At 69.8% G+C, this 57671-nt stretch carries 43 protein-coding genes, 1 tRNA gene, 3 rRNA genes and 1 pseudogene (2 of these 48 only partly in view); 25 read left to right on the top strand and 23 right to left on the bottom strand.

The window, feature by feature from the left end; translation table 11 throughout:
- The 6 genes from AC1MBW_RS05110 to AC1MBW_RS05085 all read left to right on the top strand — a co-directional run.
- Window positions 1–116 (top strand): 16S ribosomal RNA (locus AC1MBW_RS05110); it begins 1404 nt to the left of the window's first position.
- 470 nt (window positions 117–586) lie between these two features.
- Window positions 587–3709, top strand: a 23S ribosomal RNA gene (locus tag AC1MBW_RS05105).
- A 162-nt stretch (window positions 3710–3871) separates the two neighbouring features.
- Window positions 3872–3988, top strand: a 5S ribosomal RNA gene (gene rrf / locus AC1MBW_RS05100).
- Together the 16S, 23S and 5S rRNA genes form the textbook arrangement of a ribosomal RNA operon.
- 109 nt (window positions 3989–4097) lie before the next feature.
- Window positions 4098–5588, top strand: a complete 1491-nt coding sequence (gltX, locus tag AC1MBW_RS05095; protein WP_054144903.1) for a glutamate--tRNA ligase — start codon at window positions 4098–4100, stop codon at window positions 5586–5588.
- Complete coding sequence (locus AC1MBW_RS05090; protein ID WP_480025678.1) at window positions 5585–6520, top strand: NAD(P)/FAD-dependent oxidoreductase; 936 nt, start codon at window positions 5585–5587, stop codon at window positions 6518–6520. Before gltX ends, AC1MBW_RS05090 begins: the two co-directional genes overlap by 4 nt.
- Before the next feature lie 54 nt (window positions 6521–6574).
- Window positions 6575–6646, top strand: a tRNA-Gln gene (locus tag AC1MBW_RS05085).
- A 522-nt stretch (window positions 6647–7168) separates the two neighbouring features.
- On the opposite strand, the gene purL is transcribed toward AC1MBW_RS05085, so the two are convergent.
- The 4 genes from purL to AC1MBW_RS05065 all read right to left on the bottom strand — a co-directional run bounded on the left by purL (window position 7169) and on the right by AC1MBW_RS05065 (window position 12112).
- Entirely contained in the window at window positions 7169–9484 is a 2316-nt protein-coding gene (purL, locus tag AC1MBW_RS05080) for a phosphoribosylformylglycinamidine synthase subunit PurL (RefSeq protein WP_480026076.1), read from the bottom strand.
- Between the two features lie 35 nt (window positions 9485–9519).
- The gene (gene purQ / locus AC1MBW_RS05075; protein WP_054144901.1) at window positions 9520–10215 is read right to left on the bottom strand and encodes a phosphoribosylformylglycinamidine synthase subunit PurQ; all 696 of its coding nucleotides are present in this window, start codon (window positions 10213–10215) and stop codon (window positions 9520–9522) included.
- On the bottom strand, window positions 10215–10478 hold the full coding sequence (purS, locus tag AC1MBW_RS05070) for a phosphoribosylformylglycinamidine synthase subunit PurS (protein WP_043597439.1): 264 nt from the start codon (window positions 10476–10478) through the stop codon (window positions 10215–10217). Before purS ends, purQ begins: the two co-directional genes overlap by 1 nt.
- 290 nt (window positions 10479–10768) lie before the next feature.
- On the bottom strand, window positions 10769–12112 hold the full coding sequence (locus AC1MBW_RS05065) for an acyltransferase family protein (protein WP_480025677.1): 1344 nt from the start codon (window positions 12110–12112) through the stop codon (window positions 10769–10771).
- A gap of 127 nt (window positions 12113–12239) precedes the next feature.
- Between AC1MBW_RS05065 and AC1MBW_RS05060 the strand changes: the two genes are divergently transcribed.
- Together AC1MBW_RS05060 and AC1MBW_RS05055 are read left to right on the top strand one after the other, a co-directional pair.
- A complete protein-coding gene (locus AC1MBW_RS05060) occupies window positions 12240–12752 on the top strand; it encodes a Fur family transcriptional regulator (protein ID WP_480025676.1) in 513 nt (170 codons plus the stop codon).
- Window positions 12753–12805: 53 nt separating this feature from the next.
- On the top strand, window positions 12806–14308 hold the full coding sequence (locus AC1MBW_RS05055; protein ID WP_054144898.1) for a catalase: 1503 nt from the start codon (window positions 12806–12808) through the stop codon (window positions 14306–14308).
- A 99-nt stretch (window positions 14309–14407) separates the two neighbouring features.
- Here AC1MBW_RS05055 and AC1MBW_RS05050 read toward each other — a convergent pair whose 3' ends face one another.
- The 4 genes from AC1MBW_RS05050 to purD form a co-directional block, all read right to left on the bottom strand.
- Entirely contained in the window at window positions 14408–14977 is a 570-nt protein-coding gene (locus AC1MBW_RS05050) for a GNAT family N-acetyltransferase (RefSeq protein WP_054144897.1), read from the bottom strand.
- Window positions 14978–15002: 25 nt separating this feature from the next.
- Window positions 15003–15842, bottom strand: coding sequence for a VOC family protein (locus AC1MBW_RS05045; protein ID WP_054144905.1), 840 nt, complete (start codon window positions 15840–15842; stop codon window positions 15003–15005).
- A 310-nt stretch (window positions 15843–16152) separates the two neighbouring features.
- The gene (locus AC1MBW_RS05040; protein ID WP_480025675.1) at window positions 16153–17136 is read right to left on the bottom strand and encodes a phosphoribosylaminoimidazolesuccinocarboxamide synthase; all 984 of its coding nucleotides are present in this window, start codon (window positions 17134–17136) and stop codon (window positions 16153–16155) included.
- A complete protein-coding gene (purD, locus tag AC1MBW_RS05035) occupies window positions 17133–18401 on the bottom strand; it encodes a phosphoribosylamine--glycine ligase (RefSeq protein ID WP_480025674.1) in 1269 nt (422 codons plus the stop codon). The genes AC1MBW_RS05040 and purD overlap by 4 nt, the downstream gene beginning before the upstream one ends.
- Window positions 18402–18675: 274 nt before the next feature.
- Between purD and AC1MBW_RS05030 the strand changes: the two genes are divergently transcribed.
- Both AC1MBW_RS05030 and AC1MBW_RS05025 read left to right on the top strand, forming a co-directional pair.
- Window positions 18676–19056, top strand: a complete 381-nt coding sequence (locus tag AC1MBW_RS05030; RefSeq protein ID WP_480025673.1) for a sterol carrier family protein — start codon at window positions 18676–18678, stop codon at window positions 19054–19056.
- Window positions 19057–19135: 79 nt separating this feature from the next.
- Window positions 19136–19546: a hypothetical protein gene (locus AC1MBW_RS05025; protein ID WP_480025672.1), complete on the top strand. Its 411-nt coding sequence runs from the start codon at window positions 19136–19138 to the stop codon at window positions 19544–19546.
- A gap of 39 nt (window positions 19547–19585) precedes the next feature.
- On the opposite strand, the gene AC1MBW_RS05020 is transcribed toward AC1MBW_RS05025, so the two are convergent.
- The 3 genes from AC1MBW_RS05020 to purF form a co-directional block, all read right to left on the bottom strand.
- Window positions 19586–21160: a transporter gene (locus AC1MBW_RS05020; protein WP_480025671.1), complete on the bottom strand. Its 1575-nt coding sequence runs from the start codon at window positions 21158–21160 to the stop codon at window positions 19586–19588.
- Entirely contained in the window at window positions 21142–21942 is an 801-nt protein-coding gene (locus AC1MBW_RS05015; RefSeq protein WP_235477952.1) for an ABC transporter ATP-binding protein, read from the bottom strand. Before AC1MBW_RS05015 ends, AC1MBW_RS05020 begins: the two co-directional genes overlap by 19 nt.
- Before the next feature lie 145 nt (window positions 21943–22087).
- Window positions 22088–23548, bottom strand: a complete 1461-nt coding sequence (gene purF, locus AC1MBW_RS05010) for an amidophosphoribosyltransferase (RefSeq protein ID WP_480025670.1) — start codon at window positions 23546–23548, stop codon at window positions 22088–22090.
- Window positions 23549–23619: 71 nt separating this feature from the next.
- On the opposite strand from purF, the gene purM reads away from it, so the two are divergent.
- Window positions 23620–24744 carry a phosphoribosylformylglycinamidine cyclo-ligase gene (gene purM / locus AC1MBW_RS05005; RefSeq protein ID WP_480025669.1) on the top strand — a complete coding sequence of 375 codons (1125 nt, stop codon included), beginning with the start codon at window positions 23620–23622 and terminating at the stop codon, window positions 24742–24744.
- Window positions 24745–24854: 110 nt separating this feature from the next.
- Complete coding sequence (locus AC1MBW_RS05000) at window positions 24855–25076, top strand: hypothetical protein (protein ID WP_054144891.1); 222 nt, start codon at window positions 24855–24857, stop codon at window positions 25074–25076.
- Between the two features lie 109 nt (window positions 25077–25185).
- On the opposite strand, the gene AC1MBW_RS04995 is transcribed toward AC1MBW_RS05000, so the two are convergent.
- Both AC1MBW_RS04995 and AC1MBW_RS04990 read right to left on the bottom strand, forming a co-directional pair.
- Complete coding sequence (locus AC1MBW_RS04995; protein WP_054147369.1) at window positions 25186–25572, bottom strand: VOC family protein; 387 nt, start codon at window positions 25570–25572, stop codon at window positions 25186–25188.
- A 13-nt stretch (window positions 25573–25585) separates the two neighbouring features.
- Entirely contained in the window at window positions 25586–25783 is a 198-nt protein-coding gene (locus tag AC1MBW_RS04990; protein WP_054147370.1) for a DUF3073 domain-containing protein, read from the bottom strand.
- 140 nt (window positions 25784–25923) lie between these two features.
- Here AC1MBW_RS04990 and AC1MBW_RS04985 point away from each other — a divergent pair, with 140 nt between their 5' ends.
- Window positions 25924–27108, top strand: a complete 1185-nt coding sequence (locus tag AC1MBW_RS04985) for an NAD(P)-binding domain-containing protein (protein WP_480025668.1) — start codon at window positions 25924–25926, stop codon at window positions 27106–27108.
- 268 nt (window positions 27109–27376) lie between these two features.
- On the opposite strand, the gene AC1MBW_RS04980 is transcribed toward AC1MBW_RS04985, so the two are convergent.
- A complete protein-coding gene (locus AC1MBW_RS04980) occupies window positions 27377–29662 on the bottom strand; it encodes an APC family permease (RefSeq protein ID WP_480025667.1) in 2286 nt (761 codons plus the stop codon).
- Between the two features lie 104 nt (window positions 29663–29766).
- The gene (yczE, locus tag AC1MBW_RS04975; protein ID WP_480025666.1) at window positions 29767–30393 is read right to left on the bottom strand and encodes a membrane protein YczE; all 627 of its coding nucleotides are present in this window, start codon (window positions 30391–30393) and stop codon (window positions 29767–29769) included.
- A 62-nt stretch (window positions 30394–30455) separates the two neighbouring features.
- Between yczE and yczR the strand changes: the two are divergent.
- From yczR to AC1MBW_RS04945, 6 genes and pseudogenes are all read left to right on the top strand, one after another.
- Window positions 30456–31646, top strand: a pseudogene (gene yczR, locus AC1MBW_RS04970) (MocR-like transcription factor YczR); the annotation flags it as partial.
- Between the two features lie 103 nt (window positions 31647–31749).
- The gene (locus tag AC1MBW_RS04965; RefSeq protein ID WP_480025665.1) at window positions 31750–31908 is read left to right on the top strand and encodes a hypothetical protein; all 159 of its coding nucleotides are present in this window, start codon (window positions 31750–31752) and stop codon (window positions 31906–31908) included.
- A gap of 159 nt (window positions 31909–32067) precedes the next feature.
- A complete protein-coding gene (locus AC1MBW_RS04960) occupies window positions 32068–35214 on the top strand; it encodes an efflux RND transporter permease subunit (RefSeq protein ID WP_480025664.1) in 3147 nt (1048 codons plus the stop codon).
- A 510-nt stretch (window positions 35215–35724) separates the two neighbouring features.
- Window positions 35725–37821, top strand: a complete 2097-nt coding sequence (locus tag AC1MBW_RS04955) for a DEAD/DEAH box helicase (RefSeq protein ID WP_480025663.1) — start codon at window positions 35725–35727, stop codon at window positions 37819–37821.
- 225 nt (window positions 37822–38046) lie between these two features.
- Window positions 38047–38778 (top strand): hypothetical protein, encoded by a 732-nt coding sequence (locus AC1MBW_RS04950; RefSeq protein ID WP_480025662.1) that lies wholly within the window; start codon window positions 38047–38049, stop codon window positions 38776–38778.
- A complete protein-coding gene (locus tag AC1MBW_RS04945) occupies window positions 38775–39428 on the top strand; it encodes a hypothetical protein (RefSeq protein WP_480025661.1) in 654 nt (217 codons plus the stop codon). The genes AC1MBW_RS04950 and AC1MBW_RS04945 overlap by 4 nt, the downstream gene beginning before the upstream one ends.
- A gap of 120 nt (window positions 39429–39548) precedes the next feature.
- Here AC1MBW_RS04945 and AC1MBW_RS04940 read toward each other — a convergent pair whose 3' ends face one another.
- The 5 genes from AC1MBW_RS04940 to AC1MBW_RS04920 all read right to left on the bottom strand — a co-directional run bounded on the left by AC1MBW_RS04940 (window position 39549) and on the right by AC1MBW_RS04920 (window position 46680).
- Window positions 39549–40055, bottom strand: coding sequence for a mycothiol transferase (locus AC1MBW_RS04940; RefSeq protein ID WP_071255642.1), 507 nt, complete (start codon window positions 40053–40055; stop codon window positions 39549–39551).
- 169 nt (window positions 40056–40224) lie between these two features.
- On the bottom strand, window positions 40225–40737 hold the full coding sequence (locus AC1MBW_RS04935) for a MarR family winged helix-turn-helix transcriptional regulator (RefSeq protein WP_480025660.1): 513 nt from the start codon (window positions 40735–40737) through the stop codon (window positions 40225–40227).
- 383 nt (window positions 40738–41120) lie between these two features.
- Window positions 41121–43529, bottom strand: a complete 2409-nt coding sequence (locus AC1MBW_RS04930) for a GNAT family N-acetyltransferase (RefSeq protein ID WP_480025659.1) — start codon at window positions 43527–43529, stop codon at window positions 41121–41123.
- A complete protein-coding gene (locus AC1MBW_RS04925) occupies window positions 43526–45121 on the bottom strand; it encodes a lysine N(6)-hydroxylase/L-ornithine N(5)-oxygenase family protein (RefSeq protein ID WP_480025658.1) in 1596 nt (531 codons plus the stop codon). Before AC1MBW_RS04925 ends, AC1MBW_RS04930 begins: the two co-directional genes overlap by 4 nt.
- Window positions 45118–46680, bottom strand: a complete 1563-nt coding sequence (locus AC1MBW_RS04920; protein ID WP_480025657.1) for a pyridoxal phosphate-dependent decarboxylase family protein — start codon at window positions 46678–46680, stop codon at window positions 45118–45120. The genes AC1MBW_RS04925 and AC1MBW_RS04920 overlap by 4 nt, the downstream gene beginning before the upstream one ends.
- Before the next feature lie 57 nt (window positions 46681–46737).
- Here AC1MBW_RS04920 and AC1MBW_RS04915 point away from each other — a divergent pair, with 57 nt between their 5' ends.
- The 3 genes from AC1MBW_RS04915 to AC1MBW_RS04905 all read left to right on the top strand — a co-directional run bounded on the left by AC1MBW_RS04915 (window position 46738) and on the right by AC1MBW_RS04905 (window position 49850).
- Complete coding sequence (locus AC1MBW_RS04915; RefSeq protein WP_480025656.1) at window positions 46738–47634, top strand: siderophore-interacting protein; 897 nt, start codon at window positions 46738–46740, stop codon at window positions 47632–47634.
- Between the two features lie 51 nt (window positions 47635–47685).
- A complete protein-coding gene (locus AC1MBW_RS04910; RefSeq protein ID WP_480025655.1) occupies window positions 47686–48294 on the top strand; it encodes a hypothetical protein in 609 nt (202 codons plus the stop codon).
- Between the two features lie 659 nt (window positions 48295–48953).
- Window positions 48954–49850 carry a hypothetical protein gene (locus AC1MBW_RS04905; protein WP_480025654.1) on the top strand — a complete coding sequence of 299 codons (897 nt, stop codon included), beginning with the start codon at window positions 48954–48956 and terminating at the stop codon, window positions 49848–49850.
- Between the two features lie 581 nt (window positions 49851–50431).
- Here AC1MBW_RS04905 and AC1MBW_RS04900 read toward each other — a convergent pair.
- From AC1MBW_RS04900 to AC1MBW_RS04890, 3 genes are all read right to left on the bottom strand, one after another.
- On the bottom strand, window positions 50432–51151 hold the full coding sequence (locus AC1MBW_RS04900; protein WP_480025653.1) for a hypothetical protein: 720 nt from the start codon (window positions 51149–51151) through the stop codon (window positions 50432–50434).
- 280 nt (window positions 51152–51431) lie between these two features.
- Window positions 51432–53162 (bottom strand): glycoside hydrolase family 13 protein, encoded by a 1731-nt coding sequence (locus AC1MBW_RS04895; RefSeq protein ID WP_480025652.1) that lies wholly within the window; start codon window positions 53160–53162, stop codon window positions 51432–51434.
- 136 nt (window positions 53163–53298) lie between these two features.
- Window positions 53299–54099, bottom strand: a complete 801-nt coding sequence (locus AC1MBW_RS04890) for a FadR/GntR family transcriptional regulator (RefSeq protein ID WP_480025651.1) — start codon at window positions 54097–54099, stop codon at window positions 53299–53301.
- Window positions 54100–54226: 127 nt separating this feature from the next.
- Between AC1MBW_RS04890 and AC1MBW_RS04885 the strand changes: the two genes are divergently transcribed.
- The 3 genes from AC1MBW_RS04885 to AC1MBW_RS04875 form a co-directional block, all read left to right on the top strand.
- A complete protein-coding gene (locus AC1MBW_RS04885) occupies window positions 54227–55153 on the top strand; it encodes a proline iminopeptidase-family hydrolase (RefSeq protein ID WP_480025650.1) in 927 nt (308 codons plus the stop codon).
- A gap of 84 nt (window positions 55154–55237) precedes the next feature.
- Window positions 55238–56692: an APC family permease gene (locus AC1MBW_RS04880; protein ID WP_480025649.1), complete on the top strand. Its 1455-nt coding sequence runs from the start codon at window positions 55238–55240 to the stop codon at window positions 56690–56692.
- Window positions 56689–57671: the 5' portion of an acetamidase/formamidase family protein gene (locus tag AC1MBW_RS04875; RefSeq protein ID WP_480025648.1), read on the top strand. The gene runs 40 nt beyond the window's last position; the window shows 983 of its 1023 coding nt (coding positions 1–983); the start codon lies at window positions 56689–56691; its stop codon lies off the right edge, out of view. The genes AC1MBW_RS04880 and AC1MBW_RS04875 overlap by 4 nt, the downstream gene beginning before the upstream one ends.

Raw genomic sequence — 57671 nt, 5'->3', positions numbered from 1 at the left:
ACCCGAAGCCAGTGGCCTAACCCTTGTGGATGGAGCTGTCGAAGGTGGGATCGGTGATTAGGACTAAGTCGTAACAAGGTAGCCGTACCGGAAGGTGCGGCTGGATCACCTCCTTTCTAAGGAGCATGTACTCGCCCCGCGGTATACACGGGGGTCAACGGGTCAAGTCGGTTTCGAAGCGAATGTCTTCGGCCGGCGCTCATGGGTGGAACATTGACAATGGCTCTTCACGAAGAGCATCAGCGCTAGTACGGCACCTTTTGGGTGTCTGGAAGGTGAGGGTGTTCTGGGGTGGGGGGCTTGCACGCTGTTGGGTCCTGAGGGACCAAACATCCACGCTTTGGTGTGGTTGTTTTTCCTCTGGGCCATGAAGGTTCTGCATCACTTGCAGGGTGTTCATGGTGCCGCCCGTATTTTGAGAACTACACAGTGGACGCGAGCATCTTAGTCGCAAGCAGGGCTGGCCTTCGGGTTGGTTGTTGTTTGTGATACTAAGTGCAATTTCTTAGACCAATCCGCCCTTTGGGGTGTGGTTGGCGAATGAGATAACACTGAGCTGTCAGTCTTTGGCTGGCAGCAACTTTGTGGTCAAGTTTCTAAGAGCAAACGGTGGATGCCTTGGCATCTGGAGCCGAAGAAGGACGTAGAAATCTGCGATAAGCCTCGGGGAGCTGATAATCGAGCCCTGATCCGAGGATTTCCGAATGGGGAAACCCCGCCAGGCGTTATGTCTGGTGACTCCCGCCTGAATATATAGGGCGGGTAGAGGGAACGTGGGGAAGTGAAACATCTCAGTACCCACAGGAAGAGAAAACAACAGTGATTCCGTCAGTAGTGGCGAGCGAAATCGGAAGAGGCTAAACCGGTCATGTGTGATAGACGGCGGTCGTTGCATGGTCGGGGTTGTGGGACCCGTTGTCCTGTTCTGCCGGACAGGGACAGTTACAGCGCAGTATAGGCGAACAGCTTTGAATGGCTGGTCATAGAGGGTGCGAACCCCGTAGCCGAAATGCTGGCGCTGGCTGAATGGGGATCCCAAGTAGCTCGGGGCCCGAGAAATCCCGTGTGAATCTGTCAGGACCACCTGATAAGCCTAAATACTCCCAGATGACCGATAGCGGACAAGTACCGTGAGGGAAAGGTGAAAAGTACCCCGGGAGGGGAGTGAAATAGTACCTGAAACCGTTTGCTTACAAACCGTTGGAGCCTCCTTGTAGGGGTGACAGCGTGCCTTTTGAAGAATGAGCCTGCGAGTTAGCGATATGTGGCGAGGTTAACCCGTGTGGGGTAGCCGTAGCGAAAGCGAGTCTTAATAGGGCGATCCAGTCGCATGTCCTAGACCCGAAGCGAAGTGATCTATCCATGGCCAGGTTGAAGCGACGGTAAGACGTCGTGGAGGACCGAACCCACTTAGGTTGAAAACTGAGGGGATGAGCTGTGGATAGGGGTGAAAGGCCAATCAAACTTCGTGATAGCTGGTTCTCTCCGAAATGCATTTAGGTGCAGCGTTGCGTGTTTCTTGCCGGAGGTAGAGCTACTGGATGGCCGATGGGGCCCAAAAGCTTACTGACGTCAGCCAAACTCCGAATGCCGGTAAGTGAGAGCGCAGCAGTGAGACGGTGGGGGATAAGCTTCATCGTCGAGAGGGAAACAACCCAGACTACCAACTAAGGTCCCTAAGCGTGTGCTAAGTGGGAAAGGATGTGGAGTTGCATAGACAACCAGGAGGTTGGCTTAGAAGCAGCCACCCTTGAAAGAGTGCGTAATAGCTCACTGGTCAAGTGATTCCGCGCCGACAATGTAACGGGGCTCAAGCACACCACCGAAGTTGTAGATTTCGTATTATAGACAAGCCTTCGTGGTTCAGTCGTACGGAGTGGTAGGAGAGCGTCGTGTGGCCAGTGAAGCGGCGGTGTAAACCAGCCGTGGAGGCCACACGAGTGAGAATGCAGGCATGAGTAGCGAAAGACGGGTGAGAAACCCGTCCTCCGAAAGACCAAGGGTTCCAGGGCCAGGTTAATCCGCCCTGGGTAAGTCGGGACCTAAGGCGAGGCCGACAGGCGTAGTCGATGGACAACGGGTTGATATTCCCGTACCGGCGAAGAACCGCCCAAGCTAATCCAGTGGTGCTAAGAGTCCTAACCCGGCTGAGTGGATCCCTTCGGGGTGATGCCGGCCGGTCTAACGCTCGACCCCATGCTGGTGCGGTTAACGTATTAACAGGTGTGACGCAGGAAGGTAGCTGAGCCAGGCGATGGTATCCGTAAGGTGAACCTGGTGTAAGGATGTAGGGCTGACGATAGGCAAATCCGTCGTCAATGCGCCTGAGATCCGATGCGTACCCCGATTGGGGGAAATCAGTGATCCTATGCTGCCGAGAAAAGCATCGACGTGAGGTTCAAGCCGCCCGTACCCCAAACCGACTCAGGTGGTCAGGTAGAGAATACCAAGGAGATCGAGAGAATCGTGGTTAAGGAACTCGGCAAAATGCCCCCGTAACTTCGGGAGAAGGGGGGCCGGAACCGTGATGGGATTTACTCCCGGAGCGGGAAAGGCCGCAGAGACCAGTGGGAAGCGACTGTTTACTAAAAACACAGGTCCGTGCCAAGTCGCAAGACGATGTATACGGACTGACGCCTGCCCGGTGCTGGAAGGTTAAGAGGAACGGTTAGCGCAAGCGAAGCTGAGAATTTAAGCCCCAGTAAACGGCGGTGGTAACTATAACCATCCTAAGGTAGCGAAATTCCTTGTCGGGTAAGTTCCGACCTGCACGAATGGCGTAACGACTTCCCAGCTGTCTCAACCGCGAACTCGGCGAAATTGCACTACGAGTAAAGATGCTCGTTACGCGCAGCAGGACGGAAAGACCCCGTGACCTTTACTACAGCTTGGTATTGGTGTTCGGAGTGGCTTGTGTAGGATAGGTGGGAGACTGTGAAGCTTGGACGCTAGTTCAGGTGGAGTCATTGTTGAAATACCACTCTGGTCACTTTGGATATCTAACTACGAACCGTGATCCGGTTCTGGGACAGTGCCTGGTGGGTAGTTTAACTGGGGCGGTTGCCTCCCAAAAAGTAACGGAGGCGCCCAAAGGTTCCCTCAACCTGGTTGGCAATCAGGTGTCGAGTGTAAGTGCACAAGGGAGCTTGACTGTGAGACTGACAAGTCGAGCAGGGACGAAAGTCGGGACTAGTGATCCGGCAGTGGCTTGTGGAAGCGCTGTCGCTCAACGGATAAAAGGTACCTCGGGGATAACAGGCTGATCTTGCCCAAGAGTCCATATCGACGGCATGGTTTGGCACCTCGATGTCGGCTCGTCGCATCCTGGGGCTGGAGTAGGTCCCAAGGGTTGGGCTGTTCGCCCATTAAAGCGGTACGCGAGCTGGGTTTAGAACGTCGTGAGACAGTTCGGTCCCTATCCGCTGCGCGCGTAGGAAATTTGAGAAGATCTATCCCTAGTACGAGAGGACCGGGATGGACGAACCTCTGGTGTGTCAGTTGTCCTGCCAAGGGCACCGCTGATTAGCTACGTTCGGAACGGATAACCGCTGAAAGCATCTAAGCGGGAAGCCGGCTTCGAGATGAGATTTCCATACCCTTAGGGGTGAGAGGCTCCCAGCTAGACTACTGGGTTGATAGGCCGGATGTGGAAGTGGGGACTAACGACCCATGGAGCTGACCGGTACTAATAAGCCGATAACTTGACAACACTCCCTCCCTGTAGAGGTGGGGGAAAGCTGCTTGCGTCCACTATGTGGTTCCCGAAATACGGTCGGGAACATAACTCAACAGACAAGTCGCCGCATCTATCACGGATGGGGTGCATGGTCTGAGACAGACTTCACCACCAGTAATGGTGTGTGGTAAATGTTTCGGCGGCCATAGCGAGAGGGAAACGCCCGGTCACATTCCGAACCCGGAAGCTAAGACTCTCAGCGCCGATGGTACTGCAAGGGGGACCTTGTGGGAGAGTAGGACACCGCCGGACTCCTTTTAGTGCGAAGAGCACATGCAACACCAGAAAGGCCCCTTCTTCGGAAGGGGCCTTTCTGCGTTTAACGCTGACCAGCTGGACGACCCCGGTAAGATCGACACCGATGTCTGCTCCCTTCTCCACCGCCACCGGCGCCGACGTGCGCGTGCGGTTCTGCCCCTCTCCCACCGGAACGCCGCATGTCGGCCTCATCCGCACCGCCCTCTTCAACTGGGCGTACGCCCGGCACACAGGCGGCAAGCTCGTGTTCCGCATCGAAGACACCGACGCTGCCCGAGACAGCGAGGAGAGCTACGAGCAGATCCTCGACGGTCTGCGCTGGCTGAAGATCGATTGGGACGAGGGAGTCGACGCCGGCGGGCCTCATGGTCCGTACCGGCAGTCACAGCGCCACGACATCTATCGCGGCGTCATCGATCAACTTCTCGAGCGTGGCCTGCTCTACGAGAGCTTCGCCACGGGCGAAGAGATCGAGGCGCGCAACATCGCGAACGGCCGTGACCCCAAACAGGGCTACGACAACTTCGAGCGAGAGCTCAGCGACGAGCAGCGGGCCGCGTTCCGGGCTGAAGGGCGTCAGCCGGCTCTCCGCCTGCGCGTGCCTGATCGCGACCTCAGCTTCGACGACCTCGTGCGCGGTGAGATCACCTTCCCAGCGGGCTCCTTCAGCGACTTCGTCGTCGTCCGACCCAACGGCGTGCCTCTCTACACGTTCGTTAACCCGCTGGACGACGCCCTCATGGGCATCACGCACGTCCTGCGAGGTGAAGACCTCCTCTCGTCGACGCCGCGGCAGATCGCGCTCTACGAGGCGCTGGTCGAGCTGGGCATCACGACCTGCGTCCCTCGGTTCGGCCACTTGCCCTACGTCATGGGTGACGGCAACAAGAAGCTCTCGAAGCGCGACCCCGAATCGAACCTGTTCCACCACCGCGACCGGGGGTTCATCCCCGAAGGCCTCGTCAACTACCTCGCCCTCTTGGGGTGGTCGTTGACGCACGATCGGGACGTGTTCTCGATCGACGAGATGGTCACGGCGTTCGACGTCGTCGACGTGAATCCGAACCCGGCACGGTTCGACGTCAAGAAGGCCGAGTCGATCAACGGCGACCACATTCGTCTCCTCCCGGTCGAGGACTTCACGGAACGACTGCTGCCCTACCTTGACGGGATCGTCAGCGTGCCCCCGACGGACGCCGAGCGTGCCGTGCTGGCGCAGGCTGCGCCTCTCGTCCAGGAGCGCATGACCCTCCTGTCCGAGGCTCGGGGCATGCTCGGGTTCCTGTTCGTCGCCGACGACGACCTCGTCCACGAAGACGACGCACTGGCCTCGCTGGGTGAGCGGTCCGGCGAGGTGCTGCGCGCCTCCTCGGCCGCCCTCGAGGGCGTGTCGGACTGGACGCACGAGCCGATCCAAGCAGCCCTCAAGGCGGCTCTCGTCGACGACCTGGGCCTCAAGCCCCGCGTGGCCTACGGGCCGCTGCGCGTGGCGCTGTCCGGGCGGCGGGTGAGCCCGCCGCTGTTCGAGTCGATGGAGATTCTCGGCCGCGAGTCGACCCTCGCCCGACTCGCCGCCCTCGCCGAGCGCTCATGACCGAGCACTACGACGTCGCGGTCATCGGGGGAGGGCCCGCGGGGCTGAGTGCTGCGCTCAATCTCGTCCGCGCCCGTCGACGCGTCCTGCTCATCGACAGCAACCGGCCGCGCAACTCCGCCACGTTGCTCTCGCACGGGTACCTCACGCGGGACGGCATCTCGCCGCTCGAGCTGCGCAAGCTCGGGCGCGACGAGTTCCTGGGCTACGAGGGGGCCGAGCACCGACAGACGCTGGCGACGAACGTGGCTCCGATCGACGGCGGGTTCGAGATCTCGTGCGAGTTCCGCGGGCAGCAGTCGTCCGCGGTCGCGGGGGCCGTGCTGGTGACGACGGGGTTGAGCGAGACCCTACCCGAGATCGCCCAGCTCCGGGCTTTCTACGGCACGTACATCCACAGCTGCATCGAGTGTGACGGATACGACAAGCGTGACCAGCCGCTCGCCCTGATCGGCGAGCACTCCGACCTCGTCGACCGTGCGTTGTTGCTCTCGCAGTGGACCGACGACCTCATCGTGTTCACGCACGGCTCGGATGTCGTGACCTCGGCGGACGAGGCTGCGCTGGCAGCCCGTGGCATCACGGTGGATCGTCGCCGGGTCACGAGCATCGACGGCGATCGCGACGGCATGCGCGGGGTCGTGCTCGAGGACGGCACGGTCGTCCCTCGGGCCGGCGGCTTCGTGCGCCCGGAGTGGTCGGCGGCGCTGGACTACGTCTTCGCGACGGGAGCCGACCTGGACGACGACGGGTTGCTCGTCGTCGACGGGCACGGACGGACCTCGGTGCCCGGGCTGTACGCGGCCGGTGAGAGCACGGCGCCCGGGCCTCAGCAACTGATCGTCGCCGCCGGTGACGGCGCCCGCGTGGCCGCCGTCATCAACCGCGACCTGATCGGTGGCCTCGAACACCTGGCGGATGCTGTACAGTAGACGTCGGTCCAGGTGATGGGCCGACAGTGATGTAGACCTTACGGCCGTCATCATTGGGGTATGGTGTAATTGGCAACACGACTGATTCTGGTTCAGTTGTTCTTGGTTCGAGTCCAGGTACCCCAGCAATGCATGCCCCCTGACTTTCGGTCCGGGGGCATTGCTGTTCGTGCTCGTCCGGCCGCCTCCGGCGGCCTCCGGCGGCGTGTTGGCCTTAGCCGAACGAGGGCCGCGTTTCGCCCGCGGACGGACCCGCGTTTCGCCCGCCGACGGACCCGCGCTTCGCCGGCCTTGGTCGCTGTCGGTGCGGCGATGGTGCACCTTGTGTGCAGTTCGCGACCACGAGCGAACGACACACCGTCCTCGAGGCGCTCGGGGCGCCTCCTGCGTCGTGCTCTGTCGGGTTCGGCACGGACACGACGCAGTCGCAGGTCGGGATCGGCGCAGACAGGGTGCCGTTGCCGGCTCGGGTTGGTCTCGACAATCCGTCGGCGCGTACCGCCCGCGCGATCCGACGGCCCGTCCGCTGCCGTCGGACCGACGCCACGAGACGTGCGCTGCACAGGGAAACGGGCGAGTCCGGTGGCAACGGGCGTCCGATGACGACCGGCTCCGACGGACTCGCCCGGTTCGGGGGAGGCAGAGAAGCTACTCGCCGATCGTGGCTCCGAAGCGGGCCGGCAGCGTGCCGCGGTGCGTGCTGCGCAGCTCGTCGATCGACACCGTGAAGACGTCCTGCACCTCGAGCGACCCGGACTCGCCGTCGGTCACGCCGATGCGGGCCACGGGGTAGCCGCGGCCCTCGCAGAGGCCACGGAAGCGGACGTCGTCCTCGCGGGGCACCGAGACGATCACGCGACCGGTCGACTCGCTGAAGAGCGCCGTGGCGACGTCGATGCCGTCGCGCTCGAGCACCTCGCCCAGCCATACGCGGGCACCGACGCCGAAGCGCAGCACGGCCTCGGCCAGCGCCTGCGCCAGGCCGCCGTCGCTCAGGTCGTGGGCCGCCGCGATCAGCGACTGGTCGCCACCGGCGTGCAGCAGCTGCGCGAGCTGGGCCTCGGCCGCGAGGTCGACCGTCGGCGGGCGGCCGCCGAGGTGGTCGTGCACGACGCCGGCCCAGGCCGACCCGTCGAGCTCGAGCGCCGTGGTGCCGAGCAGGTAGATGTTGTCGCCCTCGTCCTGCCAGCCGGACGGGATGCGCTTGGCGACGTCGTCGATCACGCCGAGGACACCCACCACGGGAGTGGGGTGGATGGGACTCGTGCCGGTCTGGTTGTAGAAGGACACGTTGCCACCGGTCACCGGGATCTCGAGCTCGAGGCACCCGTCGGCCAGGCCCTCGACGGCCTGTGAGAACTGCCACATGACCTCGGGATCTTCGGGGCTGCCGAAGTTCAGGCAGTCGGTGACCGCGGCGGGCACGGCACCAGTCACGGCGACGTTGCGGTACGCCTCGGCCAGTGCGAGGCGCGCACCCTGCTTGGGATCGAGCTGGCAGTAGCGCCCGTTGGCGTCGGTCGCGATCGCGAAGCCGAGACCGGTCTCTTCGTCGACGCGGATCATGCCCCCGTCGTCGGGGAAGCTGAGGGCGGTGTTGCCCAGCACGTAGGTGTCGTACTGGTTGGTGACCCAGCTCTTGTCGGCCAGGTTGGGCGAGCCGAGCAGCTCGAGGAACTGCTCGCGCAGCACCGCGTTGCCCGTGGGGCGGGGCAGCGACGACGCGCTGTCGGCCTGAAGTGCGTCGATCCAGCTCGGGTAGGCGACGGGGCGCTCGTACACCGGGCCGTCCACGGCGACCGTGCGGGGCTCGACGTTGACGATCTCTTCGCCGTGCCAGTTGATGACGAGACGGCCGGTGTCGGTGACCTCGCCGAGCACGCTGGTCTCGACGTCCCACTTCGCCACGACGGCGAGGAACGCGTCGAGCTTCTCGGGACGCACGACGGCCATCATGCGCTCCTGGCTCTCGCTCATCAGGATTTCTTCGGCCGTGAGCGACGGGTCGCGCAGGAGGACGTTGTCGAGTTCGATGAACATGCCGCCGTCGCCGTTCGAGGCGAGCTCGGACGTGGCACAGCTGATGCCGGCCGCGCCGAGGTCTTGGATGCCCTCGACCAGCTCGTCGCGGAACAGCTCGAGGCAGCACTCGATGAGCACCTTCTCGGCGAACGGGTCGCCGACCTGGACGGCGGGACGTTTGGTGGGCCCGCCGGACGAGAACGTGTCGGAGGCGAGGATGGAGGCGCCGCCGATGCCGTCGCCACCGGTGCGGGCACCGAAGAGGACCACCTTGTTGCCGACGCCCCGGGCGTTGGCCAGGTGGAGGTCTTCGTGGCGCAGGACGCCCACGGCCAACGCGTTGACCAGGGGGTTGCCCTGGTACACCGCGTCGAAGTAGGTCTCGCCACCGATGTTGGGCAGACCGAGGCAGTTGGCGTAGAAGCTGATGCCGCCGACGACGCCGTCGACCACGCGCGCCGTGTCGGGCGCGTCGATGTCGCCGAAGCGCAGCTGGTCCATGACCGCGACGGGACGGGCGCCCATCGAGATGATGTCGCGGACGATGCCGCCGACGCCGGTGGCGGCACCCTGGAACGGCTCGATGTAGCTGGGGTGGTTGTGCGACTCGACCTTGAACGTGACGGCCCAGCCGCCCCCGACGTCGACCACGCCGGCGTTCTCGCCCATGCCGACCATGAGGTTCTTCTTCATGGCGGGCGAGACCTTCTGGCCGAACTGGCGCAGGTAGATCTTGCTCGACTTGTACGAGCAGTGCTCGCTCCACATGACCGAGTACATGGCGAGCTCGCCGCTGGTCGGACGACGACCGAGGATCTCGCGGATCTTCGCGTACTCGTCGGCCTTGAGCCCCAGGGCTCCGTAGGGCTGCTCGCGGTCGGGCGTCGCCGCGGCGTTCGCCACGGTGTCGGGCACGTGGCCCTCGGGACGCACGTCGATCATCTCGGCGTCGTGCGGGGCGCGGTCGGTCTGGTCGGTCACTTGGCGAGGGCCCTCTCGAGAACGGACGTGAAGAAGGTCAGGCCGTCGACGCCGCTCGACATCGCGGCGGGGGTGTCGGGGCCGAAGCCCTCTTCGACGGCGTGCTCGGGGTGCGGCATGAGGCCGACGACGTTGCCCCGGGCATTGGTGACGCCGGCGATGTCGTCCATCGACCCGTTCGGGTTGACGCCGACGTAGCGGAAGGCGACCTGCCCCTCGCCCTCGATGCGCTTGATGGTCTCGGCGTCGGCGATGAAGCGGCCGTCGGCGTTCTTGAGGGGGATGGTGATCTCTTGCCCCTCGGTGAAGCCGTTCGTCCAGTCGGTGCGGGCGTTCTCGACGACGAGGCGCTGATCGCGGCGGATGAACTGCTGGTGCGCGTTGCGGGTGTGCGCACCCGGGATCAGGCGGGCCTCGGCGAGCATCTGGAAGCCGTTGCAGATGCCGAGCACGGGCATGCCCGCGTTCGCGGCATCGACGACGTCGGCCATGATGGGCGAGAAGGACGCGATCGCCCCGGCACGCAGGTAGTCCCCGTAGCTGAAGCCGCCGGGCAGGATGATCGCCTCGACGCCCTTCAGGTCGTGGTCGCCGTGCCAGAGCGCGACGGGCTCGCCGCCCGCGAGTCGGACCGCGCGCTGCGCGTCACGGTCGTCGAGGGAGCCGGGGAAGGTGACGACGCCGACGCGCATCAGAGCGCGGCGGGAGCGTCGGCGACGGTGATCGAGACGACGTCTTCGATGACCGAGTTCGAGAACATGTCGTCGGCGAGCTCGCGGACGTCGGCGAGGACGGCGTCGGTCACCTCGCCCTCGACCGTGACCTCGAACCGCTTGCCGATGCGGACGTCGGTGAACGCCCCCTTGCCGAGACGGGAGAGGGCACCGGCGACGGCCTTGCCCTGGGGGTCGAGCAGTTCAGCCTTGGGCATGACCTCGACGACGATTGTGGGCACTGGTTTACTCCTGCAGAGGCGTCAACGGGTGGACGCGACGAGTCTACGGCAGCCGCGCGCGCCTCCTGGTGGTGCCGTCGTCCGGGACGGACGGGGCCGTCGCGGTGATCGTCAGCGGAATGCGAGGCTCTTGTCAGCGGGATCATGGATTCGGGCCGCACAGTGATCTCAGCGGACAGGACACGGGCCTCGTGATCGGGCCTTCTGTTCCGCTTCCGGTCGACGGGTTCCTGATCCGCCCCGAGACCGCCGGACGCCCGGCCGAACCCCCCGTCGGCCGGGCGTCTCCCTCAGCGGGCCGCGTCCGACGGCCTGACGGCACCGGCCTGAGCGGACTGCGGTGCGGACCCCGGGCCGACGGCGGGCCGTGAACGACCGAGCAGCCAGATCGCCAGGGGCAGGCAGATCGCCCCCGCGATCGCGTTGCGCAGGTCGAGGCCCTCTTGCATCACGTCGAACGGTGGGCCGACGGCGAGGACGGCCGCCACGCCGATCAGCCACCAGGAGGCGCGGCGTCGGCCCTCGGGGAGCGCTCGCGGCGGCAGCTCGAACCGCGCGGTCGCCAGCGACACGAGGCACGTCAGCCCGATGACGAGGGCCCAGATCGGCAGGCGGGTCCACCACCAGGCGGCGGTCGAGGGCTCGGGCAGAGGACCGCCCACGGCCAGGAGGACGCCCAGCAAGGCGATCAGCAGCGGGAGGTGCCAGAGGTAGATCGTCATGCCGCGGCTGCCGATCGCGAAGACGACGGCGCGGGCCGGCGACGTGGACATGAGACGGGACAGGGCGGGGTGCACGAGCGAGAGGACGCAGATCTGGGCCACCCCGAGCACCATGAGCGGTACCGTCGGCGGGTTGAGGTTGCTCAACATGTCGTCGGACCACGGCCCGGCCGCGGTCAGCGGGACCAGTGCGGCGTAGGCCACGACGGCGACGACGAGCAGGACGACCCGAGGAGTCCTCCGGAACAGCCCGTCGGCGTAGGCGAAGCCGAGCTGCTGCACGAACAGCCACACGAAGGCGAGGTTGAGGAGGCCGACGGCCGTGACGCCGGTGCCGTACCGCACCGAGTCGACCAGGACGGCGGCGACGACCAGGACGAACAGGGTCGCCCAGGGCCGGGTGGCGTGCAACCGCGCCATGACCGGCACGAGCACCTGCGTGATGCCGTAGGCGGCGAGGAACCAGAACGGCGAGCCCACGCCGGTCGCCACGACGTCGAGCAGGTCGGGATCGACGCCGAGCAGGGTCGCGACGGCGAGGGCGATCGCGAGGACGGCGAAGACCGCGCTCGCCGGGCGGGCGAGTCGCAGCAGGCGGCCCCGGACGAAGTCACCGGCATCGGCACCGCGGCGACGCGCGCCGGCCCAGGCCGTGGCGCTGGCGAAGCCGCCGACCACGAAGAAGAGCGGCATGATCTGCCCGGCCCACGTCGAGAGGGGGAACCACGACTGTTCTAGCAGGGGTCGGTTCGCGACGACGGCACCCGTCGCGTCGACGGCGACCCCGACCATCATCACGTGGATGGCGACGACCAGCAGGACGCAGAAGACGCGGGCGAGGTCGACCACCAGGTCGCGCCCCGGGGGGACGACGGGGGCGGTCGACGACGAGGTCGTGGCGGCGGTGCTCATGTCGACGACGCTAGCGACCCGACGGTGCCTCGGGGCGGTTGTCCACAAGGCGCGTCCGAACCCGGCAACATCCTCCAGGCTGGCCCGAATTGTTTTGATCCGATCAAAAGAGTGGTTCACTGGACGCATGACCCTCCTGACCGACGACCCCCGCGAGGCCCTGCGCTCCGCCGGGTTGCGCGTGACCGAGCCCCGGCTCGCCGTGTTGCGCGCCCTCGAGCCGTCGCCGCACGCGGCTGCCGAGCAGGTCTTCGCCCGGGTGGCCCTCGAACTGCCCGGCACGTCGGTCCAGGCGGTGTACGGCGTGCTCAACGCGCTGACCGGCGCCGGGCTGGTGCGCCGCATCGAACCCGCGGGCTCGGCAGCGCTCTACGAGTTGCGGACGGGCGACAACCACCACCACGTGGTCTGCGGCGTGTGCGGCTCGGTCGCCGACGTCGACTGCGTCGTCGGCCACGCCCCCTGCCTCACCCCCTCGCACGACTCCGGATACCTCGTGCAGACCGCCGAGGTGACCTTCTGGGGTCTGTGCCCGGCCTGTCGAGCGGCCGAGGCCGACGGCGCGGAGGGCGACGAGCCGAGCCGCGCCTCCTCGTCCGACCGCGCGGACGCGACCGACGCGGCCGTCCCCGTGGTCTGACCCGCCCGCCCCCTGATCTCACACGACGACGAACCACGAACGAAAGAGGACACATGACCGACGCCAAGAAGATCACCACCACCGACAACGGCGCCCCCGCCGCCAGCGACGAGTTCTCGCAGTCGGTCGGCGCCGACGGCCCGATCGTCCTGCACGACCACAAGCTGGTCGAGAAGCTGGCCAACTTCAACCGTGAGAAGGTGCCCGAGCGCATCGTCCACGCCAAGGGCGGCGGAGCATTCGGCACGTTCGTCACGACGGCCGACGTCTCGCGCTACACACGCGCCGCGCTGTTCCAGCCCGGTGTCGAGACCGAGATGCTCGCCCGTTTCTCGACCGTCGCCGGCGAGCAGGGCAGCCCCGACACGTGGCGCGACCCCCGCGGCTTCGCGCTGAAGTTCTACACGAGCGAGGGCAACTACGACCTCGTCGGCAACAACACGCCCGTCTTCTTCATCCGTGACGGCATCAAGTTCCCCGACTTCATCCACTCGCAGAAGCGCCTGCCCGGCTCGCACCTGCGCGACCACGACATGCAGTGGGACTTCTGGACGCTGTCGCCCGAGTCGGCGCACCAGGTCACCTGGCTGATGGGCGATCGGGGCCTCCCCGCCTCGTGGCGCAACATGGACGGCTTCGGCTCGCACACCTACCAGTGGATCAACGCCGAGGGCGAGCGCTTCTGGGTCAAGTACCACTTCAAGACGAACCAGGGCAACAAGATCCTCACGCAGGACGACGCCGACCGCATCGCGGGCGAGGACGCCGACTTCCACATCCGCGACCTCTCCGAGGCGATCGACCGCGGCGACTTCCCGACCTGGACGTTGTCCGTGCAGGTCATGCCCTACGACGAGGCGGCCACGTACCGCTTCAACCCGTTCGACCTGACGAAGGTGTGGCCGCACGCGGACTACCCGCTCATCGAGGTCGGCACCATGACGCTGAACCGCAACCCCGAGAACTACTTCGCGCAGATCGAGCAGGCCGCGTTCGCTCCGTCGAACTTCGTCCCCGGCATCGCGACCAGCCCCGACAAGATGCTGCTCGCTCGCATCTTCAGCTACGCGGACGCCCACCGCTACCGCATCGGCGTCAACCACCAGCAGCTGCCGGTGAACACGCCCAAGACCGAGGTGCACTCGTACTCGAAGGACGGAGCCGCGCGGTACCACTTCAGCGAGGCGACGGCTCCGGTCTACGCACCGAACTCGGTCGGCGGCCCGGCGGCGGACCCGCAGGCCGCGGGTGACACCGGCGGCTGGGAGAGCGACGGCGAACTCGTCCGTTCGTCCGTGACGCTGCACCCCGAGGACGACGACTTCGGCCAGGCCGGCACGCTCGTCCGCGAGGTGCTGAACGACGAGGAGCGCGACCGCCTGGTGCAGAACATCGTGGGCCACGTGTCGAAGGTCACCCAGCCCGCCCTGCGCGAGCGGGTCTACGAGTACTGGACCAACGTCGACCCCACCCTGGGCCTGCGCGTCCGCAAGGGTGTCGAGCCCGAGGCTCCCGGCTCGAACGAGGACCCGGCCGAGGTCGGCGTCCCGGCGTAGCCGGAAGTCGCGACAGACCGCAGGAGGCGCGGTGACCGTTCGTCGGTCACCGCGCCTCCTCGGCGTTCCGAGGTTCGCACGGCCGGGGTGCCGCCCGGGTCAGACCATCTGTCCGTTCCAGTGCAGCTCGCCCTGGGGCCAGTCGGCGAGGGTGCGCGTGCCCTCGCGGAGCAGCCAGCCGTGGTCCTGGGTGACGAGGACGCCGGCGCCGTCGCCGCTGAACGCCGTGTAGTGCGCCGTGAGGCCGTCGAGGGGCAGCCATCCGCCACGGCGGTAGAAGCCCTGCACGTCGTCGCCGGTCTCGAGCACCCCGAAGCCGCTGTCGAGCGTCGTCAGTGCCGCGTCGACCCGACGGAGCAGTTCACCGCCGAGGCCGGTGCCTTGGACGGTCGGCGAGACGGCGACCATGCCGACCGCGGTGACGAGCAGGTCGGCGTCGCCGACGGTGACGAACTGGCGACGCAGGCCGGCGTGCGCCACCACGACGTCGCCCTCACGCGCGACGACCCGCAGCTCGGGCTGCATGCCCGCCCAGCTGCGGGCTCCGGCGTACCAGTGGTCGTAGCTCGGGAACGCCCGGGCGAGCATCGCCGCGATCGCCTCGTGGTCGTCGAGCGTGAGCTCGCCCTCGCGGGTCGTGGAGAAGGTGGGGGACTCGGCTGCAGGCATGCCTCGACGTTAGCGGTGCCGGTGGTCAGCTCGGTCGGACGGTCACCTGGATCTGGTTGAGCCAGGGATCGTCGAACCCCAGCACCCGCCCGTCGTCGCGGGTGGCGACGCCGTGGTGGCCGAGGCGCTCGCCGAGGGCGCCCAGGTCGTCGGCCGTCGGCACCTCGATGCGCACCAGGCCGAGGCCGAGGCCCAGCTGACGACGCCCGGCCCCGGCGCTGTTCCAGGTGTTCATCGCCATGTGGTGGTGGTAGCCGCCCGCGCTGACGAACAGGGCCTGCGGCCCGAAACGCGTCGTCGTCTCGAAGCCGAGCTGCTGGACGTAGAACCGGTGGGCCGACTCGACGTCGCCCACGCTCAGGTGCACGTGGCCGACCGTGGCGGGACGGGATGCCGAGCCGGCCAGCGCCTCCTCGGTGACGTTCTGCTGCACGAACGCGTTCGGGTCGAGCGCGAGGGTCGCCATGTCGACCTGGCCGTGGGTCCAGGACCACTCGGAGCGCTGACGGTCCCAGTAGAGCTCGATGCCGTTGCCCTCGGGGTCGGTGAAGTAGAAGGCCTTGCTGACGAGGTGGTCGGCGCTGCCGGTGAACGTGCCGGGGTGACGGGTCGCGACGCTGTAGACGGCGGCGGCGAGGTCGGCCTCGGTCTCGAACAGGATCGCAGTGTGGAAGAGGCCGGCCTCGCGCGGTCCGGCGTGCTTCAGCTCGGGCGCGTGCTCGAGGATGACGATCGGGGTCGCACCTCGGCCGAGGACCACGCGCCCCGCGGCGGGCTCGGCGGTCAGCACCGTCAGGGTGACGGCATCGCGGTAGTACGCGGTCATCGCGTCGAGGTCGGCGACCCGGAGGGTGACCGCCCCCATGCCGGTGTCGGCGGCCAGCAGGTCAGCGGTGCGTGCACCCGGTGCCCGCTGCCCCGTCGCCGACGCGTCGGCTGGAGAGGACGAGGAGGCGCGGGTCGCGTCGGTCGCGGAGGTGTCGGTCATGGGTGCCCTCGGTCTGGTCGGGTCGGGTGGCCACCCGGTCGGTGACACGTCACCGACAGGAACCGGCCGGCCGTGTCGGGCATTCCCGACCGACAGCGCACCGCGTTTCGTGCAGAGCACCGGATCTCGATGCGGTGCGCTGCACGAAACGCGGTGTGGTGCTCGGGGAAGGGCGCGGGGCCCGGGCTCAGCGTGCGGTGAGGCGCTCGATCAGCTCGCGGTAGCGCGCGGCCGTGCGGGCGACGATGTCGTCAGGCAGGGCAGGAGCCTCGCCCGTGCCGTCCCAGTGCGCGGAGAGCCAATCGCGGACGATCTGCTTGTCGAAGCTCTGGGTGCGGTTGCCCGAGGCGTAGACCTCGGCGTCCCAGAAGCGGCTGCTGTCGCTCGTGAGCACCTCGTCGCCGAGGGTGATCTCGCCCGTGGTCCGGTCGGCGCCGAACTCGAACTTGGTGTCGGCGAGGATGACCCCGCGGGCCTCGGCCACGTCGGACGCCAGACGGTAGATCTCGAGCGACCGGTCGCGCAGGGCCGCCGCCGTCTCGGCACCGACGAGTTCGACGGTGCGCTCGAACGAGATGTTCTCGTCGTGCTCGCCGAGCGGTGCCTTGTACGCCGGAGTGTAGATCGGCTCGGGCAGCCGGTCGCCGTTCGACAGGCCCTCGGGAAGCGGGATGCCGCAGACGGTGCCGTGCTCGCGGTACTCGGCCCAGCCGCTGCCGACCAGGTACCCACGCACGACGCACTCGACGGGGAACATGTCGAGCGGCTTGACGAGCATCGCGCGGTCCCGCACCTGCGCGGGCAACGAGACGGAGGCGGTGGTCGGGTCGACGAGGTGGTTGGGCACGGTGGCGAGCTGTGCGAACCACCAGAGGCTGAGCTGCGTGAGCAGGGCGCCCTTGCCCGGGATGCCGGGTTCGAGCACCTGGTCGAAGGCGCTGACCCGGTCGCTCGCCACCACCAGCACGTGCTCGGTGTCGGCGAGGGTGGCGGCGTCGCCGACCGAACCGGCCACCGGCGCCGGGACGTAGAGGTCGCGGACCTTGCCCGAGTACGCGGGCGTCCAGCCGTCGAGATGGCGGGGAGCGCCCGGCGTGACGGGCGTGGCCTGTCGAGCCGCGCCTCCTGCGGTCGCGTCGGCCGGGGCCGTGGTGCCGTCGGGGGCGGTCATCGGGCGACCCGCTCGGCGATGTCGTGACGGTACTGGCCGCCCTCGAGCTCGATGCGCGAGAGGGCGTCGTAGACCCGGCCCCGGGCCTCGGTGAAGTCGGACCCCTGGGCCACCACGCTGAGCACGCGCCCGCCCGTGGCGATGAGCTGGTCGTCGAGACGGGCGGTCGCGGCGTGGGCCACGTGGACGCCGGCGACGGCGGTCGCGTCGTCGAGCCCGCGCAGCGGCCGACCGCTGACGGCGCCCTCGGGATAGCCCTCGCTGGCGAGGACCACCGTCACGGCGACGTCGGACGAGAAGCGCGGCGACTCGTGGTTGCCGAGCGACCCGGTCGCCGCGGCGAGCAACAGTCCGCTCAGCGGCGTGACCAGACGGGGCAGGACGACCTGCGTCTCGGGGTCGCCGAAGCGGGCGTTGAACTCGATGACCCGCACGCCCGTCTCGGTGAGGATGAGACCGGCGTAGAGGAGGCCGATGAACGGCGTCCCCTCGGCCTCGAGCTGTCGCACCGTCGGGGTGGCGATGGTGTCGAGCACCTCGTCGACGAAGTCCTTCTCGCTGCCGAAGCGGTCGGCCAGCCAGGGCAGCGGCGAGTAGGCGCCCATTCCGCCGGTGTTGGGGCCGGCGTCGCCGTCGAGCAGGCGCTTGTAGTCCTGCGCGGGGCTGAGCGGCACGACCGTGTGACCGTCGCTGAGGAAGAACAACGAGACCTCGGGACCTTCGAGGAACTCCTCGACGAGGACGGGCCCGTGCTGCAACCAGTAGGTGGTGTGCTCGACCGCCGCGTCGCGGTCGTCCGAGACGAGGACGCCCTTGCCGGCCGCCAGCCCGTCGGCCTTGACGACGTAGGGGGAGCCGAAATCGTCGAGCACCGCGACGGCCTCGTCGAGGGTGCCCACGCGCGTGGCCCGCCCGGTGGGCACGCCGGCTTCGTCCATGATGCGTTTCGCGAAGGTCTTGCTGCCCTCGAGTGCCGCGGCCTTCTTGCCCGGCCCGAAGACCGGGATGCCGCGGGTGCGGAGGGCGTCGGCGACACCGGCGACCAGCGGCGCCTCGGGGCCGACGACGACCAGCTCGACGTCGTTCTCGAGGGCGTACTCGGTGACGACGGCACCGTTCGACGGGTCGAGGTGCACGATGCCGACCTGGTCGGCGATGCCCGCGTTGCCGGGGGCCGCGGTGATCTCGTGACCCGCGTCTTCGCGCAACAGGGCGGTGATGATGGCGTGCTCGCGAGCACCGGAACCGAGGACGAGGATTCGCACGCGCCACAGCCTACCGAGGGTGTGCCGCGGTGCCGAGTCGGGGGCGGGGGGTGTGCAATTCGCGACTGTCGGCCGGCGCCACGCCGCCGGGGGACGAAGGTGAGCGGCGTGTCGGGGCTCGGAGGTCGGGTTCGGCCCTGCCGGGGAGGCTCCGGGTGGTCGGGATGTGCTCGCGCCGGCCGGGGACGGGGAGGCGCGGTGCAGGACGGGAGGCGCCGGGGACGGGGACGGGGAGGCGCGGTGCAGGACGGGGAGGCGCGGGTAGCGTGGACGCATGGCCAGGGCACGGATCGACGACGCGGCGGGATCGGCCGCCGTGGGCGAGGTGCGGACGGCGCTCGCCGCCGACGAGACCGCACCGCGACCGGTGACCGCCATGGCCGTCCGCTGGTTGCTGCAGGTGCTCGCCGACGGCGAACCCGGGGCCACGGTCGAGGTGCGCGTGCCGCCGTTCGGCGCCGTGCAGTTCCGCGAGGGCCTCAGCCACACCCGGGGCACGCCGCCCAACGTCGTCGAGACCGACGCCGCCACCTTCGTGCGACTCGCCACCGGTGACCTCAGCTGGCAGGAGGCGCGGGCCGGGGCACTCGTGTCGGCCTCCGGCAGCAGGGCGGACCTGACCGGCTACGTGCCGATCGCCTGGCAGCGGGGCTGACCCGCGCCTCCTCGAAGGTCCATGCTCGACGTCGAGACGGGCGTCGGCGGTGCTCAGCCGCCTCTGGGATGATGGGCGGGTGACGAACGCACCCGACGACCAGCAGCGACCCGAGCCCGTCGTCGAGCCCTCCGTCGAACGCCCCGCCGAGTCGATCGTCGAACGTGACGAGGTCACCGTGCGCCGAGCACCCAAGGTCCCCGTCTTCTTGATCATGGGCGCGGCGCTCGGGGTCGTCGTCTCGCTGATCGTCACCTCGCTTTTCCCGTTCGACTCGGGCGAGGGCGTGGCGCAGACCTACGGGTACATCTCGCTCTGGGGGCTGACGATCGGCGGGGCCGTCGGCTGCGTCGTCGCCATCATCGCCGAGCGCGTCACCAGCCGGCGCGCGAAGCGCGTCCAGGTCGAACGTGAACGCCTCGAGGTGCCCGTCGCAGAGCCCGATGCCGTTCCACGCCAGGTGACCGACGGCGAGTCCGATCGAGCCTGACGTCGCCCGGCCGACCGCGTGCGCGGCCGGCCGCCCGGGTCAGGCTCCGCGAGCCCGCCGCAAGCGGGTGAGCAGCTCGGGCCCCCGGGCGTCGAGCAGGCGTCCACCCCGTCGGATGCCGACGACCATCAGGACGGCCCCGAGGGCGACGCCGACGACGAGCGTCAGCAGCCCGAACAGCACCGAGCCCTGCACCAGCGCCACGATGCCGAGCACGAGCTCGGGCAGCGACAACACGAAGACGATCGCCCACGAGGCGTAGAGGCCCAGGGCCGAGGTGACGTTGGCGCCGGGCGGGGACTTGAACGGGCTCTCGCCCGCCGCCGGGACGGGCATCAGGTACAGCGCCGAGGCCACGCTCGACACGCCGAACCCGGTGAGCAGCAGGCCCAGGCCGATGCCGAGCAGGGCCGGGGCCACGTCGGCTCGACCCACCACCGCCAGCGGGACGAGCGTGGCGAGCACGACGGAGGGCACCGCGAACAGCGAGAGCGTGAGGACGCGACCGGCGCGGTCGGCCGAACCCGCCAGCCCGGTCGACAGGTGGGCGGCGAAGGCCGTGCCGTCGTACGAGACGTCGGCGGCCAGCGTGATGGCGAGCAGGGCGGCCACGGCCGGGCCGATCGCGTACAGCGGCCAGGTCGTTTCGAGGGAGAACGACAGGAAGATCGCCAGGACCGGCATCAGCGGGACGACGATCAGCGACCCGCCGTACCGGGGGTCGCGCAACCAGTAGACGGCCGTGCGGGCGGCGACCGCACCGGTCGGCGTCGCGGGGAAGCGCGCGAAGAGCCCGAGACCCTTGGACGCCGCGGTGGCCGTGACGGCCGGGGGAGCGACGAGTGCCGTCGCCAGGCCCCGTCGCCAGATCAGCAGGAGCACACCCAGGGTGGCCAGGGCGATGACGGCCTTGAGGGCTGCCTCGCCCGGTCGGCCGAGGGCGACGTCGCCGGGGATCGACCAGGCGGCGCCGAGCGGGCTCCACGACAGGGCGTGGGCGACGCGGGGCAGGTCGTCGCCGATCGAGTTGAGCCCCTGGCCGACCAGGCCGATCAAGGGCCCGGCCAGGATGAGGGGGACGAAGATCGCGACGCTCATCAGCTCGCGGTAGCGACGTTTGGCACCCAGCGCGCTGGTGGCGGTCTCGACCGCCCGGGACGCCGCGACGCAGACGAAGACCCCGAGCAGCCCACAGAACGGGGCGAGGACGGCGGACAGCGGGTGCTGCAGCCAGCTGAAGGTCGTCGCGAGGGCGGCCACGAGCGTGACGATGCCCGGGATGCCCAGCAGCCCCGCGACGAACAGCGCGACGAGGAGGCGGTCGGCGGGCAGGGGGAACTGGCGCAGCTTCGAGACGCTGAGGGTCTGGTCGTAGCCCCGGGCGACGAACGGCACGACGACCCAGCCGACGACCGCGAGCGAGCCGCCGAGCACGCCGGCCGTCCAGGCCCAGCGCTCGGGCGCGAACGAGAGGGCGACGAGGCCGGCGACGACCGCGGCGAGCACGCCCAGGCCGTAGAGCCCGCCGATGACCGCCGCGACGATCTGCCAGGTGCTGCGCTTGAAGCCGTTCAGCAGCACCCGCCAGCGCAGGCTCAGGAGGTGCGCAACCACGACGGCCCCTCGTTGTGCTGGCGACCGCCGACGAGCTCGACGAAGCGGTCTTCGAGGGTGGAGCCGGCCCGCACGTCGTCGGTCGTGCCGGCCGCGAGCACGCGCCCGGCCGCGATGACGGCGACGTGGTCGCACATGCGCTGGACGAGGTCCATCGAGTGGCTCGACACGATGACCGTGCCGCCGTTCTGCGTGTAACCGTGCAGGATGTCGCGGATGTTCGCGGCCGAGATCGGGTCGACGGACTCGAACGGCTCGTCGAGGACGAGGAGGCGCGGCGCATGGACCAGCGCGCAGGCGAGCGCCACCTTCTTGGTCATGCCCGCGGAGTAGTCGACGACGAGCGTGCCGCCGGCGGAGCGCAGGTCGAGCAGGTCGAGCAGGTCGCCGACCCGCTGCGCCGTCGTCTCGCGGCTCATGCCGTTGAGCAGGCCGTGGTAGGTGACGAGCTGCTCGCCGGTCAGGCGGTCGAAGAGCGAGATGCCGTCGCTCAGCACGCCCACGAGCGACTTGGCGTGCGTCGGGTCGGACCAGACGTCGACGCCGAGCACCTCGATGCGGCCCGCGTCGGGACGCAGCAGCCCGGTCGCCATCGAGAGCGTGGTCGTCTTGCCGGCGCCGTTCGGGCCGACGAGGCCGAAGAACGAACCCGTCGGCACGGTCAGGTCGATGCCGTCGACGGCGACCTTGTCGCCGAAGGCCTTGCGCAGGCCGGTGATCTGCAGCGCGGACGCCGGAGGCGTCGCGGTCGGTTCGGGGCGGGGCATGCCGACGTCGCTCATGGCCCCCAGCCTAGGGACGCCTGCCGACACCGCGCCTCCCCCAGGGGGTGGAAGCGGGGGCGAGGTGCGGGTGGCGAGGTGCGGCTGGAGACGGGCGCGGGCGGCGGAGAGCGCAGGAGGCGCGGGTGCGGACGGGCGCGCTGGCTCAGCTGAGCTGGTTGGCCTCGACCCAGGCGAGGTACTCGGGGCTGACCGTGCCGGTGACGTAGTCGCCCGTGAAGCAGCTCATCTCGAGCTCGGTGACGTCGCTGCCCTCGGTGATCGCGGCCTGCATGTCGGCGACCTCTTGGTAGATGAGGTGGTCGGCACCCAGCTCGCGGGCGATCTCGGGGATCTTGCGGTCGTGGGCGACCAGCTCGTGCCGGGACGGCATGTTGATGCCGTACACGTGGGGGAAGCGCACCGGGGGAGCGGCCGAGGTGAACGTCACCTTGTTCGCACCGGCGGCCCGGGCCATCTCGACGATCTCGCGCGAGGTCGTGCCGCGGACGATCGAGTCGTCGACGATCAGGATGTTCTTGCCCTTGAACTCGCTCGACATCGCGTTGAGCTTCTGGCGCACCGACCGCTTGCGCTCGGCCTGCCCCGGCATGATGAACGTGCGGCCGACGTAGCGGTTCTTGTAGAAGCCCTCGCGGTACTCGATGCCGAGCTTCTGGGCGACCTGCATGGCCGCGGGGCGTGACGAGTCGGGGATCGGCATGACGACGTCGATGTCACCGATCGGCGAGTGCGCGGCGATCGTGTCGGCCAGCCGGTTGCCGAGGCGCAGGCGGGCGTCGTAGACCGAGATGCCGTTCATGATCGAGTCGGGGCGGGCCAGGTAGACGTACTCGAACGAGCAGGGGATGAGGCGCGGGCTGGCATGGCACTGCTTCGACACCATCTGCCCGTCGAGCGAGATGAAGACGGCCTCGCCGGGGGCGACGTCGCGGACGATCTCGTAGCCGCCGGACTCGAGGACGAGCGACTCCGAGGCGGTGATCCATTCGTCGCGGACGCCGTCGGCGGCGAGGCGGCGACCGAGCACCAGCGGGCGGATGCCGAACGGGTCGCGGAAGGCCAGCAGTCCGTGGCCGGCGATCATGGCGATCGCCGCGTACGAGCCTTGAACCCGGTCGTGCACGCGGGTGACCGCCGCGAAGATCTGCTCGGGGTCGAGCTCGCTGCCGTTGACCTGCTCTTGCAGCTCGTGCGCGAGCACGTTGACCAGCAGTTCGGTGTCGCTGTTGGTGTTGAGGTGACGGCGGTCGACGTGGAAGAGCTCGCTGGTGAGCTCGCGCGTGTTCGTCAGGTTGCCGTTGTGGATCAGCACGATGCCGTAGGGCGCGTTCACGTAGAACGGCTGCGCCTCTTGCTCGTTGCTGGCCGCGCCTTTGGTGGCGTAGCGCACGTGGCCGAGGCCCATGTTGCCGAGCAGCGCACGCATGTCGCGCGTGCGGAAGCCCTCGCGGACCTGCCCCTTGGTCTTGTGCACGTGGAAGATGCCGCCCTCGGCGGTGGCGATGCCGGCGCTGTCCTGCCCCCGGTGTTGCAAGAGGAGGAGCGAATCGTAGACGAGTTGATTTGCTGGCTCGTGCGCGACGAGACCGACGATGCCGCACATGCGGATCTGGCTCCAGACCGTAGAGTTGGGGTTACCGCGACAGTCTAGAGCGACACCGAACGGATGAACGAATGGCGACCTCCTCTGCCCACTCGACCAGCGCCTCCTACGCCGCAGCGGGGGTCGACACGGCCGCCGGCGACCGGGCGGTCGAGCTGATGAAGGCGGCCGTCAGCGCCACGCACGGGCCCGGCGTCGTCGGCGGCGTGGGCGGGTTCGCCGGGCTGTTCGACGTGTCGTTCCTCAAGGACTTCGACAAGCCGCTGCTCGCCACGTCGACCGACGGCGTCGGCACGAAGGTCGCGATCGCGCAGGCGCTCGACAAGCACGACACGATCGGGCAAGACCTGGTGGGCATGGTCGTCGACGACATCGTCGTCGTCGGTGCCCGGCCGCTCATCATGACCGACTACATCGCCTGCGGCCGCGTGGTGCCGGCCCGCATCGCCTCGATCGTCGAGGGCATCGCCCGCGCCTGCAGCGAAACGGGCACCGCCCTCGTCGGCGGCGAGACCGCCGAGCACCCCGGCCTGCTCGGGCCCGACGACTACGACGTGGCGGGTGCCGCGGTCGGTGCGGTCGAGTCGGGGCGCCAGCTCGGCCCTCACCTCGTCGGCGACGGCGACGTCGTGCTCGCCCTCGCCTCGTCGGGCGTGCACTCGAACGGCTTCTCGCTCGTGCGCCACATCCTCGCGTCGCGCGACCTCGGCTACGACGACACCCTGCCCGAGTTCTCGGGCACGGTCGGCGAGGCGTTGCTCGAACCGACGCGGCTCTACACGTCCCCCCTGTTGCGCGTGCTCGACGACCCCGCGCTCGACGGCGCGACCCACTCGCTCAGCCACGTCACCGGGGGCGGCATCGCGGCCAACCTCGCCCGCGTGCTGCCCCGCGGGTCGTGGACCGAGGTCGACCGTTCGACCTGGTCGCCGTTGCCCGTCTTCCGGGTGCTGAGCGACCTGGCCGGCTCGACCCTCGAGTCGAGCGAGGGCACCTGGAACCTCGGCATCGGCATGATCGCCGTCGTCGCCGCGTCGCAGGCCGACGCGGTCACCTCGGCCCTCGAGGCCGACGGCATCGCGACCTGGCCCGTCGGCACCGTCTCGACCGGGCAGCGCGATCTCGCCGGGTTCGAACAGGGAGCCAAGGGAGTCGACGGAGGCGCGGTGCGGCTCGTCGGGGCCTACGCGGGCTGATCGTCGGTCACGTCGCGTGGCGTCTCCCCGGCGTCGGACGTACGATGAACGGACGCCCGTGCCGGGCGCGCTGACGACGACGTCAGACCGGACGACGAAGGAGTCGACCCATGAGCACCACCCGCATCCCCCTCCCCTCTGTCTCGCGCACGGCGGTGGCCGCCCCGCGCAGCGCCCGGGTCAGCCGGGTCCCCGCCGAGCCGGCGCCGCGGCGTTCGGCCGCGTCACCCGTCACCGGCGGGCGCAAGGTCGCAGCTCTCACGGCCGGCGGCATGATCTTGCTGCTGGTCGTGGGGTTGTTGCCCGCGGTCGCGACACTCGTGGGCGGTTGACCCGCGCCTCCTGACGGGCGGCCGATCGGTCGTTCCCTCGGCCCGTGACACACGACGACGGCCCCTCGCGATCGAGGGGCCGTCGTCGTGTGGAGCACGTCGTGCGGACTCAGAGGACGCAGAACTCGTTGCCCTCGGGGTCGGCGAGGACCACCCACGACACGTCGGAGTCGTCTTGCCCGACCTGTGCGCGGACGGCCCCGAGCGACTCGAGTCGCGCGACCTCGGCGGCCTGCGTCGCCTCGCGGCCCTGACCGTCGACCGGGGTCGGACGGAAGTCGAGGTGCAGGCGGTTCTTGACCGTCTTGGCCTCGGGGACGCTCACGAAGAGCAGACCGGGCAGCGTGTCGGGCGTCGGACGGATCTCGGGTTCGTCGTCGTCGGACGAGACGACCACCCAGCCGAGGGCATCCGCCCACCAGTGTGCGAGCCGTGTCGGGTCGCTGGCGTCGACGACGACCTGCTCCCACACGAGGGACGAGGGCGAAGAGGTCATCAGCCGACCGGCCTCAGGCGCTCTTGTTCTGATCGTGCCCGGTGTCGTATTCGTCGTCGAAGTCGTCGGCCCATTTGTCGACGTATTCGTCGCCGGAGTCGTTCTTCGTCGCCAACTCTTTTTCGAGTGCACCGTAGTTGGTGTCAGGGCTGAAGTACTTCAGCTCTCTGGCGACCTTGGTGTGCTTGGCTTTTTGACGGCCGCGCCCCATGCGTGACCCCCTCTGAACTCGGCCCGGAAACGGTGTCGGACGACCCGGGAACTGCCGACAGGATGCTGGTGAAAAACTCGACCGATCTTATCATGTACCCCTAGCCCCGGCTGCCGCCCCGGACGGGCATGATGGTCGGGATGACTCCTGGGGGCGAAGGCGAGCGGACGCGGGTCCTCGTGATCGGTGCGGGCCAGGCCGGGTTGTCGGTCTCGTGGTACCTGCGACGGCTCGGGCTCGAGGTGGGACGCGACCTCGTCGTGCTCGACCGGGGGCCCGGCACCGGAGGCGCGTGGCAGCACCGCTGGGAGAGCCTGCGGCTGGGTGCCGCGCACCGCGTGCACGACCTGCCGGGCATGGCCGGGCTCGGTCTCGGCTTCGACTCGGCGGACCGGTCGGCCCCGGCGCGCGACGTCGTCGCCGAGCAGTACGCCCGGTACGAGGCCGCGCTCGGGCTCGACGTGCGGCGCCCCGTCGAGGTGACCGGGGTGACCGGGCTGGGGGACGGGTTCTCGGTGCGGTGGGCGGGGCGCGCCTCCTCGGGTGTCGGCTCGGGGGCAGCCTCGGCGACGGGGTCGGAGGCCGGCTCGGGGCCGGCTCGTGAATCGCTGCAGGCCGAGGTCGTCGTGAACGCGACCGGCACCTGGGGTGCTCCGTTCGTGCCGTGGTACCCGGGGCGCGACACCTTCCGCGGGCGTCAGCTGCACACGTCGGACTACCGGGCGGCGTCCGAACTCGAGGGGCTCGACGTCGTCGTGGTCGGCGGGGGCACGAGCGCGATCGGCTTCGTGCTCGAACTCGACGGCATCGCGGCCTCGACGACGTGGGTCACGCGCCGGCCGGTCGACTGGCTCGACCAGGGTGAGCTCGACGTCGAGTCGGCGGTCGCCGCGGTCGCCGCCCAGGACCGTGCGGCGCGGACGGGACAGGCGCTGCCGAGCATCGTCAGCGGGACGGGCGTGCCCCGGACCCGGCGCTTCGTGTCGGGCATCGAGCGCGGCCTGCTGGTCGAGCGGCCGATGTTCACGGCCGTCGAGCCGGACGGGGTGCGCTGGGCGGACGGCACCTTCGCCCACGCGGACGCCATCGTCTGGGCGACCGGGTTCCGCCCCGAGCTGCGCCACCTGGCACCGCTCGGGCTGCGGTCGGCCGACGGGGGCGTGGGCGTCGAGAGCGGCGCGTCCACCCTCGACCCGCGCTTGTTCTTCGCGGGGTACGGGCCGCAGGCGTCGACCATCGGGGCCAACCGGGCGGGGCGGGCGATCGCGCGGCAGGTCGTGGCGCGGCTGTCGGAGAGCGACGCGGAGCGACGCAGCCGGAGCTGAGGAGGGGCCGTCCTCGGCGACGGCAGCCGTCGTCGGGCGGGCCGAACCCGACCAACTTCGGCTCGCCGGGCGGGCCGAACCCGACCAGCTGCGGCTCGTCGGGCGGGCCGAACCCGACCAACTGCGGCTCGCCGGGCGGGCCGAACCCGACTGTTGATGCACGACACGCCGTCCATCCCGGTCGGTGAGCGGCGTGTCGTCGCCCGTCCGTCGCGAATTGCACAGGAGGGGGAGGAGCAGGGGGAATGGGGGCGGCGGGGGTGGCGGGCTACTTCTTCTTGCGGGGGGAGGCGCCGGTCGAGTTGCGGGCGGCCGATCGGGCCTTGCGGGCGGCGGCGCCACCTCCGCGGTTGCCCTTCGCCGAACCGGGCGCACGCGGGGTCTGCTTCGGCCCGGGTTTCGTGCCGGCCGAGCCGTTCTGTGGGGGCTGGACGTCGAGGCCTCGCTGCACCGCGCCTCCTTCGACCGCTGCTCCTGCGCGGCCGTCGGGGCCCGCGTCGGCGCCGAGGGCGCCGCCGGCGGCACCCGACCGGCGACCGGCGGGTTCGAGCACGCGACGCGGCACCGGGCGGGGGCGGATCGGCTCGCCACGACGGTCCTGGCCCGGGATGGGCCGCGAACGACGGCCGTAGAGCACCTCGGACGAGTCGAGCAGCCACGGCACGAGCGAGATCGTCACGCCGTGCACGAGCATGAGCTTCTGGCGGATGCGGCGGCTCTTGTGGTTGTGCAGGGCGGCCTCCCACCAGTGGCCGACGATGTAGATCGGCGTGTAGACCGTCACGACCTCGCTGCCGTGCTCTTCGCGGTGGGCCTTGATGTACTTGATCAGCGGCATGCTGATGTCGCGGTACGGCGAGGCGACGATGCGGAGCGGCACCTCGATGTCCTGCTCGGCCCACTGTCGCTGCAGCAGCGCCGTCGCCTCGTCGTCGATGCCCACGTGGATCGCCTCGAGCGACTCGTGGCGTGCGGCGATGGCGTAGTCGAGGGCCTTCAACACGGGCTTCTGCATCGTGCCGACCAGCACGATCGCGTGGTCGCCGTGCGAGCCGAACTGCGTCGTGGCGTCGGGCTCGATCTCGACCAGCACGTCGCGGTAGTAGCGGTTCACGCCGAGCATCAGCACGAACAGGATCGGCATGATGACGAACACGAGCCAGGCGCCGTGCGTGAACTTGGTCACCGTGACGACGATGAGCACCGACGCGGTCAGCAGGGCGCCGAACGCGTTGATGCCGCGGGCCCGGTACACGGCACCCCGGTCGGCGCAGCCCTCGCGCAGCATGCGGGTCCAGTGCACGACCATGCCGGTCTGGCCGAGCGTGAACGAGACGAAGACGCCGATGATGTACAGCTGGATGAGCCCCGTGACGCTGGCCTGGTACACGAGCAGGATGGCGCAGGCCACCAGTGCCAGCACGATCACGCCGTTCGAGTAGATCAGTCGGTCGCCGCGCGTGTTGAGCGCCTTGGGGGCGTACTGGTCGCGGGCCAGGATCGACCCGAGCAGCGGGAACCCGTTGAACGCCGTGTTCGCCGCCAGCAGCAGCACCGCCGCCGTGCAGGCCTGGATCACGTAGAAGGGGATGCCGAACAGTGCCCCGCCGAACACGGCGCTCGCGATCTGCGCGATGAGGCTGCGCTGCGGCGTGGTGGCGCAGTCGACGAACCCTTGCAGGTCGCAGGCGTCCTCGGCGTAGTGCACCTTCGCGATCAGGGCGACCGTGACGAGGCCGGCGAACAGGACGATGGCGATGCTGCCCATCAGCACGAGGGTCTTCTGGGCGTTCTGCACCTTGGGGCGCTGGAACGCGGGCACGCCGTTCGCGATGGCCTCGACGCCGGTCAGGGCCGAGCACCCGCTCGAGAACGCCCGGAGCAGCAACAGCACGAAGGCGGCCTGCGTGAGCTGGTCGGCCTGCACCGTGTAGTCGGCGCTCTCGGCGACGGGCGGGTCGCCGAGTGCGGTGCGCACCAGCGCGATGACGATCATGACGAAGACGCTCGACACGAACAGGTAGGTGGGGATCGCGAAGGCCTTGCTCGACTCGCGCACGCCGCGCAGGTTGACGGCCGCGAGCAGGACGACGAAGAAGATCGCGAGCTCGACGCGCACCGGCGCCAGTTCGGGCACGGCCGAGATGATGTTGTCGACGCCCGAGGCGACCGACACGGCCACCGTCATGACGTAGTCGACGAGCAGCGCCGAGGCGACGACGAGCCCGGCCTTCTCACCGAGGTTCTTGTGGGCGACCTCGTAGTCGCCGCCGCCCGACGGGTACGCCTTGATCAACTGGCGGTACGAGGCGACCACGACCAGCAGCAGGACGACCACGGCCACCGCCACCCACGGCGCCAGGGTGAGGAACCCGAGGCCGCCGATCAGCAGGATCATCAGCAGTTCCTGCGGCGCGTAGGCCACCGAGCTGAGCGGGTCGCTGGCGAAGATCGGCAGTGCGAGGTGCTTCGGCAGCAGCTGCCCCTCGAGCTTCTCCGAGGGCAGGGGTTCACCGATCAGCCAACGCTTCGGCGACCGGGTGTCGTTGGTCACGAGCGGCGACTCTACTCCCGTGCGAGGGCGTGTCAACTTCGCTCGCGGGCGGTTTATTCCCGGTCAGCGCGGGTCCGTCCGAACTGATTCGTACCGGCCGTGGGTCAGGCGGGTGAGGAGGCGCGGGCCGGGGCGACGACGGAGGTCGCCACCCGGCGCCGGGCGAAGAGCGGCAGCGTGATCGCCACGAGCGGGCCGATCAGCAGGGCCTCGGCGGCCGTGCCGATGCCGACCTGGCCGCCGAGCAGCCAGCCCGCGGCCAGGACCGTGAGCTCGATGACGGTGCGGGCGACGCCCACCCGCCAGCCCAGTCGGGCGTGCAGGCCGAGCATGAGCCCGTCGCGCGGGCCCGGCCCGAAGTCGGCCCCGATGTAGAGGCCGCTCGCGATGCCGAGCAACAGCAGGCCGCCCGCGAAGGTCAGGCCCTGCGCCCACCACTCGGTCTGCTGCGGCAGCACGCGCAGGCCGAGGTCGGCGACCGGGCCGATCATCAGCGTGTTGGCGATCGTGCCGAAGCGGGGGCGCTGGCGCAGGGGGATCCAGAGCAACAGCACGACCAAGCTCGTGACGAACGTGACGGTGCCGAACGTCAACCCGGTGTGCCGGACGAGACCCTGCGAGAGCACGTCCCAGGGGGCGACGCCGATGCCGGCGCGGATCATGACGGCGATGGCGAAGCCGTAGGCGGTGAGGCCGACGACCAACTGCAGCAGGCGACGCGAGAGGAGCATGAAGTCGATCCAATCGCCCGACTGGCCTGGTGGCAAGGGTCCAATCGGCCTAGGGTGGCCGCGTGAACAACCTAGACCACGGTGCCACCACCGTCTCGTCGCGAGCACTCGGGGTGCTGCTCGACTCGTGGCGCGCCTCCTCGGCTCCCGGCTACCTGGCGCTCGCCGACCGCATCCGCCTGCTCGTGCTCGATGGTCGGCTGCCGGTCGGCACGCGCCTGCCGTCCGAACGCGACCTCTGCGCGCACCTCGGCGTCAGTCGGACGACCGTGGCCGCGGCGTATGCCGCCCTGCGCGACTCGGGGCACGTCGACAGCGTGCGCGGCAGCGGCAGCGTCGTGCGTCTGCCGGCTCGTGCATCGGTGCCGCGCCCGACGACGACCGAGGGGCTGCTCGACCTGACGAAGGCGGCCCTGCCCGCGGTCGACGGCATCGCCGAGGCGGCCCAGCGGGCGGCGGGACGGCTCGGGGCCTACCTCGACGACTCGGGCTACGACCCGGTGGGGCGGCCCGTGCTGCGCGAGGCCGTCGCCGAACGGTACCGACGGCGCGGCCTCGAGACGAGCGCCGAGCAGATCGTCGTCACCCTCGGGGCCCAGCACGCGATCGCGCTGCTCGCCCGCGTGCTGGTCTCGCGCGGCGACCGGGCCGTCGTCGAGGCACCCGGCTACCCGCACGCCTTCGAGGCCCTCCGCGGGGCCGGCGCCCGCCTCGTGCCGGTCAGCGTCACCGTCGACGACGGCTGGGACGAAGCCGCGATGATGCAGACCCTCCGACGCGCCAGCCCGCCGGTGGCCTACCTCATGCCCGACTTCCACAACCCCACGGGCGCGACGATGCCCGCCGACCAAAGGGTGCGGGTGCTCGAGGCAGCGGCCGACGAGGGCACCGTGGTGATCGCCGACGAGACCATGGCCGAGATGGCGATCGACGGGGTGGGTCCTGGGTCGCGCGTCGAGCGGCCCCTGCCGATGGCCGCGTACGGACGGGCCGTCACGATCGGCTCGGTCGGCAAGTCGCTCTGGGGCGGCCTGCGCATCGGATGGATCCGCGCCGAACGCCCGCTCGTCGCCCGGCTCGTGCGCGCCCGCTCGGCGGGCGACCTGGGCACGCCCGTGCTCGAGCAGCTGGTGGTCGCCGAGCTGCTCGGCGACTTCGACCGCGTGCTGGAGGCGCGGGCCGGCCACCTGAGGAGAGGTCGCGACCGCGTCGTCCACGGCTTGCGCGAGGCGTTCCCCTCCTGGCAGGTGCCGTCGCCGGCGGGCGGGCTCACCACCTGGGTCGGGCTCGGGGCGCCGGTCAGCTCGGCTCACCCTCGCCGCCCGCCGCGAGGGGCTGCTGCTCGCCGCCGGTCCGGTGTTCGGCATCGACGGGGCGTTCGAGCGCTTCCTGCGCGTGCCGTTCTCGTACGCCGACAGCGACACCGACCGCGCGCTCGCGGCCCTGCGCGCGGCGTGGGACGGGGTCGACGGGGTGCAGGCGCCGGCCTCGCCGCTGCTGGCCGAGGTGGTCTGAGGGACGGAGGGCGGTTCGTCCCCACCTCGGCGACCGGCCAGGGTTCTGCACAGCGTGTAAGAAAGCGCCGCCAGTTCCCAGAGAGGCTGGTGACAATGGAGGCGCGGTGCACGTCGTTCACCGCGCCTCCTCCGCTCTCCCTCTCACCACCGGAGCACCGTGCACCTGCTGTCCGTCTTCAGCCTGCGCAACCGCGCGCTGATCGCCCTCGTCACCATCGTCGTCGCCGTCTTCGGCGGCATCGCCCTCACCTCGCTCAAGCAAGAACTCGCACCGAACGTGCAGTTCCCACAGATCGCGATCGTCAGCTCGTACCCGGGTGCCACGCCCGAGGTCGTGAACGAGGACGTCTCGACCCCGATCGAGCAGGCCGTCCAGATCATCCCCGGCCTCGAGGGCACCTCGGCGACCTCGAGCACCTCGCAGAGCACGGTGTCGGCCGAGTTCACCTACGGCACCGACCTCGACTCGGCCGAGCAGAAGATCCAGTCGGCCATCAACCGACTCTCGCTGCCCGACTCCGTCGACACCCAGGTGGTCACGGGCAGCCTCGACGACCTGCCGGTGATCCAGATCGCCGTCACCGGTTACGACTCCGCGGACTCGCAGGCCCTCGTCGACCGGTTGACGAACGTGACGGTGCCCGACCTGCAGAAGCTCGACGGCGTCCGCGAGGCCTCGATCTACGGCGACGCCGGCCAGCGCGTCACCATCTCGCCCGATCAGACGGCGCTCACCGCCGCGGGGCTGACGACCGCCGCCTTCCAGGACGCCCTCGACGCCAACGGCACGCTCATCCCCGGCGGCACCATCACGCAGGACGGCAAGACCCTGTCGATCCAGGCAGGGCAGCGGATCACCAGCGTCGACGAGATCCGCGCCCTGCCGCTGCTCGGCGGGACCTCGGCCACGACCATCGGCGACGTCGCCGACGTGCAGCTGACCGGCGCGCCCGTCACCTCGATCAGCCGCGTCGACGGACAGGACGCCCTCACGGTCGCGATCACCAAGACCCTCGACGCCAACACCGTCGACGTGTCACAGACGGTCCGCGACGCGATCCCGAGCCTCGCCTCCGACCTGGGCGACGGTGTGGACCTCACGGTCGTGTTCGACCAGGCGCCGTTCATCCAACAGTCGATCGACGCGCTCGCCGAAGAAGGGCTGCTCGGCCTCGTCTTCGCCGTCATCGTCATCCTGGTCTTCCTGCTGTCGATCCGGTCGACCATCGTCACCGCCATCAGCATCCCGACGAGCGTGCTGATCACCTTCATCGGGCTGCAGGCCGCGAATTACACGCTCAACATCCTGACCCTGGGTGCGCTGACGATCGCCATCGGCCGCGTGGTCGACGACTCGATCGTCGTCATCGAGAACATCAAGCGACACCTCACCGCGGGCGTCGACCGGCTCGAGGCGATCAAGGTCGGCGTGCGCGAGGTGGCGGGTGCCATCACCGCGTCGACGGTCACGACCGTCGTGGTGTTCCTGCCGCTGGCGTTCGTCGGCAACATCACCGGCGAGCTGTTCCGACCGTTCGCCCTGACGGTGACCATCGCGCTCGTCGCGTCGTTGTTCGTGGCGCTCACGATCGTGCCGGTGCTGGCGTACTGGTTCCTCCGGGCGCCGAAGGCCCACAAGCACGCGCCCGGGGGCGAGGCCGCCGCCGTCGAGGGGGCGACGACCGAGTCGTTGACGACCCGCGCCTCCGACCCGTCCGACACCCGGCCGCTCGACCGCCTGCGTCGCGCGTACGTCCCCGTGCTGCGGGGCACCCTGAAGCGTCCGGTCGTGACGATCCTCGTGGCACTGTTGATCCTGGTGGGCACGGGCGCCGTCATCCCCTTCATGAAGACGAACTTCCTCGGGGCGAGCGGGCAGAACACCTTCACCGTCACGCAGACCCTGCCGCCCGCGTCGAGCCTGCAGACGCAGTCCGACGCCGCCGACCGGGTCGAGCAGGTGCTCGAGGGCGTCGACGGCATCGAGACGGTCCAGCTGACCATCGGCTCGAGCGGCACGTCGATCGCGAGCTTCCTCGGCGGCTCGGGCGACAGCACGGTCACCTACTCGATCACCACCGACGAGAGCGCCGACCAGGACGCCCTGCAGGCCGACGTCCGGTCGCAGCTGGACGACGTCACCGACGCCGGCGAGATCGAGGTCTCGGCGTCGAGCGGGTTCGGCACGAGCAACGACATCACCGTCGACGTCACGGCACCCGACCCCGACAGCCTCCAGACCGCGACGGACGCCGTGCTGGAGAAGGTGCAGGGCCTTCCCGGCACCGCCGAGGCCAGCTCGAACCTGCAGGCGGCCCAGCCGGTCATCGGCGTGCAGGTCGACCGTGCCGCCGCCGCGGCGCTCGGCTACAGTGAGGTCGCCGTGGGCGGCATCGTGTCGCAGGCGATCCAGCCGTTCCGGGTGGGGTCGCTCGAGATCGACGACAGCTCGGTCGACGTCTACACGGTCGACCCGACGCCGCCGGCGACCCTCGACGAGTTGAAGGCCCTCGAGCTGCCGAGCCCGACCGGGCCGGTGCGACTCGACTCCATCGCGACGGTCGAGCAGACGACCGGGCCGACCTCGGTCACGACCACCGACGCGGTCCGTTCGGCGACCGTGACGATCACGCCGTCGAGCGACGACCTGTCGTCGGCCGGCACCGAGGTCTCCGACGCCGTCGCGTCGGTCGAACTGCCCGACGGTACCGACGCCACGATCGGCGGGGCGACGGCCGACCAGGCCAACGCGTTCTCGCAGCTCGGTCTCGCCGTGCTGATCGCCATCCTGATCGTCTACATCGTGATGGTGGCAACCTTCCGCAGCCTGGTCCAGCCGTTGCTGCTGCTCGTGTCGATCCCGTTCGCCGCGACCGGCGCGATCCTGCTGCAGCTGGCCTCGGGCGTGCCCCTGGGCGTCGCGTCGCTGATCGGCGTGCTCATGCTCGTCGGCATCGTGGTGACGAACGCCATCGTGCTGATCGACCTGGTGAACCAGTACCGCGAGAAGGGGCTGCGCGTGCGCGAGGCCCTGCTCGAGGGGGCGTCACGACGGTTGCGGCCGATCCTCATGACGGCGGCGGCCACGATCTTCGCGCTGACCCCGATGGCGCTCGGGGTCACCGGGCACGGCGGCTTCATCTCGCAGCCGCTCGCCATCGTCGTGATCGGCGGGCTCGTGTCGTCGACCCTGTTGACACTCGTGGTGCTGCCCGTCATCTACTACCTGTTCGAGCGCATCGGCGAACGTCGGGCCGACCGGCGGGCGGCGGAAGCGGCCGAGCAGGCTGCCCCCCGCGTGTGACCTCGGCCGGCGTGCCGGGTCCGGCCGTGGTCGTGGTCGTGGTCGTGGTCGTGGTCGTGGTCGTGCAATTCGCGACGACGTGCAGTGGACAGGCCGCCCAGGGCAGGACATGAGCCGCGTGTCGGCCGGTTCGTGTCGGGTTCGGTACGCCGGAAGGCCCTCGGCAGGTCGGGTTCGGTACGCCGGGAGGCCCTCGGCAGGTCGGGTTCGGTCCGTCGGGAGAGACGGGCAGGCCGCCTGTCGACCCGAGGAGGCGGGGCTTCCGGTTCGGGGGAGGCTCGGGTATCGTAGGTGGGTCGGCTCAAGACACCGCGCCTGTGGCGCGAGCACATCGGCACCTGCGGGTGCCGATCATGCACAGCTTTGAACAGCACGAGGGTTTGTAAGTCTTGTGGGCCGGATTCCCGTCGATTCGCGACGGGATGAATTCACGATTGTGAACGGTCCTGGTCAACGGCTGCCCGGGTATTTCTTCGCGTCATCTCTGACAAGCCCGGAAAGAACTCCTCCATGTCTCCTTACGACAACTCCCGCCCGCGCACCGACCGCACCGGTGGTGCCCCCAAGGCCGGCTCGAAGAGCCCCAAGCACCGCGGCCACCGTGCCGACGAGGTCGGAGCCCCGGCCGCCAAGAAGCGCTGGGACGCCAGCGAGCGTGCCGACCGCGGACGCCGCGAGTTCGGCACCCGCGACGGTGGCGGCAACCGTGCCCCCGGCGCGGCCCGCTCCGAGGACCGCCGCCCGAACTGGGAGCCGCGCGAGAAGCCGGCCGGCGGCAACCGCTTCGGCAACCGCGACTTCGACAGCCGCAACGGCGAGCGTGGCCGTGACGCCGCGCCCCGCTTCGGCCGTGACGGTGGCCGCGAGGCCGCGCGTGGCTACGGCCGCGACGGTGGCCGCGACGCCGCCCGTGGCTCCGACCGCGGACCCCGCTCGTGGGACCGTTCGGATCGCCCCGCCCGCGACGACCGTGCTCCCCGCAGCTATGACCGCGGCGACCGTCCGGCGCGCGACGACCGTGCCCCGCGTTCGTTCGACCGGAACGACCGTCCGGCTCGTGACGATCGTGCCCCCCGCAGCTACGACCGCAGCGACCGCCCGGCTCGCGACGACCGCTCGCGTGACGACCGCGCCCCTCGCAGCTTCGACCGTTCGGACCGACCTGCCCGCGACGACCGCGCGCCGCGTGCGTACGGTGACCGTCCCGAGCGCGGTGGCCGCGCCTCCGGGGGTTTCGACCGCGACGCCCGCCCGGCACGCAGCTTCGACCGCGACGACCGCGGCGACCGCCCGGCCCGCGTCGGCGACCGGTCGAGCGACTTCTACCCGAAGCGCGACGCGGCCACGCACTACTCGCCCGAGGACGACGTCAAGCTCGAGAAGCTCAAGGCCGAGGTCGTCACCGCGGCCGACGTCGAGGGCGTGAGCTTCGGCGACCTGGGCCTCGGCGACAACATCGAGCGCCAGCTGGCGACGATGGGTGCTGCGGCTCCGTTCGCGATCCAGGCGGCGACGATCCCCGACGTGCTCGCCGGTCGTGACGTGCTCGGCCGCGGCCGCACGGGCTCGGGCAAGACGATCGCCTTCGGCGCTCCGCTGGTCGAGAAGCTGATGGAGAACAACGGCGCGAAGAACCGCAAGATGGGCCGCAAGCCCCGCGCGCTGATCCTCGCCCCGACCCGCGAGCTCGCGATGCAGATCGACCGCACCGTGCAGCCCATCGCCCGCTCGGTCGGCCTGTTCACCACGCAGGTCTACGGCGGCGTGCCGCAGCAGCGTCAGGTCGGTGCGCTCAACCGCGGCGTCGACATCGTCATCGGCACCCCCGGACGCATCGAGGACCTCATCGACCAGGGTCGTCTCGACCTGAGCGAGGTCGTCGTGACCGTGCTCGACGAGGCCGACCACATGTGCGACCTCGGGTTCCTCGAGCCGGTGCAGCGCATCATCCGCGAGACCGCGACGGTCCGCCCCGACGGTGCCCGCGCCCAGAAGCTGCTCTTCAGCGCGACGCTCGACAAGGGCGTGGCGAAGCTGGTCGACGAGTTCCTCGTCGACCCGGCCGTGCACGAGGTCGCCGGCGAGGACCAGGCCAGCGCCACGATCGACCACCGCGTGCTGCTGATCGAGCAGCGCGACAAGACCGCGGTCATCGAGCAGCTCGCCTCGGGCGGTGGCAAGACCCTGGTCTTCGCCCGCACCCGCGCCTTCGCCGAGCAGCTCGCCGACCAGCTCGAGGACGCCGGCATCCGCTCGACGAGCCTGCACGGCGACCTGAACCAGGCCCGCCGCACGCGCAACCTGCAGCTGCTCACCAGCGGCAAGGTCAACGTGCTCGTCGCGACCGACGTCGCCGCCCGCGGCATCCACGTCGACGACATCGAGCTCGTCGTCCAGGCCGACATGCCCGACGAGTACAAGACCTACATGCACCGTTCCGGCCGCACCGGCCGCGCGGGCAAGGAGGGCACCGTCGTCACGCTCATCACGCGCCAGCGCCGCCGTCGCATGGAGGAGCTGCTCGACCGCGCCGAGATCGACGCCGAGATGATCGAGGCCCGCTCGGGCGACCGCCTCATCGACGAGCTCGCCGGCGTGCAGGCGTAGCGAGCGGTCCCCGGGGGCGCGCACCGCGCCTCCTGGTCTCGAACCCCGTTCCGAACGACGAACCCCGCATCTCGGGGGTTCATCGTTCGGAACGGGGTTCTTCGTCGTGCTCGGGCGCCGAGCGAGGCAGGAGAGGCGAGGCGAGGAGGCGCGATGCAGGCCGACGGCGGACGTCCCGTGAACGGGGAGTCGGCCCCGCGCCCGCCCGCCCCCTAGTCTCTCGATGTGCCCCCGACCCGTGACCGCCCCGGCTTGCTGCGCGTGCGCCTGGAGAACCGGTGGCGGTGGCACGTGGTCGACCCGTCGCTCGACGCGGCGACGGCCGACGCAGCGGTGGCCGAACTGCGGCGGCGGAATGCGGGGACGTACGTCGGACCGGTACGGAGGGTCGTGCGGTACACGCCGTGGCTCGCGTTCGTGCTGGTGTTCGTCGCGGGGAGCGCCGGGCTTGGCGTCCTGCTCGAGGCGGTGCGACTGACCGAGCCGTTGGCGGAGGGGACCGTCAACGTCGTGGTCGGCATGGCCCTGTTCGTCGGTGCGGCTTTCGCCGCCTGGGGTGTGTGGACGGTGACGACCCCCGACCTGCCGATGCCGGTCACGGCCCCCGACGTGGTCGAGGTGGACGACGAGGTCCTCGCCTGGGTCACCGACGAGACACCCGCCTCGGCCGTGTGGCGGCTGAACGACGTGGTGTCGCTGTACACCGAGCTCGTCGAGGCGTCGTGGACGGTCGAGGACCTCCTCCACGGTTACGTCGACGCCGATGGCGACGGTGAGCTGGAATTCGCGGGTGACCCGGCACTTCGGCTCGACTTACCGATCGACGGCCGCGTGGACGCTCCGGCACTCGTCGCCCTCCGCTCGGCGATCGGCGACGCCGCCGAGGCGCTCCGGGCCGTCGCGGGACCGCTGGGGTTCGAACCCGATCGCGTGCTGACGAGGGACGACGCGGCATGACGGCCTTCGTGAGCGTCGCCCAGGCAGGAGTCGAGACCCACTACCTCGTCGCCGATCCGTCCGTCCCTCTCGACGTCGCCACGGAGGTCGTGCGTCGCCGGGCCTTCGTCCCCAACGGTTCGGCGGGCGTGCGTGTGGCCCTCGGGGCAGGCGTCGCGCTCGGGGTGGCCGCAGCATGGTGGCTCGCCTGGCACGTGGCGGGCTGGCGGGAACCACCTTCGTTCGTCGTACCGGCGGCCGTCGGTGCGTCAGCGGGTGCGGCGGTCTCGGCGGGTCTCCGTGCCCTCGCCCGCTGGATCGAGGGATTCGGGACGCGTGCCCGGGTGCGTGCCGGGCACCGCTCACGAGCGGAGGTGCCCGGGGTCCTCGAGTACGTGCCCGTCGAGGTGCGGCGGTGGGCGGAGTCCGTACCCGCCCCCGCGGTGGACGTCGTGGACCTCGCACGGTCATGGACGGCGGCCCGGTCGGCGGCCACGTCGGTGGAGCTCTGGCGTCGCGTCACGTCCGAGGGCAGTCAGCCACACGCCGACGCCGTCGTCCGGCCGGTGCTCACCGCCGAGTACGAGGCGCGCCGGGCCGAACTCGACGAGCTGGCCGCGCGGCTCGGTTTCACGGTGCCGGCCGACTTGCCGCCGTCCCTCGACGACTGAACCCGCGCCTCCTGCGCTCGTGAGGCCCCAGGAAGTCGGCGAGACACCCGCGCGCGCGAGAGGGTCTCGGCGGATTCCTGGGGTCTCGGCGCAGCGGGCGGCGGGCGGCAGGCGGCGGGGCTAGCGGCGGTCGAGCAGGCCGCGCACGTAGGAGGCCTGGCCGAGGTGCTGCACGCAGTCGTTCAAGATGCTCACGAGGCGGGCTCCGGCCGTGACGGGAGGGTCCCACGCCTCGTCGACCACGTCGTCGTACGAGGCGCCGTCGAGGTCGTCCAGGTAGCCCCGCGTCCGCAGCGTGACGGCCTCCAGGTAGCCGATCAACAGCTCGGCGTCGACCCGCACCGCGGCCACGTCGGCCGGTGACATGCCGTAGCCCATCTCGGCCGACGAGAACGGCAGCGCGAACGACTCGGCCCAGCCGTCGGCCGTCCAGACCTGGTCGGACGCGGCGAGGTCGGCGATCTGGACGTCCTGCCCGCGAGCGGTGTGCCAGACGAGCCAGGCGATCGTGTTCGCCTCGTCGTCCGGACGCCAGGCGAGGTCGTCGACCGAGAGGTCGGCGACCGCCCGGACGGCGATGGCGGGGAGGCGCGAGAAGGCTTCGACGAGGACGTCCGAGGGGGTCATCGGCCCACCCTACGACCGGCCGCGCGCGCCGGTGCGGGTCGCCCGGATCATCCAGGCGACGTCGAACCACCGGAGTGGCGTCGAACCACCGACATGCGTGGTTCGACGCCACATCGGTGGTTCGACCCGGTGCTGGTCCGACCCGGTGCTGGTCCGATCCGGCGGCCGCTCAGGCCTCGGGAGCGCCGACGACGTCGTCGCCGGCCGCGGCGCGCGTCAGCGAGTCGCCGATCGCACGCATCGCCGCCGCGAGGAAGTCGAGGTGGTTCGGGTCGACCGCGTCGCGGAACGCCCGGCGGTAGAAGTCGTGGATCTGGTCGATCGCCTCGCGGCCGGCCGGGGCCAGCTCGAGCAGCACGCTGCGTCGGTCGGAGGGGTGCGGCTGGCGCGTGATGTACCCGCCGGTCTCGAGCCGGTCGACCAGGCTCGTGGTCGCCCCGGTCGACAGCTCGAGGAACTCGGCGGCGCGCTTGGGGGTCGTGTCGTGGTCCGTCGCGATGAACGTCAGGCAGCGGAGGTCGGTGGTCCCCATGCCGAAGTGGTCGGCGACGACCTTCTGCACGCGCTCGCCCTGGCGTTGCAACGACGCGTAGGCCGTGAGCACGAGGGTCACGTCGAGTTGGCCCTCGTCGTCGAGGGGCGGAGGGGAGCCGGCGGGCGGCTGGGGCGAGACGTCGGACATGGCGGGCTCTCTGCTGGCGGGACGGCGACGCGAGGACGGAGCGAAGACGAGGAGGCGCGGCGAAGGACGCCACGGACGACCAGGATAGCTCGTCGGTTGAGTTGTACGAGCTTCGAATCACCCGGCGATCCGCAGCGGACGCCCAGCCGCACCTCGTTGTCATCCCCTTGCTCGACGAGTATCTTGAAATTCGAGCAATTCGACGGCGGTACCGTCGGTCGGAGGGCTCGAACCGCTGCCGGTGGTTCTCCCCCTGTGACCGGCAGTGGCCCCGCACGGCCCGTGGCCTCATGCGGACCGGGTGGTGGCCGACCGTGAATCGGCCACCACCTCCCAGGGGTGGAGGCGGCCCGACCGCTCCCGCCCCGGGAGGCGCCGCCCCGCTACCGAGCGATCGGGTTCGCCAGCGTTCCGGCGTAGATCAGCGACGACGACTGCGCGGCCAGGTCGACCATCTGCCGGGTGTCGCGCAGCTGCAACCGGTTCAGGCACGAATGGTCGAAGCGGGCCGCCCGCAGGTCGACCGATCCGGGCAGGTCGGGGTGTTCGTCGGCGTGCCGGTCCACGCACTCGGCCACGAGCGCCCAGAACCGGGCCACGGGCAGCACGCCGTCGCCGTCGAGGATGGCGGCCAGATGACGGAACACCCCGTCGAACACGTCGGTGAAGACCGCCAACGCCTTCTCGCGGTCGTCGACCGGGTGCACGGTCCGCCGGACGGCCTCGGGGACCTCGCGCGGGGCGACGACGACGATCTCCTCGCCGATGTCCTTCATGAAGGCCGCCGTCGGCACGCAGCCCTCGAGCACGAGGATGACGTTCTCGCCGTGCGGCATGAACGCCAGGTCGTGCGCCCGCAGGCAGTGCACGACCGGGCGCAGGTACGCGTGCAGGTACGACCGCAGCCAGGCCTCGGCCCCGACCCCCGAGGCCTTCACCAGCGCCGAGGCGAGTGCGTCGCCGGCCCCGTCGCGGTGCAGCAGCGCCGCCATGGTGGCGAGCCGCTCGCCCGGCCCGACCAGCGGCACCGGACTCTCGCGCCAGAGCGCGGCGATCATCTTGCGGTGCGGCGACGAGGCCGTCGTCCGGTGGTAGACGTCACCGGTGTAGCCGACGGAGGCGCGCTCCCTCAGGACCCGGAACCGCGCCTCCTGCAGGGTCGCGTCGGTGCGCACGAGGTCGTGCACCCAGTCGTTGATCGCGGGCGTCGGCCTCATGTAGGCCGGCGAGAGACCACGGACGAACCCCATGTTCTGGATGGCCAGCGCCGTCTTGACGTAGTGCCGGCCGGGGCGGCTGCGGTTCGCGAAGGTGCGGATCGACTGCTGCGCCTGGTACGTGTCGTCGCCCTCGCCGAGCAGCACGAGGTCGCGCCGGGCGACGTCCGGAGCGAACGAGATCGCGACGCGGTGCTGCCACTGCCACGGGTGGACCGGCAGGTAGTGGAACGCGGCCGGGTCGAGACCCTTCGCGGCGAGGGTCGCGTCGAACCGGTCGACGGTCTCGGGGCCCAGCTCGGCCTGCCACAGCGATCGCTCGTCGAGCCCTGCTCCGAGCGCCAGGTGGGTCGCCGAGCGCCGGGCGGCGAGCCAGACCAGTCGCACGGGCGCCGCGGCCTCGGGGGCGAAGGCCTGGAACTCGTCGAGTCCGAGACCGATGCGCCCGGCGTTCGCGACGAAGCCCGGGTGCCCCTCGGTCATCGCGGCCTCGACGGTCTGGAAGTCCGCGGTGGTCAGCTGCTCGGCGGTCGGACCGCCTCGGTGACGCTTGTAGGCGGCGCTCGCCAGGGTCGACGAGACCTCCTCGAGGTAGGTGGCGAGGAGCGACTCGGGGATGCCGAGCAGGTCGTCGAGCTCGACGATCAGCGCGAGGGCGTCGAGGGGCTCGGGGTGGCCGTCGACCGTGCGCGTGACCGTCGTCTCGTCGATCGCCCAGTGCTCGAGGGACTGTCGGCGGGCGGCGAAGCGGTAGTCGACCCGGTGGCCGTCGTGGTCGAGCGAGACGCGCCAGGGGCCGTCGGTCGAGGCGGTCTCGTCGTCGGGGGCGGTGTCGTCGGGGGCGGTGCCGTCGGCCACCGGGGCGATCAGCCGCTCGTGCGCGAACTCGCTCAGCGCCTTGGCCACGAGGTGGCGATGCGCCCACCCCATCGGGCCGGGGGCGAGATGCGACGCGGCCCGGTCGTGTCGGGTCAACACCGAGAGTCGAGCCGTCTTGTCGGGCAGCTCGACCTCGCCGAGCGCCCGGAACCCCACCTCGTCGTTCTTCGCCGCGATGCGGTCGTTCGCCACGTCGGGCTCGACCACGATCCGCCGGGCCTGCTCGATCTCGAAGACGAAGTCGACGACGCTCGCCATCACGGCGCTGGTCAGCCCGTGCACCCGCTGGCCCCGCGGCGGGGCGACGAGCAGGTGCATGCCCACGTCGCCCGGCTCGGCGTCGTGCACCTCGGTGAGCAGCACCTCGGCCGGGTCGTAGGTCTCGACGAAGAACGTCGGCTCGCCGTCGACCCGCCCGAGCCAGGTCTGCTGGTGCGGGTCGGCGTCGATCGCGGCCAGGTAGGCGCGCACCTCGTCGGTGCTCAGGCCCGCCATCTGCCAGGCGGCCGACGCCGGGTGCGCCAGCCACCGGCGCAGGCAGACGGCGTAGGGGTCGGCGGCGAACGGCTCGATCGTGACGAGACCGCAGGAGGCGCGGCGTGAGAACGCCACGCCCGTCGCCCGGTCGTCGGTGCGGCACGGTGCTGAGGGCTCTGTCGCGGGCGCGAGCGCCTCGGTGTCGTGGGTGGTGCTCATCGGGTGACCCGCGCCTCCTCGGTCGGTGTCGGTTCGGGCGGGCGGCCGCCGGGCCGAACCCGACCGCCGTCCCGGTCCGAGGCGTGCAATTCCCGACCGTCGCGGGGTGACACGCCGCTCACTTCCGCTCCGGAGGAGTCCTGCGCGCCGGACTTGTCGCGAATTGCACAGCCGGGGGCGGGGGCAGGGGCAGGGGCGGGGGCGGGGGCGGGGGTTGGCGTCGGGGTGGGGGAGGGCGCGGGGTGGCCGAAGGTCTGGAAGGCGATGCGGCGCTCGAGGCGGTAGGGCTCGCGGCCGGTGATCGCTGCGATGATGCTCGAGTTGCGCCAGGCGCCGAAGCCGAGGTCGGGGGCGGTGAGGCCGTGGGTGTGTTCCTCGGCGTTCTGGACGAACAGCCGCCCGCGGCCGCCGTCGATCGAGTAGTCCCGCGCCACGGCCAGGCGGCCCAGGTCGTCGCGGTCGACGCGGTCGCCGAGCGCGTCGAGGAAGGACGGCACCCGGGCGACGTAGCCCGTCGCGACGACGAGCGCGTCCGTGCGCCGGGTGGCCGTGGTCCCGAGCTGCGCGTGCCGCACCGTCAGCTCGATCTGCTCGTCGGCGTCGACCCACCGGGCGTCGACGAGCTCGGTCTCGGTCAGCAGGGTCGAGTCGACCGGCCCGTCGACGCTCAACCGGTAGAGCGTGTCGTACACGTCGTCGACGAGGTCGCCGCTGATGCCCTTGTAGAGGCTGCGCTGCTCACGGCCCAACCGGTCGCGGGTCTCGCGCGGCAGCGAGTGGAAGTGGTCGGTGTACTCGGGGCTGGTGAGCTCGAGCGTGAGCTTCGTGTACTCCATCGGGAAGAACCGTGGCGAGCGGGTGACCCAGTCGAGCCGGTGCCCCGGGCGGTCGCCGACGCGGGTCGTGTCGAGCAGGTCGCGGTAGATCTCGGCGGCCGACTGCCCGCTGCCGACGATCGTCACCGAGTCGGTGGCACGCAGGCGGTCACGGGCCGCGAGGTAGTCGGCGCTGTGCACGACCGGACCCTGGGCGTCGCCCCGGCCGGCGAGCTGCTGCAGCGACTCGGGGAGGCGCGGCTCGGTGCCCACCCCCAGCACGACGTGACGGGCGTGCCAGGTCTCGACGGCCCCGTCGGTGCCGCGTCGCGAGGTCACGACGTACGTCCCGTCGGGCTGCTCGTCGACGCTCGTGACGCGGCGGCCCCACCGCAGCGTGTCGAGCTGGTCCGCGACCCAGCGGCAGTAGGCGTCGTACTCCGCGCGGAGCGGGGAGAACTCCTCGCGGATGTAGAACGGGTAGAGCCGCCCGGTCGCCTTCAGCCAGTTCAGGAAGCCGAAGCGCGAGGTCGGGTCGGCCATCGTCACGAGGTCGGCGAGGAACGGCACCTGGATCGTCGCACCCTCGATCATCATGCCGGGGTGCCAGGCGAAGCCGTCGTTCTCGTCGAGGAACACCGCGTCGACGTCGTCGAGCGGGTCGGTCAGGGCGGCCAGGCCGAGGTTGAAGGGGCCCAGGCCGATGCCGACGAGGTCGAGGAGGTGCGGGGTGTCGCGGGGCGCGGTGGCGGCGGCTGCTGCGGCGGTGGCGGTCATCGGGCGGCCTCCGTCCCCGCGGCGACGAGGGCGGGGGCGTCGCTCTCGAGCAGGGCCCACGAGGAGGCGCGGACCAGCTCGAGCACGCCCCTCACGTCGTCGAGACCCGCGTCGGGGTTGAGCAGCGTCAGCTTGAGGCAGGGGCGCCCGTCGACCACGGTCTTCGCGACGATCGCCCTGCCGGACTCGAAGAGCACGCGTCGGACCAGCGGGACGAGCCGGTCGGCGGTGGCGTCGTCGACGCCGGCCGGTTGCCAGCGGAACAGCGCCGTGCTGAGCTGCGTCTCGGCGAGCAGGACGAACTCGTCGTCGCCACGCAGCAGGTCGTGGGCCTCGGCCGCGAGGTCGATCACCCGGTCGACCAGCTCGCCGACGCCGTCGGCGCCGAGGGCGCGGAGCGTCGCCCAGAGCTTGAGCGCGTCGAACCGTCGGGTGGTCTGCAGCGACTTCGAGACCTGGTTCGGTTCGGGGTCGGACAGCGGGTTGAGGTAGTCGGCGTGCCAGGCGACCGGGTCGAGGTCGTGCCCGTCGCGCACGATCAGCGCGCTCGACGACACCGGCTGGAAGAACGTCTTGTGGAAGTCGACCGTGACCGACCGGGCGTGCTCGATGCCGTCGAGCAGGTGCCGACGCGTCGGTGAGACGAGCAGGCCGCCGCCGTAGGCCGCGTCGACGTGCAGCCAGACGCCCGTGCGATCGCAGACCCCGGCGATCGCGGCGATCGGGTCGAGGCATCCGCGGTCGGTCGTGCCGGCGGTCGCCACCACGGCGACCGGCAGGTGTCCGGCCTGGACGAGGGCGTCCAGGGTGACGGCGAGCGCCTCGGGCAGCATCCGGCCGGCGGCGTCCGTGGGGACGGTCACGACGGCGTCCTCGCCGAGTCCGAGCAGGCGGGCCGACTTCTGCACGCTGAAGTGGCTCTCGGCGGTGGCGAGAACGACCATGCGGCCGAGCAGGTCGTGCAGCGCCGTGGCGCGCGGGACGGGACGGTGACCGGGGGCGGCCGTGTTCCGCAGCCGCGCCTCCTCGTCCTCGGCGTCGGCGCGGGCGCGGGCCGTGGCGTGCTCGCGGGCGAGCAGCAGGGCGTGCAGGTTCGACTGCGTGCCGCCCGAGGTGAAGATCCCGTCGCGGGTGGCCGGGTCGAAGCCGATGCGCTCGGCGGTCCAGTCGACGAGGCGACGCTCGATCAGGGTGCCGACGGCCGACTGGTCGTAGGTGTCCACCGACGGGTTGACCGCGGCGAGCACGGCCTCGGCGGCGACCGCGGGCAGGGCGACGGGGCAGTTGAGGTGCGACTGGTAGGCGGGGTCGTGGAACCAGACCGCGTTCGCGGTGAAGAGCTCGTCGACCTCGCGCAGGGCGTCGTCGACGCCGGTGCCCGGGGCGTCGAGGTCGACGGCGTCGACGAGGTGCTGCAGGTGCGCACGGCTCTCGCCCGAGAAGGGTTGGCGCGTGGTGCGGAAGCGGTCGGCGACGCGGGCGACGGCGGCGCCGGTGAGGCGCTCGTACTCGTCGGCGGTCGCGGTGGTGAGCAGTGCGGACGCGTGGCGTTCGGACACGGGTCTCCTTTTGGATCATGGTGGAGCGGACAGAACTCGTTAGGTTAGCCTTACCTTATGTCGACCCGCCGCCCGCCCGTCAAGCCCGCCGACCCCCGAGTGCACCGGCTCGAGGTGCTGCGCTCGGAGCGCGTCTCGCCGAGCTTCCAGCGCGTCACCGTCGTCGGCGACGACCTGCACGAGTTCGGCGACATGGGCTTCGACCAGTGGTTTCGGCTGTTCCTGCCGCTTCCCGGCAGTGACTCGTTGCGGCTGCCGCGGGCGACGACGTCGCTCTGGTACGCGCAGTACCTGGCGATCCCCGAGGCCGAGCGGCCGCACTGCGCGAACTACACGGTGCGCGAGTTCCGGCCGGCGGGTGCTTCTCGCGCCGAGCTCGACATCGACTTCGTGCTGCACCGCGGCGAGTCCGGCGAACTCGAAGGAGGCGCGGCGATCTGGGCCTGCGCCGCCCGCCCCGGCGACGCCCTCGGCCTGCTCGACCAGGGCGTGCTGTTCAACGCCCCCGACGACGCGACCGAGATCCACCTGGTCGCCGACGAGACCGGGCTGCCGGGGACGGAAGGCATCGTGCGGTCGCTGCACCGCGCCTCCGTGGGATCGGTGATCCTGGAGGTGCCGACCCGGGCCGACGTGCGGCCGCTCGACGCGCCCGACGGCGTCGAGGTGACGTGGGTGGTGCGGGACGAGCTCGACGCGCGGGCGCTCGGCGCCCTGGGGTCCGGCCCCCGGGCGCTCGGCGGCGACTACGACGGCGCTGACGGTCGGGGTGCCGGGGGTGTCGCGCCGGGGGAGGGGGCGCTCGCCGCCTTGCTCTCGCGGTCGGCGGCCGACCCGCGGGCCTACGCCTATGTCGTGGGCGAGTCCGCGCTGGCGACCGGCGGACGGCGACACCTGCACGCGGCGGGGCTGCCGAAGAACCGCATCACGTTCTCGGGGTACTGGAAGCGCTGAGGGTTTTTGGCACCAGAAAGTCAAATGCATGCGTTCGGCTAGGGTTGCCGAGTGCCCACGATCTACCGCCAGCGCCGCGCTTACATCGTGACGGCTGATGGTGCTGTAGATGCTCTGCGGGAGGCTTCTGAATGGCTAACGCAGTACCTCAAGCGTGGGGATATACCGGTCGCTACAAGTGGTTCTGCTCATACGACTGAGGACGCGACCGTCGACGCCGCGACCATTGCGGGGCTTGTATCTGAGGCTCAACGGAACCACTTGATGCTGACCGGGGTGAGTTTTTACTCGTCTCGAAGATCACGGACACGTCTGGGATTCGACATCCGCGCTTCTCTGCTTCGAAATCTGCTAATAGATGTTGAGTTCGAGCATGAAGACGAAGCTTGGACTCTAGGCATTGCAAGCGGCCTTGATCGCCTAATGAGAAGTAGGGGCAACGAGTCCGTTGCCACCGATCGGTACTTTGAGGAAAAGGTTCCGTTCTTACCCTTGCCGCCCGTCGCGGAGGGAATCGTGAAGGTTGAAGAAAAGAGCAGTGGTGTCTTGAGCGCTCCTTGGTGGAACGCGCTGAAGTGGATAGCAGCAGTGGTTGGTGCGGTGTTGGCAACCGTGCTGGCCGTGTACGTCACGAACCAGCTTGGCTGGACCAAACCGTAGGCATCGCAAAGGTCGCCTTCTTTCGCGTGGACATGACATGAAGGGCGGGGCATCCCAGGCGGCCCAATAAGACCACAACGAGATAGTCGCCTGATCGCATTCTGCGGCAGGGCATATAGTCAAGGTCGATTGGCGCCAGCGCTGCTGGCTTTGTCCCAGAACATTCTTTCCAGCGAACGCTGGTTCGCCTTAGGGGCGTCGAGCTGGCGGTGGAGGATTCGGCTGCTTGTGCTTACACGGATGTAGCAGACTCTTCACTTATGGTACATTCCCCAACTGGATGCTTACTTATCTTGTAATATAGGTCATAGATCTAATCTATAAGGCATTTCCCACGTTTCTGAGCACGCGTCTCGTGGCCACGCCTCCCTGTCTCTCAAGCGCATGCTCTTAATACCTGCAGCGGGTTTCCTGGTCCTTCGGGATCGCTTGAGCCTTTGGGCCTGGGCGCGTGCAAGTGACAAGTTGTCAGGACCGTGTCCCTTGCAATGGTCGAGGCTACACATGTGTAGCCTCCCTCTCACGACCTAGGAGACCCTCAATTGGCTACGTACACCATGACGCCCTACGCCTTCTCGCTTGCGCCAAGATACGCACGAGGTGGCGAAAGACGACCTATCGCTGATCTCAATGGGCGAGGTCTTACGCTGAGGTCAATCTTGGACAAGAAGCTCGAGTCGTATAAAGGTGATGAGTTGATCATCGATGCGGAAGACGCGTCTCGGTCACTTCGCGTACGACGATTTTATCCGATTGGGAACTTCACTTTCGTTGAATTCGGACTGGGCCGTGGCGGTGTCGTCGGCATGCTTCATAAGAAAACCGGAGAGCGTACGGCCTACGCAGGAGACGATCACAACGAGACAGTAGTTCGGGGTATTTTCGTCTACCCCGAGAGTAGTCACGAGGCCTTCTGGTTGAGCGAGCGAGCGGGTAACATCACGGCCTACTCGCACCTCTACAAGGTACTGAAGCAGGCTGCTCGAGATGTGGTGCCTGACCTAACGCCCAAGCTCGACGTTGTCGCGGATTGGGCGGCCGTGAAGTCTTGGGCAGCGCAAGTTGCGGTGAAGGAGCTGCGTTTTGATGCGCCTCGCATGGGCACTTCGAGTCAGGCGATGGATGTCAACGGCTTGCACGGAGACATTCGGATCACCATCAAACCCCGAGGTGTGAAGTTGGACCGCCTGGTGAAAGACACGGGCCCTGACGCTGAGGCCGTCTTCGGATTCCTTTCGAGCGCGCCCCTTGTCAGAGAGAGCAACATATCGACCGAATCCATTGTCGGTCAGGGCTGGGGGGCCAAGGTAGCTTTTGAAAATAAAGCGGGTCGTCAGCGTTCGTTCGGCCTGTCCCTCGACGAGGATGGTCCGACACTGATCTACCCGGTGGGACACGCACCAGACACGGACCGTAATTCATCCACAGGTCTATCTCAGGCCTACGTTCCGTCTGATAGCGAGTTCAGGGCTGCTTGCGCCGAGTTCCTTGAGGACATCTCGGCGAGGCTCGGGGTCGGAGCGTCAGTAGCAAATGACATCCTGGCGCAGAACTGACCAGATCGTTGACTAGGAGGATTGCATGAACGGGGTGTCCCTCCTTCGCATCTTCCGGGACCAGTTCTTCTCGGATGCGCCTCCCGCAATTACTAGGCCAGGTCTCGCCTGGCTACAGATCGCCTGGTTGCTTCTTTCCTCTGCTCTGGGTCTTGCCTACGCACTGAGCGGTGTCACTAAAGATGGAGGTGCATCCGTCCTGGCGGCGAACGCCGTCTTCACTGCTCTCAGTGTCACGATGGCGATGTTCTTCTGGCCCCGAGCGATCAACTTGAAGAATGACCCTGGCTTTCTGCATAGACCCGAGAGATGGCACGTCTACCGACTGACGACGCAACTTTTTTGGACTGTACTGGTCGGAGTTACCTCAACGGGGCTTGCAGTCGCTCAGCTTGCTGTCTCGAGCAACCTGACCGGGTTGTCCGGTGTCGTGGAGGCAGTATCGGTTGCTCTTACGATTTACCAAGTTCTGCTCTTGGCGCAGTCCGTCTTTCGCTTGTACGCGGCCACTTTTTGGATGCCTCGGGCCTAGTTGTCGACCTGGGTGTCGTCGAGCCTGGAATCTACGAGTCAGGGGACCGCTACCAGGCCGCGGGCAGCGGGTCGCCCGCGGCAGGCGGGTGCTCGACGAGGGCGACGGCGTCGTCGCGGCCGATGTGGCCGGGGAAGTTGTAACGGGCGAACCGGCCGGTCGGGTCGTGGATCGACGTCGGCATGGCGACGGAGGTGCGTCGCAGCGCCTCCGCCAACACGGCGGTCGAGATCGGGTCGAGGGTCGCGTCCTGCCGGTCGCGCAGGATGAACTCGACCCGCGCCTCCTTGGCCGTCAGTCGGAGCACGAGCACCCGGCCGCCGGTGCCGACGGGCGCCGTCGTCAGGACGGCACGGTCGACCTGGGCCAGGGGGATCGGTCGGCGGGTGCCGGCGCGCAGCTGCCCCGAGTCGAGGTCGACCCAGGGCTGTGGCGCCAGGGCGTTCCGGATCAGCGTGATCACGGCGACGATCCCGACCGTGACGCCGATGGCGATCAGCAGGGCGAGGTCCCAGCGGAAGGTCGCCTCGGCGATGCGGAAGAAGAAGTTGACGCCCTGGATCGCCGCGAGGAACGCGAAGGCCGTCGTCGCCCCGACCCACGTCGACCACCAGCGGCGCTCGCCGATGCGCACCCAGCCGTGCGGGAGCTCGGTCGGGTCGGGGTCGCTCGGGTCGGTCGGTGCGGGGTTGCTCGCTCGGGCCGGGGTGGACGGGTCGGGTTCGGTCGAGTCGTCAGGAGGCGCGGGCGCGTCGTCGGGATCGCTCACCTGGCCGACGCTACCGGGGTCCGCGGCGGGAGGTCCGGGGCGCGAGTCGCACCATCGGCTGAACGTCGCACCGTGCACAGGAGCGGTGCGACGTTCATCCGACGGTGCGACGCGTGCTCGCGTCGGGGGCTCGGCCCCGTGCGGCGTGCCGAACCCGACCGCCCGCGCCCCGTGCGGCGTGCCGAACCCGACAAGAGGAGCGCGGCGCGCCGCTCATCTTCCGACCTGAGCGGCGCGCCGCGCCTCCGCTGTCGCGATTTGCACAGGGGGGAGGCGCGGGTCAGGCCTGCAGGACGCGTGCCTCCCAGGGGGCGAGCGTCAGCCCGGCCCCGCCGGGCACGTTGCCGATCACGACCTGCGGCACCGAGCGCCGCCGCAGGGCCGGGTGCAGGGCGGGGTCGAGGTCGTACGGCTCGCCCGACCAGTTCGCCAGCACGAGCAACTGCTCGTCACCGAGCGTGCGGGTGAACGCGTAGAGCCGCTCGTCGTCCGGGGCGAGTAGTTCGAACGACCCGAGCGCCACCACCGGCGACTCGTGCCGCAACGCGATCAGACGGCGGTAGTGCTCGAACACCGAGCGGTCGCCGGCCGCACGGTCGGCCTCGACGTTCACGGTGTCGTGGTTCGCGACCACCTCGATCCACGGGGTGCCGGTGCTGAATCCCGCCGCCGCGCCTCCTGCCCACGGCACCGGGGTGCGGGCGTTGTCGCGGCTGCGGAAGCGCAGCGCCTCGAGCAGGGCCTCGCGGTCGGCCCCCGCCGCGACCGACTCGTCGAACCAGTTGACCGACTCGATGTCGCGGTACTGCTCGATCGAGGTGAACCCCGCGTTCGTCATGCCGATCTCGTCGCCCTGGTAGACGTACGGCGTACCCCGGTGCAGGTGCAGCACGGTGGCGAGCAACGTCGCCGACTCGAACCGGTACCGGTCGTCGTCGCCGAAGCGCGACACCGACCGCGGCTGGTCGTGGTTGCCGAGGTAGAGGCTGTTCCAGCCCTGGTCGGCGAGACCGTCCTGCCAGTGCGACAGCGAACGCTTGAGGGCCACGAGGTCGAACGGGAGGTTGTCGAACTTCGAGGCCGGCCCGTGGTCGAGGCCGACGTGCTCGAACTGGAACACCATGTCGAGCTCGTGCCGGTCGGCCGCCGTGAACAGCTTGGCGTCGTCGACCGTCACGCCCGGCATCTCGCCCACCGTGATCAGCTCGCGGTCGGTGCGGTGCGCGAAGACCTCGCGGTGCATCTCACGCAGGTGGTCGTGGATCTGCCCGCCCATGACGAAGTGCGAGGCGCCGGGCGCCAGTGACGAGGGCTCCTTCGCGATGTGGTTGATGACGTCCATGCGGAAGCCGTCCACACCCCGGTCGAGCCAGCGGTTCATCATGTCGAAGACGGCCCGGCGCAGGTCGGGGTTCTCCCAGTTGAGGTCGGGCTGCTTCGACGCGAACATGTGCAGGTAGTACTGGCCGGTGCGCTCGTCGAGGGTCCAGGCCGGGCCGCTGAACGCGCTGCGCCACGCCGTGGGGTAGGTGCCGGCGCCGGGCGTGCCGGCGGCGTCCGACCCCTCGCCCGACGGCAGCGGATCGCGCCAGAGGTACCAGTCGCGCTTCGGGGCGTCGCGCGACGACCGGGCCTCGACGAACCACGGGTGCTCGTCGCTCGTGTGGTTGACGACGAGGTCCATGACCAGCTTCATGCCGAGCGCGTGCACCTCGTCCGTCAGGGCGTCGAACTCGTCGAGCGTGCCGAACAGCGGGTCGACGTCGTCGTAGTCGCTGATGTCGTAGCCGTTGTCCGCCTGAGGCGACCGGTAGATCGGCGACAGCCAGATCACGTCGACCCCGAGGTCGTGCAGGTGACCGAGCCGCTGCCGGATGCCGCCGAGGTCGCCCACCCCGTCGCCGTTCGAGTCCGCGAAGCTGCGCGGGTAGATCTGGTAGACCGTCGCGGCCGTCCACCAGGCGGGCGGGGCGGTCGTGGGGCCGATGTCGTTCGTCGTCGAGTCGCTCACCCGCCCAGCCTGTCACGGCCGGCCACGGCCGCGCCGTGACGCCGAGACCCCAGGAAGCCGCCGAGACCCCCGTGCGCGCGTGGGGGTCTCGGCGAGTTGCTGGGGTCCGAGGAGGTCAGGAGGCGCGGGCCGGGGATCAGGGCGCGGTGCGGCCGAGCTCGCGCTCGAGCAGCTCGAGGTCGATCTTGACGTGCTCGCGCGCGATGGCCGCGGCGTCCGCCGCGCGTCCGTCGCAGATCGCGGCGACGAGGGCCTCGTGGTCGGCGAGGGCCCGCAGCTCCATCTCGCGCATGCCGTCCGGCCCGCCCCAGAGGTGCGCCGGCGCCGAGATGCTCACCCGGGCCTCGAGGTCGAACAGCACGCCGCGCAGCGTCGCGTTGCCGGCGGCCTCGGCGATCGCGACGTGCAGGGCCTCGTCGGCCTTCTGCGACGCGAGCCCCGACGCGGCGTCGCGGTAGCCCTCGAGCCGGTCGTGCAGACGGTCGACGTCGGTCGGGGTGCGGTTCTCGGCCGCGGCCTCGGCGACGACGCCGTGCAGGCGGCTGATCGCCTCGCTCGTGTCGCGCAGGTCGGACCACCGCGCCGCGAGCGTGCGGCGCACGACGTCGGTGCCCGACCCCGGGGCCGGCGCCTGGACGAACGAGCCGCCCCCTCGCCCGCGCTGCGTCACGATCAACCCCTGCTCGACGAGCCGGGCCAGGGCAGCACGGACCGTCATGCGGCCGACCCGCAGCGAGGCGGCGAGGTCGCGCTCCGCGGGGAGGCGCGAGCCGGGCAGGTACTCGCCGATCGTGATGGCCGTGACGAGGCGGTCGGTGAGGTCGTCGACCCGGGTCGTCGGTGCCAGAGGGGCCCCGAGCGCACCACCGAGGGCGCCGTCGACCGCGACGTCCGAGCGTGCGGCGCCCGCGCCTCCTCGGCTGTCGTCCTGGCCCATCGCGTCCCCGTCCCGGCTCGCCGACCCGTCGTGCGCGGAGCACTCGAGGTCTCGTCGTGTTACGAGCAGATTAAGGCATCGCGAAAGGTCTTGTCGCGAGACCTTAGCCGGGTGCATGCTCACCGGCATGTCCACGATCACCACCGGCACCGCCCCCTTCCACGACGCCGAGACCTGGTACCGGGTCACCACCCCCGACGAGCCGCGCGAGGGTGCGCTGCCCCTCGTCGTGGTGCACGGCGGCCCGGGGATGGCCCACGACTACCTGCGCAACCTCGAGGCCCTCGCCGACGAGACCGGCCGCATCGTCGTGCACTACGACCAGCTCGGCTGCGGTCGCAGCACCCACCTGCCCGACGCTCCGGCTGACTTCTGGCAGCCGAACCTGTTCGTCGCCGAGTTCGAGGCCCTCGTCGCGCACCTCGGCCTCGAGCGGTACCACCTGCTCGGCCAGTCGTGGGGCGGGATGCTCGGCGCCGAGATCGCCGTGACGGCACCGGACGGGCTCGCGAGCCTGGCGATCTGCAACTCGCCCGCGTCCATGCAGCTCTGGGTCGAGGGCGCCGGCGAGCTCCGCGACCAGCTGCCGACCGACACCCGGGAGGTGCTGGCCCGCCACGAGGCGGACGGCACGACCACCGACCCCGAGTACCTCGCCGCCACGCAGGTGTTCTACGAGCGTCACGTCTGCCGCGTGGTGCCCATGCCGCAGGACTTCGTCGACAGCGAGGAGCAGATGGAGGCCGAGCCGACCGTCTACCACACGATGAACGGGCCGAACGAGTTCCACGTCATCGGCACGATGCGCGACTGGACGATCGTCGACCGCCTGTCGTCGATCGTCGCGCCGACCCTCGTCGTCGCCGGCGAGTTCGACGAGGCGACGCCCGCCACCTGGCAGCCGTTCGTCGACGGCATCGCCGACGTCCGCTCACACGTGTTCGCCGGCGCCAGCCACTGCTCGCACCTCGAGCAGCCCGAGGAGTTCCGGGCCGTCGTCGCACCGTTCCTGGCGGCGCACGACGAACCGCGCGACGCCGCGCGCGCCTCCTGATCGGCGCGGGCCGCGCCTCCCGATCCCCACCCCACCGCACCCCACCGCACCGACCCGATCCCCACCCGAGCGAGAGAGCACACCATGTCCCTGCCCACGAAGGCCGCCTCCGGCGGTGAGCTGAGCAACCAGCAGCAGCTCGAGCAGTACGGCTACAAGCAAGAACTCAAGCGGTCGGTCTCGACCGTCGACCTGTTGATCTACGGCCTGATCTTCATGGTGCCGATCGCGCCCTGGGCCATCTTCGGCACCGTCTACAACGCCTCGTCGGGCATGGTGCCGCTGGTCTACCTGGTCGGCCTCGTCGCCATGATCTTCACCGCCCTCGCCTACGCGCAGATGGCGAAGTCGATCCCGCTGGCCGGGTCGGTCTTCTCGTACGTCGGGCGGGGCATCCAGCCCGTGGCCGGGTTCTTCGCCGGATGGGCCATCCTGCTCGACTACCTGCTCGTGCCGACGCTGCTCTACGTCTTCGCGGCCGAGTCGATGATCGGCATCTTCCCGGGCACCGCCCGCTGGATGTGGGCGCTGATCTTCGTCGCGATCAACACCGCGGTGAACCTGCTCGGCATCAGCTCGATCAAGCTGATGAACCGGGTGTTCCTCGCGATCGAGGTCGTCTTCATCGTGATCTTCGTCATCATCGCCGTGACCGCGCTCAACGGCGGCACGATCCCCGGCGCCGAGTTCACCACCGACCCGATCTGGGACTCGAGCAAGGTCACCGCACCCCTGATCGCCTCGGCGCTGTCGATCGCCGTGCTCAGCTTCCTCGGCTTCGACGGCATCTCGACGCTGTCCGAAGAGAGCACCGGCAAGCGTGGCGGAGCGGGCAAGGCGATGATCATCGCCCTGTTCATCGTGGCGTTCTGCTTCATCCTGCAGACCTGGCTGGCCAGCGCGCTCGCCGGCGGCCGCGACTCGTTCCCCGAGGGCGAGGCCGGCAACGCCTTCTTCGACCTCGTGCGCGAGGCCTCGAACAGCGGGTGGGCGACGGCGTTCTTCGTCGTCAACGTGCTCGCCGTCGGCATCGCCAACGCGATGGCCGCCCAGGCCGCGACCTCGCGCCTGCTGTTCTCGATGAGCCGCGACAAGCAGCTGCCGGCCTTCCTCTCGAAGATCAACACGCGTCAGGTGCCGCAGGCCGCGATCCTCGTCGTGTCGGCGCTCTCGGCCGTGCTCGTGCTGTTCTTCGTCGGACAGATCGACGTGATCGCCTCGCTGGTCAACTTCGGGGCCCTCTTCGGCTTCATGCTGCTGCACGTGTCGGTCGTCGTGCACTACGTCGTGAAGAAGAAGTCGCGCAACTGGCTGCTGCACCTCGTCGTGCCCGTGGTCGGGTTCCTGATCATCGGCTACGTGCTGGTCAACGCCGCGCCCGAGGCCAAGATCGGCGGCGTGATCTGGCTGGCGCTCGGTGCGGGCGTGTTCCTCTACTACCGCAGCCGAGGAGGCGCGGCGCCGACCCTCGGGCAGGGCGCGGACGATCCTGCGGTCACGTCGGTGCCCGCCGCCGACTCCGAACGGCGCGACGCATGAGCTCCGGGGACGCTGCCGGCGCCGACGGGACCGGCCCGGGGGCCGGCGCCTCAGCCGGGGAGCCGACCCGCGCCTCCTCGGGGCCACGGCACGACGGGATCGACCACTTCCTCGGCAAGGAGCACGGTCGCCCCGGCTTCACCGCCACGGCCCCGCCGGCCCTGCGCATCGAACCCGGCACGGGCGAACGCATCGGGTTCGAGACGAGCGACGCCGTCTACGCCGAGCTGCACCGGCACCACGACCTGGCGAAGCTGTCCGTGCCGATCAACCCCGTCACCGGGCCGGTGTACGTCGAGGGCGCGAAGCCGGGCGACGCGCTCGCCGTCACGGTGCACGAGATCCGACTGATCGAGCACGGCTGGTCGGTCAGCCTGCCCGGGTCCGGAGCTCTTCAGCACGTCATGGGCGACGAGATGTTCACCCGCCGCGTGCCGATCGACTCCGACGGGGTGCACGTCACCGACCGGCACGTGTTCGAGGCCCGGCCGATGATCGGCTGCATGGGCACGGCGCCCGCCCAGGGCGAGAACTCGACGATCATGCCCGCGTACGCCCAGGGCGGCAACATGGACGTCACCGAGAACACGGTCGGCTCGACGGTCTACCTGCCGGTCATGGTCGAGGGCGCGTACCTGTCGATCGGCGACGTGCACGCGATCATGGCCGAGGGCGAGTCGTCGTTCGTGGCCATCGAGGCCGAGGGCACGGCGGTCGTCTCGATCGACCTGGTGCCGGGCCTCGGCTTGCGGGCTCCGCGCATCGAGACCGCCGACGACTGGATCTTCGTCGGCCTCGGCGACCCGGTGCAGGAGAGCATCCGCCGCGGCTACGAGGACGCCTTCTCGTTCCTCGTGGACGACCACGGCTGGTCCCGAGGCGACGCCTACGCCGTGCTCAGCGCCGTGGGGCACTCGCGGCTCGGTGGCCCGACGGGCTCGGTCGCCCCCGACCCGCTGCACCCGTTCGACGCCGTCGG

Source organism: Frigoribacterium sp. AP1, from assembly GCF_056680555.1.
Note: the sequence above shows the minus strand (reverse complement) of the source record. Positions and strands in the feature narration are given on the sequence as shown.

Bases quoted from the DNA above. Each gene is read 5' to 3' on its own strand.
- AC1MBW_RS05060 (WP_480025676.1), top strand. From the start codon at position 12,240: ATGACCCTCCTGACCGACGACCCCCGCGAGGCCCTGCGCTCCGCCGGG.
- AC1MBW_RS04890 (WP_480025651.1), bottom strand. From the start codon at position 54,099: ATGGGCCAGGACGACAGCCGAGGAGGCGCGGGCGCCGCACGCTCGGAC.
- AC1MBW_RS05055 (WP_054144898.1), top strand. From the start codon at position 12,806: ATGACCGACGCCAAGAAGATCACCACCACCGACAACGGCGCCCCCGCC.
- AC1MBW_RS05050 (WP_054144897.1), bottom strand. From the start codon at position 14,977: ATGCCTGCAGCCGAGTCCCCCACCTTCTCCACGACCCGCGAGGGCGAG.
- AC1MBW_RS04925 (WP_480025658.1), bottom strand. From the start codon at position 45,121: ATGACCGCCACCGCCGCAGCAGCCGCCGCCACCGCGCCCCGCGACACC.
- AC1MBW_RS05090 (WP_480025678.1), top strand. From the start codon at position 5,585: ATGACCGAGCACTACGACGTCGCGGTCATCGGGGGAGGGCCCGCGGGG.
- AC1MBW_RS04915 (WP_480025656.1), top strand. From the start codon at position 46,738: ATGTCGACCCGCCGCCCGCCCGTCAAGCCCGCCGACCCCCGAGTGCAC.
- AC1MBW_RS04940 (WP_071255642.1), bottom strand. From the start codon at position 40,055: ATGACCCCCTCGGACGTCCTCGTCGAAGCCTTCTCGCGCCTCCCCGCC.
- AC1MBW_RS04935 (WP_480025660.1), bottom strand. From the start codon at position 40,737: ATGTCCGACGTCTCGCCCCAGCCGCCCGCCGGCTCCCCTCCGCCCCTC.
- AC1MBW_RS05000 (WP_054144891.1), top strand. From the start codon at position 24,855: ATGAGCACCACCCGCATCCCCCTCCCCTCTGTCTCGCGCACGGCGGTG.
- AC1MBW_RS05015 (WP_235477952.1), bottom strand. From the start codon at position 21,942: ATGAGCGACGTCGGCATGCCCCGCCCCGAACCGACCGCGACGCCTCCG.
- AC1MBW_RS04985 (WP_480025668.1), top strand. From the start codon at position 25,924: ATGACTCCTGGGGGCGAAGGCGAGCGGACGCGGGTCCTCGTGATCGGT.
- AC1MBW_RS04945 (WP_480025661.1), top strand. From the start codon at position 38,775: ATGACGGCCTTCGTGAGCGTCGCCCAGGCAGGAGTCGAGACCCACTAC.
- AC1MBW_RS05045 (WP_054144905.1), bottom strand. From the start codon at position 15,842: ATGGGGGCGGTCACCCTCCGGGTCGCCGACCTCGACGCGATGACCGCG.
- AC1MBW_RS04930 (WP_480025659.1), bottom strand. From the start codon at position 43,529: ATGAGCACCACCCACGACACCGAGGCGCTCGCGCCCGCGACAGAGCCC.
- AC1MBW_RS05065 (WP_480025677.1), bottom strand. From the start codon at position 12,112: ATGAGCACCGCCGCCACGACCTCGTCGTCGACCGCCCCCGTCGTCCCC.
- AC1MBW_RS04995 (WP_054147369.1), bottom strand. From the start codon at position 25,572: ATGACCTCTTCGCCCTCGTCCCTCGTGTGGGAGCAGGTCGTCGTCGAC.
- purQ (WP_054144901.1), bottom strand. From the start codon at position 10,215: ATGCGCGTCGGCGTCGTCACCTTCCCCGGCTCCCTCGACGACCGTGAC.
- yczE (WP_480025666.1), bottom strand. From the start codon at position 30,393: ATGCTCCTCTCGCGTCGCCTGCTGCAGTTGGTCGTCGGCCTCACCGCC.
- AC1MBW_RS05030 (WP_480025673.1), top strand. From the start codon at position 18,676: ATGGCCAGGGCACGGATCGACGACGCGGCGGGATCGGCCGCCGTGGGC.
- purM (WP_480025669.1), top strand. From the start codon at position 23,620: ATGGCGACCTCCTCTGCCCACTCGACCAGCGCCTCCTACGCCGCAGCG.
- AC1MBW_RS04955 (WP_480025663.1), top strand. From the start codon at position 35,725: ATGTCTCCTTACGACAACTCCCGCCCGCGCACCGACCGCACCGGTGGT.
- AC1MBW_RS04885 (WP_480025650.1), top strand. From the start codon at position 54,227: ATGTCCACGATCACCACCGGCACCGCCCCCTTCCACGACGCCGAGACC.
- AC1MBW_RS04990 (WP_054147370.1), bottom strand. From the start codon at position 25,783: ATGGGGCGCGGCCGTCAAAAAGCCAAGCACACCAAGGTCGCCAGAGAG.
- purL (WP_480026076.1), bottom strand. From the start codon at position 9,484: ATGATCGACGTGCGTCCCGAGGGCCACGTGCCCGACACCGTGGCGAAC.
- AC1MBW_RS04880 (WP_480025649.1), top strand. From the start codon at position 55,238: ATGTCCCTGCCCACGAAGGCCGCCTCCGGCGGTGAGCTGAGCAACCAG.
- gltX (WP_054144903.1), top strand. From the start codon at position 4,098: ATGTCTGCTCCCTTCTCCACCGCCACCGGCGCCGACGTGCGCGTGCGG.
- AC1MBW_RS05040 (WP_480025675.1), bottom strand. From the start codon at position 17,136: ATGACCGCCCCCGACGGCACCACGGCCCCGGCCGACGCGACCGCAGGA.
- purF (WP_480025670.1), bottom strand. From the start codon at position 23,548: ATGTGCGGCATCGTCGGTCTCGTCGCGCACGAGCCAGCAAATCAACTC.